This is a genomic window from Streptomyces sp. NPDC003697 (assembly GCF_053587115.1).
In genome coordinates this window covers 1-57,671 of record NZ_JBSFNN010000010.1, presented here as the reverse complement: position 1 = coordinate 57,671, position 57,671 = coordinate 1, and the positions used below count along the sequence as shown (strand labels likewise).

Genomic DNA, 57,671 nt, shown 5'->3' with positions numbered 1-57,671 from the left:
GGAGATCTCCTCGGGGGTGTACGTGCGGCCGTGGAACTCGCGCGGCACCGTGTCGCCCATGTCCCGTTTGACGAGCTGCACGACGCGCTCGGGGTCGAGGACGGCGGCGTCCTTGGCGCTCTGCCCCACGACGACGCTGTCGGCGCTCTCGAAGTAGACGACGGACGGCGTGGTGTCCGTCCCTTCGAGGTTGCGCAGCACGGTCGGTCTGCCGACGTCGTCGATCCGCGCGACGCACGAGTAGGTGGTGCCCAGATCAATGCCGTACACGGCCATACGGTCTCCCGCCCCGGGACGGCCGTGCCGTCCGTTGTCCCGTCAGTTGTCCTTGCCGGCCCGGCCCGCAGTCGGTCGCGCCCGCCGGGCGCGCCGCGGCCGGGAACGCTCACAGGGCATCCGGCTCCCACCTCGACACCACGACGTCGGCCTTGCGCACGACCCGCTCCCCCTGCAGGAACCCGGCCGCCACGACCCGCGCCACCGTTCCGTCCTCCTCGGGCCCCGCGGCGGCCGCACGGCCCACCGGACGCTGCACCGCCCTGTCGAACGCCTCGCCCGGCCGGGGCACGTAGCGCTCCACGCCGGTCCTGGCCACGGTGTCCGCCGCCTCGTCGGCCAGCGCGGTCAGCAGGGCGCGCAGCTCGCCGGCGTCGAGCGGGCCGGTGACGTGTTCGGCCTGGCGCAGGATCTGGTCGTGGAGCCGGATAACGGAGTGGCGCACGAGGTCGAGCGCCGCTTCGACCTCGCCCCGGCGCAGCCGCTCCACCTCGTCGTGCAGCCTGGTGACGATCTCCTCACGGCGCTCGGCGAGCTGTTGCTGGCGAGCGAGCGCCGCGGTGAACTCGCCTGCGAGAGCGCAGGATTCGGCCCGTTCCGACACGTCGCTCACAGTAGACCAAAAGGCCACGGCCTGTCAGCGGGAGGATGTCCGCCGCCCGTCCGTCCGGCGGGAACGGCCGCGCCGCCCGGCGCCCGCCCGGTCCCGCGGGGCCACCACCGCCCCGTCGTGCGGCACCTCGTCAACCGCCGAGGTTGATGGACCCGTGGACGTCCCGCGCCTGCACGACGGTGCCCTGCGTGCCGCCGGAGACCACGTTGCTCACGTCGCCCTTGCCGCCGCGCGTGCCCTCCAGCGCCTCGGCCTCCCGCCGCCAGGCCGCGAGCGCCTCGGCGAACGCGGGGTCCTGCCGGGCGCGCACGGCCAGTGCCTCGGCCAGCTCCGCGGCACGGTCCGCCCGGTCGGCACCCTCGGTCAGGGCCGTCAACTCGCTCCCGCCGTACGGCTGCGCGTTCGGCGGCCGCCGTCTGACCAGGTTCACCAGGGACGTCCAGATCTGCTCCCCCGCCGCGCCGGCGGTGCCGCCGGCGAGAGCCATGAGCAGTTCAGGTGCGATCGGGACCACTGCATCCTCCACCGTCTCCCACACGGACCGTGGGTCGAGCGTAGAGCACGCCGGAGCCCGGCGAGGCCCGAAGCCGAGGGCGGGATCCCGCCGTCAGGCGGAGGCGACCGGCAGGACGTCGGGGGACAGCGCGCCCGCGCGGGACGAGGCGGCGGTCATGCGGCGGCGGTGGTGCCGCCGGCACAGCACCTCGTAGCCGATCTCGTCCGGCGACCGGCTGACGTCGCCGACGACCACCTGGGCGCCCTCGACCACCATGACGCCGCCGACCGTGCGGGCGTTGTGCGTGGCCCGGGCACCGCACCAGCACAGGGCCTCGACCTGGAGCACCTCGACCCGGTCGGCGAGTTCGACCAGGCGCTGGGAGCCGGGGAAGAGCTTGGAGCGGAAGTCGGTCGTGATGCCGAAGGCGTAGACGTCGACCTCCAGGTCGTCGACCACGCGCGCGAGCTGGTCTATCTGCTCCGGGGTGAGGAACTGCGCCTCGTCGGCGATCACGTAGTCGGCCCGCCCGCCCTGCGAGAGGTGGTCGACGATGTAGGCGTACAGGTCCGCCCCGTCCTCGACCTCCACCGCGTCCGTGACCAGGCCGAGACGGGAGGAGAGCTTGCCGTGGCCCGCGCGGTCGTCCCGGGTGAAGATCATGCCCACCAGCCCGCGCGCCGAGCGGTTGTGCTCGATCTGGAGAGCCAGTGTCGACTTCCCGCAGTCCATGGTTCCGGAGAAGAACACCAGCTCGGGCATGGGGGAGAGGAAACCTTTCGGCGAGTTCGGGGGCGGGCACGGTCGTGGACGCCGCACGGGCGGCGGCGGTCAGGAGCGTACTTCGAGCAGGGGGACGAGTTGCTCGGCGGGGGTCATCGAGCCGTGGTTGCCCACCATCGAGGACTCCTTGGGCTCCCGTTCGGAGGCGATGATCAGCACGTCGTCGCGTGCCGCCGCGACCACGTCGCCGAGCCGCCCGTACACCCGGTCGTCGATCCGCGGCCCGAACCAGCCCGCCGCGATCGCCTCGTCGCGCGACGCCACCCAGAACTGCTCGCCGAGCACCTCGCGCCAGCAGGTCAGCACGTCGTTCTCGGCGCCGCGATGGGCGTACACGTGCCGGGCCCGTCCCTCGCCGCCCAGCAGGGCGACCCCGGCGCGCAGCTCCCAGTCCGCGTCGAAGTCGATGCGGTGCTCCTCGTCGAAGGGGACGTCGAGCATGCCGTGGTCGGCGGTGACGTAGAGGGCGCTGCGCGGCGGCAGCTGCTCGGCCAGGCGCTGCACGAGCCGGTCGACGTGCATGAGCTGACCGCGCCAGGTGTCGGAGTCGACGCCGTAGCGGTGGCCGGCGCCGTCGAGCTCGGAGTAGTACGTGTACACCAGGGCCCGGTCGCCGGCGGCGAGCTCCTCGGCGGCGACGTCCATACGGTCCTCGCCGGTCAGCCGCCCGCGGAACGTTCCTCCGCTGAGCGCGACCCGGGTCAGCGGGGTGTTCTGGAAGGTCGGGGACGACACCTGGGCGGCGTGCACCCCGGCCGCCTCGGCCATCTGGAACACCGTCGGGTACGGCTGCCAGGCGTGCGGGTCGGTCCACGGCTGCCAGCGGAGCTGGTTCATCAGCTCGCCGGTCGCGGGGTCGCGCACGGTGTAGCCGGGCAGGCCGTGCCTGCCCGGGGGCAGGCCGGTGCCGACGGAGGCGAGGGAGACCGCGGTGGTCGCCGGGTAACCAGCGGTGATCGGGCGGCCGGTGCCGCCGCGCGAGCTGCCCAGCAGCGACGTCAGGAAGGGGGCGTCCTCCGGGTGCGCCCTGAGCTGCTCCCAGCCGAGACCGTCGACCAGAAAGACGCAGTTGCGGTCGGCGGGCGTCAGCTCGCCGATGGCCGCGGACATCCCCGGCACGCCCATGCCGGCGGCCAGCGTGGGCAGCAGGTCGGCGAGCGAGCCGGAGCCGTACTCGGGGACGGGAGCCGTCCCGACGGCGAGGGGTTCCGGGTGCTCCCAGGCGGTGGTCTGCGTCATCAGCGGGTCAGGTCCGCGGTCGCCTCCGAGACGGCCTGGGCGAAGGCGAGCGCCTGGCGCACCGTCTCGGGGCCGTCCCCCGCCTCGCTGACGCGCAGGCTGAGGTCGTCCGCCGTGGAGTTGCCCGTGTAGCCGTGGTCCGCCTCGCAGTTGGGGTCGCCGCAGGCGGCGGGCTCCAGGTCGATGCGGGAGACGGCGCCCCAGCCGATGGTCAGCACGACCTCGCGGGGCAGGGTGCCCGGCTTGTACTGCTCCGGGTTGGCCACGACACGGCTGACCACGACCGACGAGATCCGGCCGAGCTTCACCGACTCGGTGGAGGTCGTCGCATACGGCGTCGGGGAGGTGCTGTCGGCGGCCTGCTCGTCGGTGTGGCTCACGATGAAGCGGTTGCCGGTCAGGACGAGCACGGTCACGTGCCGCCGCACCTCGTTCTGGTCGAACGTCGTCTCCTGGTGGACCAGGTACGACTGGACGGGCTCGCCGCCCACGGCGGCCTCGACCGCCTCGGCCACGAGAGCCGGGTAGTAGCCGCTGCGTTCGATCGCCGCCCGCAGCCCCTGGGTCGTCGTACTGGTCTTGGCCATGCCGTCCATCCTACGGGGGCGCGCCGACTGCGAGGCACCGCCGCCGCCGGGGCGGGGTCACTCAGTACACCGGGAGCGTCCGCGGGCCGAGGTCGTCACGGGCGGGCGGCGGCGCGAGGCGCACGCTCGCACCGAGGACGCTCAGCCCGCGCGGGGCGACGACGACCGGCTCCAGGGTGACGGCGACGACCTCCGGGTGGTCGTCGACGAGCCGTGACACCCGCAGCAGCAGCTCCTGCAGGGCGGGCGTGTCGACCGGCGCCGAGCCGCGCCAGCCGAACAGCAGGGGCGCCGTGCGGATGGAACGGATCATCGACGTCGCCTCGCGGTCGGTGACCGGAATCAGGCGGTGCGCCGTGTCACCGAGCAGCTGCGAGGCGGCCCCGGCGAGCCCGAAGGACAGCACCGCGCCGGCCGCCGGGTCGATGACCGCCCGTACGACGGTGTCGACGCCGCGCGGCGCCATGGCCTGCACCACGGGGCGCAGCTCGTGCGGGTGCCCGAACAGGTCGGTCAGCTCGGCGTAGGCGCGGCGCAGCTGCTCCTCACCGACGAGGTCCAGGCGCACGCCGCCGAGGTCGGCGCGGTGCCGCAGGTGCGGGGCGGTGGCCTTGAGGGCGACGGGGTAGCCGAGGGTGCGGGCGGCCTCGACGGCCGCGTCCGGGGAGGGTGCGGGGATGGCCTCGCGCAGGGGGATGCCGTAGCGCCCGAGGAGTCCTCGGGTCTCCTCCGTCCCCAGGGTGAGGCCCTGTCCGCGGGCGAGCAGCCGGTGGATGAGCCCGGCGGCGCCCTTCTCGTCGATGTCGTCGTACTCGGGCACCTTGCCGGGGTCGGCGGCCTCCCGCCGCCACTGGGCGTAGCGCACGGCCTCGGCGAGGGCCCGCACGGCACGCTCGGCGGCCGGGTAGGCGGGGATGAGCCGCACGCCGGCGCCGGGGGCGGGGGCGCCTGGGGCGGGGGTTCCCGGGGCGACGGGACCGCCGGGCGCCTCGGGACCGCCGGGGGCCCCGGTCGGCGACTGGGCGCCGGCCGGGGCCGGGCCGGAGCCCGGCCCCGGGGCCGTGTCGGTGTCGGGTATGCGCTGGGTGGTCACACGGACCGCCGGCCCCGAACCGGCCCGCGGATCCGCACCCGCTTGAGGTCCCGCGCCGGCCTGCGGACCCGTGCTGGCCGCCGCCGACAGCGCTTCCGCCAGGCCGCCGAGTTCGACATGCACGACGAGCACCGGCTTGCCGGGAACCGCCTCCGCGGCCGAGCGCAGCGCCTCGGCCAGAGCCGCGTCCTCGGCGGCCTTCTCCCCCACCGCCGGGATCGCCGTGACGACCACCGCGTCGCTGGTGTCGTCGGCGAGCGCGCTCGAGAGCGCCTCGCGGAAGTCGTCCGCCGAGGCCGCCGTCGTCAGATCCACCGGTGGCCGGGGCCGCAGCCCCTCGGCGAGGCAGCGGTCGTAGGTGAGCACCCCGAGCGACTCGGAGTTGCCGAGGATCGCCACCCGGGGCCCGGTGGGCAGCGGCTGCCGGGCGAGCAGCAGACCGGTGTCGACCAGCTCGGTGATCGTGTCCACGCGGATCACCCCGGCCTGCCGGAGCAGCGCGGACACCGTCGCGTGGGGCAGCCGCGTCGCCGGCACGGCGTGCCCCTGGGGGGCGGAGCCTGCGCCCTGCACCACCACCAGCGGCTTGGCGGCCGCGGTCCGCCGGGCCAGGCGGGTGAACTTGCGCGGGTTGCCGATGGACTCCAGGTACATCAGGGCGACGTCGGTGTCGGGGTCGTCGTACCAGTACTGGAGGACGTCGTTGCCGGAGACGTCCGCCCGGTTGCCGGACGACACGAACGTCGACACGCCGGTGACGCCGGTGACCCCTCCCCCGCGCCGCTGCAGCCGGGACAGCAGCGCGATGCCGATGGCCCCGGACTGGGCGAACATCCCGATGCGTCCGGGCCGGGGCATCTCGGGGGCGAGGGAGGCGTTGAGCCGGACGTCCGGCGAAGTGTTGACGATGCCGAAGGCGTTGGGCCCGACGATGCGCATGCCGTACGCGCGCGCGTGCCGTACGAGGGCCCGCTGGCGCTCGCGGCCCTCGGGGCCGCTCTCCGCGTATCCGGCGGAGATGACGACGAGTCCCTGCACGCCGTGTTCGCCGCACTCGGTGACGACCTCCAGGACGCGCTCGGCGGGCACGGCGACGACCGCGACGTCGACCGGTGAGGGGATGTCGCGCACCGAGCGGTGGGCGGGCACCCCGTCGATCTCGTGCCGGTCCTCGGGGAAGGCGCGGTTCACGGCGTGCAGCCGGCCGGTGAACCCGGCGTCGCGGATGTGGTCCAGGATGCTGCGGCCCACGCCTCCGGGTGTGCGGCCGACGCCGACGACGGCGACCGAGCCGGGCGCGAGCAGCCGCCGTACCGACCTGGCCTCGGCCCGCTGTTCGCGTGCGCGCTGCACCGCCACGGAGCGGTCCGTCGGCTCGATGCCGAACTCCAGGTGGACGACGCCGTCCTCGAAACTGCGCTTCTGGGTGTAGCCGGCGTCCGTGAACACCTTGATCATCTTGCTGTTGGCGGGCAGCACCTCGGCGGTGAAGCGGCGGATGCCGCGCTCGCGGGCGACGGCCGCGACGTGCTCCAGCAGGGCGGAGGCGACCCCGCGGCCCTGGTGCGCGTCCTGCACGAGGAAGGCGACCTCGGCCTCGTCGGACACGGCGGGCGCGGGGTCTTCGCCGGCGGGGGCGGTCGAGGGGCGGGACGAGGCGGGCCTGCCGTCGGCGCCGATGCGGTCGTAGCGGACGGTGGCGATGAACTCGCCGCCGACCGTGGCCGCGAGGCCCACCCGGTCCACGAAGTCGTGGTGCGTGAAGCGGTGGACGTCCTTGGCGGACAGGCGCGGGTAGGGCGCGAAGAAGCGGTAGTACTTCGACTCGTCCGAGACCTGCTCGTAGAAGCTGACCAGGCGGTCGGCGTCGTCGACGGTGATGGGGCGGATGCGCGCGGTGCCGCCGTCGCGCAGCACCACGTCGGCCTCCCAGTGGGCGGGGTAGGCGTGCCGGTCCGGCGAGGTCTGCATGAGCCCCAGCGTAAGGCTCGCATCGGACGGCGCGGCGAGGCAGTCTTCTGGGGAAGGCGGACGCCGGCCGGGGCCGCGTACGGCGCCGCCCGTGGGCGGGCACCGGCCGCTCACGGCCCACGCCCCCGCATGTGGGAAACTGGTCTAGACAACCCTGGACCACCTGAAGGGCAGCATCACATGGCTGAGCGCCGCGTCAACATCGGCTGGGCCGAGGGCCTCCACGCCCGCCCCGCCTCCATCTTCGTCAGGGCCGCCACGGCCACGGGCGTCCCCGTGACGATCGCCAAGGCCGACGGCACGCCTGTCAACGCGGCCTCCATGCTGGCCGTGCTCAGCCTCGGCGCCGAGGGCGGCGAGGAGATCGTCCTCGCATCCGACGCCGAGGGCGCGGACGCCGCGCTCGACCGGCTGGCCAAGCTGGTGACCGAGGGCCTCGAGGAACTCCCCGAGACCGTCTGACCGCACCGGCCCGTTCCAGCGGTGAGGCCGCCTCGCCCCGTCCACGGGCGGCGCGGCCACGTCGTTCCGCGGCGCGGTGCGGTAGGGGAAGCGGCGTATTTCCCCGGGGATTCCGTGTAGAGGTCAGGCGTCCCACGTCGGACGCCGGGATCTCTTCGCCGGACACCCCTCATCGGGTATCGGAATTCTTCGCCGGTCATTCCGTACGGCACGCCGCGGCGAATACGCGGACAGGCAAGAAAAGGGCCTGGAATGCCGTCCCACCGAATTCGCCTTCCCCCGTTTCTCCGCTCCCTGTATACGCCCCTCGTGTTAATCACGGGGGCCCGGTATGTAGACGGGGCGTTGCGAAGTGCTCTCGGGGACGGCGCCGTCAGGCAGCGCGGGGACGCGCAGCCGGTGCGCGGCGGCCGCGCGCTCGGCGTGCAGGGCGGTGAGCGCCCGGGCCCGCTCCGCATCGCCGCGGGCGATGGCGTCCACGATGGCGCCGTGCTGCGCCCAGGACTCCACCGGATCGGCCGGCGCCCGCACCGTGTACATCCAGGCGGTCTTGTACCGCAGCTGGGTCAGCGCCGACGTCAGCGCGGGACTGCCGCAGGCCCGGGCGAGCGTCTCGTGGAACCAGCCGCCCAGCGGGCGCAGCTCCTCCCGGCTGCCCCGGCCTGCCCGTTCCTGCCCGAGTCCGACCAGGCCGTGCAGCACCTTCAGGTGAGCCCGTGTGCGCCGCTGCGCCGCCCGCGCTGCGCACAGCGGCTCCAGCAGCGCGCGCATCTCCAGCAGGTCCGCCGCCTCCCGCTCGGTCGGCTTGGCGACGCACGCACCCGCGTGCCGCCGGGTCACCACGAACCCCTCCGCCTCCAGCGTGCGCAGGGCCTCACGCACGGGGACCCGGGAGACGCCGTACCGGCGCGCCAGGACCTCCTCTGTGAGCCGGCCTCCGGGCCGGTGGACGCCGGCGACGATATCGTCCCGGATCGCGGTGCACACCGAGTGCGCCGGAATGCGCATGACGACCTCCGCCTCGATTCCCGTGAACGGTGACGCTGTACACGTTTTCCGTGACTCTATGGCAAGGGGCCGCAATGTCCGACGGCGCAGCGGAATCCATGCGTATTCTTTTGGACACGGGCGCGCCCGGGCGCCCGCGAGTCCGGGCGCCCATTGCCCAGGCGTTGGGAAAACGCCGAAAGCCCCGGCTGGGTGGCCGGGGCTTTCGCGAAGTCCGCGCGGGTCAGACGTCGAGGCCGTGCTTGCGCAGGTAGGCCACGGGGTCGACGTCGGAGCCGTACTCCGGGCTGGTGCGGGCCTCGAAGTGCAGATGCGGTCCCGTGACGTTGCCGGTCGCGCCGGAGACGCCGATCTGCTGGCCGGGGGTGACCCGCTGGCCCACCGAGACACCGATCGACGACAGGTGGCCGTACTGGGTGTACATGCCGTCGGCCATCCTGATCACGACCTGGTTGCCGTACGCGCCGCCCCAGCCGGTCTCGACGACGGTGCCGGCGCCGGCCGCGTGCACCGTGGTGCCGCTCGCGGCGTGGAAGTCGATGCCGGTGTGCGAACCGGACGACCACAGGGTGCCGCCGGTCTTGTAGCCGGTGGAGACGTACGAGCCGGAGATCGGCAGGACGAACATGTTCAGGCGCCGACGCTCGGCCTCCCGGGCGGCCCGCTCCTTCGCCTCGCGTTCCTTCTTCGCCACTTCGGCGGCCTGCCGGCGGGCGGCCTCCTCGGCCGCCTTCTCCTCGGCCGCCTGGTGCTGGGCGGCGGCCTGGGCGTCGATCTGCGCGGCGACGGAGTCGCCGATGGTGACCACAGGGGTGAGGCCCGTGTCCTCGGGGCTGGGGGTCTGAGCCGCCATCGCCGGAGCGGCGGCGAGACCGCCGAGGACGCCGGTGGTGGTGAGGGCCGCGACACCGGCCGCGCGGGCGGTGGTGCGGTGTACCCGGCTCGGCCGGCGGTGCTTGCCGGTGGCACGGCTGAACGCCATGGACAGGCTGGTCCTTTCCTTCCCTCTCGCCTACCGGGTTAGCTGACGGGTTCGGAGCAGGAAGGTCTCCTACGGGCCCCCTCGCACGAGGCGCGGGCGTCCGATTCACCCCAGGGACGGTGGGTCCCCGGCTCCCCTGGCTCGCGCCGTACGGGGACTCGGCGATGACTGTCCGGTGCCGCGGGCGCGGCGCACTGCCTGACGGACAGCCGGCATGACGCTAATCGGGCCCGGATTCAATTCCCAAACGGAAGCAAGGTTTTGTAGCGCACGCCACAGGGCAGACAGGCAGTCTCTCCCTCAATTCGGACAACAGGGAGCCCTGGTGACACTCCGGTCACCAGGGCTCCCGCATGCGTGCCGCTCCCCCGGCCGGCCGGGGGCCGGGGGACGGGCCGCTACTCGGCCGTCACCACCTCGACCCGGCCGATGCCGAGGTCCTCGACGGGCGCCTTGATCTGCGCCGCGTCACCGACCAGGACCGTCACCAGGCGGTCCACCGGGAAGGCGTTGACGACGGCCGCGGTGGCCTCCACCGTGCCCGTGGCCGTGAGCTGCCGGTACAGCGCCGCCTGGTAGTCGTCGGGCAGGTGCTGCTCGACCTGGTCGGCGAGCGTGCTCGCCACGGCGGCCGCGGTCTCGTACTTCAACGGCGCCACCCCGACCAGGTTCTGCACGGCGGTGTCGCGCTCGGCGTCGGTGAGGCCCTCGGCGGCGAGCCTGCGCAGCACGGTGAACAGGTCGTCCAGGGCCGGGCCGGTGTTCGGCGTGTCCACGCTGCCGCTGATCGCGAGCATCGCCGCGCCGGAGCCGTCGGGGGCCGAACGCAGCACCTGGCCGAACGCCCGCACGCCGTAGGTGTAGCCCTTCTCCTCGCGCAGGACGCGGTCCAGGCGGGAGGTGAGGGTGCCGCCGAGGCAGTACGTGCCCAGCACCTGGGCGGGCCAGACACGGTCGTGCCGGTCCGGGCCGATCCGGCCGATGAGCAGCTGGGTCTGGACCGCGCCGGGCCGGTCCACGATCACCACGCGGCCGGTGTCGTCGGCGGTGACCGGCGGCACCGCACGCGGCTTGGCCGGGGAGCCGGTCCAGGCGCCCAGGGTCTCGCCGAGCAGCGCGTCGAGGTCGACGCCGGTGAGGTCGCCGACGACCACGGCGGTGGCCGTGGCGGGGCGGACATGCCGGTCGTAGAAGGCGCGGACGGCCGCGGAGTCGATGCCGCGGACCGTCTCCTCGGTGCCCTGCCGGGGGCGCGACATGCGCGAGTCGGCCGGGAAGAGCTGCCGGGACAGCTCCTTCGCGGCGCGGCGGGAGGGGCTGGCCATCTCGTGCGGGATCTCGTCGAGCCGGTTGCGCACCAGCCGCTCTACCTCGCTGTCGGCGAACGCCGGGGCCCTGAGCGCGTCGGCGAGCAGGCCGAGCCCCTTGGCCAGGCGGGAGGCGGGGACCTCCAGGCTCAGGCGGACGCCGGGGTGGTCGGCGTGCGCGTCGAGGGTGGCGCCGGCCCGCTCCAGCTCGGCGGCGAACTCCTCGGCGGAGTGCTTGTCGGTGCCCTCGGAGAAGGCGCGCGCCATGATCGTCGCGACGCCGTCCAGACCGGCCGGCTCGGCGTCCAGCGGTGCGTCCAGCAGCACCTCGACGGCGACGACCTGCTGACCGGGGCGGTCGCAGCGCAGCACCGTCAGGCCGTTGTCGAGGGTGCCGCGCCCGGGTGCGGGGAAGGCCCACGGCTTCGCCTCGCCGGCCTCGGGCCGGGGGTGGAACTCCATCGTGGCGAGATCGGTCACTTCGCCGCCTCCTCGGTGTCGTCGGTGGCCGGGGCCTCGGCGGCGTCCGGGTTGTCGGTGGCGTCCCCCTGACCGGCGACGGGCTCGTAGACGAGCACCGCGCGGTTGTCCGCGCGCAGCCGGGCCTCTGCGACCTCCCGGACCTCCTCGGCCGTCACCTCCAGCACCCGGTGGACGGCGGTCAGGGCGAGCTGCGGGTCGCCGAACAGGACGGCGTAGCGGCACAGCTCGTCGGCGCGGCCCGCGACGGTGCCGAGCCGGTCCAGCCACTCGCGCTCCAATTGGGCCTGGGCGCGTTCCATCTCCTCGGCCGTGGGGCCCTCCGCGGCGAAGCGGGCGAGCTCCTCGTCGATGGCGGACTCGATGACGGGCACCTCGACGTCGCCGGAGGTCTTCACGTCCAGCCAGCCCAGGGAGGGCGCTCCGGCCAGCCGCAGCAGGCCGAAACCGGCCGCGACGGCCGTGCGGTCCCGGCGCACGAGCCGGTTGTACAGGCGGGAGGACTCGCCGCCGCCGAGGACGGTCAGCGCCAGGTCGGCCGCGTCGCACGCGCGCGTGCCGTCGTGCGGGAGCCGGTAGGCGGCCATCAGGGCCCGGGCCGGGACCTCCTCCTCGACCACCTCGCGCAGCTGCTCGCCGATGACCTCCGGCAGCGAGCCGTCCCGCGGCTGCGGCTTGCCGTCGTGGGAGGGGATGGAGCCGAAGTACTTCTCGATCCAGGCCAGCGTCTGCTGCGGGTCGATGTCGCCGACGACGGAGAGGACGGCGTTGTTGGGCGCGTAGTACGTGCGGAAGAACGCGCGCGCGTCCTCCAGCGTGGCCGCGTCCAGGTCGGCCATCGACCCGATGGGCGTGTGGTGGTAGGGGTGGCCCTCGGGGTAGGCGAGGGCGGTCAGCCGCTCGAACGCGGTGCCGTACGGGACGTTGTCGTAGCGCTGGCGGCGCTCGTTCTTGACGACGTCGCGCTGGTTCTCCATGGACTCCTCGTCGAGGGCGGCCAGCAGGGAGCCCATGCGGTCGGCCTCCAGCCAGAGCGCGAGTTCCAGCTGGTGGGCCGGCATGGTCTCGAAGTAGTTGGTGCGCTCGAAGCTGGTGGTGCCGTTGAGCGAGCCGCCGGCGCCCTGCACCAGCTCGAAGTGACCGTTGCCCTTGACCTGGGCGGAGCCCTGGAACATCAGGTGCTCGAAAAGGTGAGCCAGGCCGGTACGCCCCTTGACTTCGTGGCGCGAGCCGACGTCGTACCAGAGGCACACCGCGGCGACCGGGGCCAGGTGGTCCTCGGAGAGCACCACGCGCAGCCCGTTGGCCAGACGGTGCTCGGTCGCTGTCAGGCCGCCGGAGCCTGCCTCGGCTGTGGCCGTGTGACCCATGGGCATGTACGTCCCTTCGATCGCGGAGGCGGCTTGCGGAACCGCCGTCTTCCTGCCGTCCTGCCACTGTATGCAAGCGCGCGCACCCCTGGCGAAGTTCCACGGGGCCGTACGCCCGGAGCGGGAACGCCGGACGCTGCCGGCGCGGGCCCGGTCACCCCGCGCGAGCGCGCCGCCGAGCACCGGGGAGGCGGACCGGACGGCCCAGTGCCCGGGTCCTGGTACGCGCTGTCGGTGCCGCAGTCCACAATGGTCGGCGTCAGATCCCGTTCCACGCCTCAGCAAGGAGCCGGCAGCGATGGCCCGCCGCAGCACCAAGACCCCGCCGCCCGACGACCCGTACGAGGAGAAGATCCTCGACATCGACGTCGTCGACGAGATGCAGGGCTCCTTCCTCGAGTACGCGTACTCGGTCATCTACTCCCGCGCCCTGCCGGACGCCCGGGACGGTCTCAAGCCGGTCCACCGGCGCATCGTCTACCAGATGAACGAGATGGGGCTGCGCCCCGAGCGCGGCTACGTCAAGTGCGCGCGCGTCGTCGGCGAGGTCATGGGCAAGCTCCACCCGCACGGCGACGCGTCGATCTACGACGCCCTCGTGCGCATGGCCCAGCCGTTCTCGATGCGCGTGCCGCTGGTCGACGGCCACGGCAACTTCGGCTCGCTGGGCAACGACGACCCGCCCGCCGCCATGCGGTACACCGAGTGCCGGATGGCCGCGGCGGCGAGCCTGATGACGGAGTCCATCGACGAGGACACCGTCGACTTCGCACCCAACTACGACGGCCAGGAGCAGGAGCCGGCCGCCCTGCCCGCCGCCTTCCCGAACCTGCTGGTGAACGGCGCCTCGGGCATCGCCGTCGGCATGGCCACCAACATGCCGCCGCACAACCTGACCGAGGTCATCGCGGCCGCCCGCCACCTGATCCGCCACCCGAACGCGGACCTGGACGCGCTGATGAAGCACGTGCCGGGCCCCGACCTGCCGACCGGCGGACGGATCGTGGGCCTGCCCGGCATCCGCGACGCCTACGCGACGGGCCGCGGCACCTTCAAGATCCGGGCGACCGTCTCCGTGGAGACCGTGACCGCCCGCCGCAAGGGCCTGGTCGTCACGGAGCTGCCCTTCACGGTCGGCCCCGAGAAGGTGATCGCCAAGATCAAGGACCTGGTCGGCTCCAAGAAGATCCAGGGCATCGCGGACGTCAAGGACCTCACCGACCGCGAGCACGGCCTGCGCCTGGTCATCGAGATCAAGAACGGCTTCGTGCCCGAGGCGGTCCTGGAGCAGCTGTACAAGCTGACGCCGATGGAGGAGTCCTTCGGGATCAACAACGTCGCGCTGGTGGACGGCCAGCCCCTCACGCTGGGCCTGAAGGAGCTGCTGGAGGTCTACCTCGACCACCGCTTCGAGGTCGTGCGGCGCCGCAGCGAGTTCCGGCGCGGCAAGAGGCGCGACCGGCTGCACCTGGTCGAGGGCCTGCTCACGGCCCTGGTGGACATCGACGAGGTGATCCGGCTGATCCGCGGCAGCGAGAACTCCGCGCAGGCCAAGGAGCGCCTGATGCGGCGCTTCTCGCTGAGCGACGTCCAGACGCAGTACATCCTCGACACCCCGCTGCGCCGCCTGACCAAGTTCGACCGCATCGAGCTGGAGGCGGAGAAGGACCGGCTCACCGCGGAGATCGAGGAGCTGACCCGGATCCTGGAGTCGGACGCCGAGCTGCGCAAGCTGGTCTCCGCCGAACTGGCCACGGTCGCCAAGAAGTTCGGCACCCCCCGGCGCACGCTGCTGCTGGAGGCGACCGACGTCCCGGCCGCGACCGTGCCACTGCAGGTGGCGGACGATCCGTGCCGGGTCCTGCTGTCCTCGACCGGTCTGCTGGCCCGCACCGCGACCGGCGAGCCGGTCCCCGGGGACGCGGGCGGCAGGCGGCACAAGCACGACGTGATCGTCTCGGCCGTCCCGGCGACGGCCCGGGGCGAGGTGGGCGTGGTGACCTCCGCCGGCCGTCTGCTCCGCCTGAACGTGGTCGACCTGCCCCAGCTGCCGGAGACGGCGTCGGCGCCGAACCTCTCCGGAGGGGCGCCGCTCGCGGAGTTCGTCTCGCTGGAGGACGACGAGACGGTGGTCTGCCTGACGACGCTGGACGAGTCCTCGCCCGGCCTGGCGCTCGGCACGGAGCAGGGCGTGGTCAAGCGGGTCGTCCCGGACTACCCGTCCAACAAGGGCGAGTTGGAGGTCATCACCCTCAAGGACGGCGACCGCATCGTGGGCGGGATGGAGCTGCGCACCGGCGAGGAGGACCTGGTCTTCATCACGGACGACGCCCAGCTCCTGCGCTTCCAGGCCTCCCAGGTCCGCGCGCAGGGCCGCCCCGCGGGCGGTGTGGCGGGCATCAAGCTCGCCGAGGGCGCCAAGGTCATCTCGTTCACGGCCGTCGACCCGGCCGTGGACGCGCTCGTGCTCACGGTCGCCGGTTCGCGCGGCACGCTGGACGACTCGGTCCAGACGACGGCCAAGCTGACCCCGTTCGACCAGTATCCGCGCAAGGGCCGCGCCACCGGCGGTGTCCGCTGCCAGCGGTTCCTCAAGGGCGAGGACTGCCTGTCCCTGGCCTGGGCGGGTCCCGCGCCGGCCCGGGCCGCGCAGAAGAACGGCAACCCGGCCGAACTGCCGGAGCTCGACCCGCGCCGCGACGGCTCGGGCGTGTCGCTGGCGAAGACGGTGTGGGTGGTGGCGGGTCCGGTCTAGGCCGAGGCGTCGGCGGTGGCGGGTCCGGCCCAGGCCGTGACATCGGCGGTGGCGGGCCCGCTCTGGTCCGCGGGGGCTGTGCGGGTCGTGCGGCGCGTTCCGGCCGCACGACACGGTCGTACCGGCCGTACGGCCCGCGCCGGCCGTGCGGGCCGTCCCATCCGTCAGGCCGGAGATCCCGGGGTCCGCCCGGAGGGGTCCGCCTCCACCGGGTACCGCTCCTGGAGGTCCCGGTCCTCCGGGTGCCGCTCCCCGAGGTCCGGGCCCTGCGCATGCCGCTCCCGGGGGTTCTGCTCCTCCGGGTCCTGCACGTAGCGGAGGACGCCCCACATGCCGTGCTCGTCGGCGTGCGGGGCGTCGCTCCCGCACGCCTCGAGTTCCCTGCCGAGCGCGGCGGCGTCGATGCCGGAACCGATGAGCACGAGCTGGGTGAGCCGGGCTTCGCCGGCGGGCCAGGGCTCGGGGTAGAACCGCAGGAACCGTCCGACGGCGTGCACGGTGTAGCGGTTGCGCGGGTCGTGCGGACCGAAGTCGACGAACCCCTTGATCCGGTAGAGCCCGGCGGGACGGCTGTCGAGGAAGCGGATCAGCCGGCGCGGATCGAGGGGCAGGCCGGAGACGAAGGAGAGACTGTCGTAGCCGGTGTGCAGGTGCCCGGCGTGCCCGGACTCGTCGTCGCTCCCGTGCCCGTCGGCGTGCTCCCCGGTGCGGTGCAGGTCGTCGAAGGACAGCTGCCCGACGCGCTCCTCGCTCGGCCGGCAGTCGAAGAGGAACTCGGGATCGACACGGCCGTAGGAGGCGGGCACGACGGCGGCCCGGTCGACGAGCGTCCGCACCAGGCCGAGCACCCTGTCGCCGTCCGCGACGCGATCGAGCTTGTTGACGACGACGAGGTCGGCCAGCGCGAGGTGCCGGTCCAGCTCGGGGTGGCGGACGCGGGTGTCGTCGAACTCGGCGGCGTCCACGACCTCGACGAGGCCGCCGTAGACGACGCGGGGGTTCTCGCTGGCCAGGACCATGCGGACCAGCTCCCGGGGTTCCGCGAGCCCGCTGGCCTCGATCACGACGACGTCGATGCCGGCGGACGGCCGGGTGAGCCGGTCGAGGTAGAGGTCGAGTTCGCTGACGTCCACGGCGCAGCACAGGCATCCGTTGCCGAGGGAGACGGTGGAGTCGCCGAGCGCTCCCGCGACGGCCATGGCGTCGATCTCGACGGCGCCGAAGTCGTTGACGACGGCGCCGATGCGGCTGCCACCGCTGCGGTGCAGGAGGTGGTTGAGCAGCGTGGTCTTGCCGGCGCCGAGGAATCCGGCGAGAACGACGACGGGGATCTGCCGGGCGCCGGGGAGCGGGCCGGGGACGGAGGAGCGCGCGGCACCGCCCGCTTCAGGGGGCGCCTCCCACGAGCCGGCGTCCGCAGCGGGGGCGGGACTCGGGCTCGAACTCAGACTCGGGCTCGGGCTCGGGCTCGGCGAGCCCGGGTTCCTGTCGGCGTCGGGACTCGGGCTCGGTTGGCTCACCGTGCGACCTCTCTCACACCTACCCGCGCGCCGGCTCACGCCGCCGGTGCGCCCACCAGGACTGAATGCCGACCCAGGATACGAGCGGCCGCTCCCCGCCCCGGCGCGGGAACCGGTGCCCCGGAGCCCGTGCGGCGGACCGCCGGTCTCCTGATCAGCCGGCTTTCGCGCCGCTGCCGGAGTCGAGCGGCCCTCCCCGCCGCGGCCCCACCGCCGTCCACCTCCCCCGTCCGCCGGAGCCGCCGGGCGCCTGCGCCGCGGCCGACGCGGAGGTTCGCCCCCCGCCCCTGACGGTCGGGGCGGCCGGCTCAGGTTAGGCTCACCTGTGTGAGTACGTGCGCGACCGTCTCCCGGGACCTCGACGAGCCGATCTCCGGAACCGCGGCCACAGCGACGACGTGGCTGCTGCTGGAGCAGCCCGGCCCGTGGGGTCCCAAGGCGCTCACCTCCAGCCACCTGGACCCCGCTCTCGGGCGGGCCCTGGAGAGTGCGGCGAAGGGTACCGGCGTCCGCATCGCGCTCATCCGCCGTCCCGGGCGGCACGCCGACCGCCGCACGCCGTCCGTGCGCCAGGTGTTCGCGGCCCACACGCTTCCCGGCAACGCGTGGCTGCACAGCGCCACCACGTCCGACCCGGAGGCCCTCCTCCGGCTCGACTTCGACGCGCTGGGCAGGGGCGACCGGCGCGGCTTCGACGAGGTGCTGCGGGGCGGCCCCCACACCGGCGACCCGCTCGCGCTCGTGTGCACCAACGGCAGACGCGACCGGTGCTGCGCCCTCCTCGGCCGCCCGCTCGCCGCCGAGCTCGCCGCCTCCGGCGTGGAGGGCGTCTGGGAGGTCACCCATCTCGGCGGCCACCGCTTCGCGCCGACGCTCCTGGTGCTGCCCCACGGATACGCCTACGGCAGGGCGCAGGCCCACGCGGTCAAGGACGTCCTGCACGGCGTGCGGGAGGGCCGGGTCGCCCTCGACGGCTGCCGGGGCCGCTCGGCCTGGGAGCGGCCGGCTCAGGCCGCCGAGCTGGCGGTGCGCACGGCGGCGGGCGAGTACGCGGCCGACGCGCTGACCGTCGTCGGCACGGACGGTGCCGCGCCGCACTGGGAGGTGACCGTCGGCCACGTCGACGGGCGCCGCTGGAGCGTCCTGGTGTCCCAGGGCGCCTCCCAGCCGCCCCGCCCGGAGAGCTGCGGCGCCGCGGTCCTCGGTACCCCCGGGCGCCTGGACGTCGTCGCCGTCCGCGAACTGGCGACGGCACGGAGCTGACGGCCCCGCCGCCCGCGAGCGACCCCGCGGTGGCGGTGCGCCTCCCCGGCCCTCCCCGAAATCCGGTGAAGGATCCACACCCCGCCCCTGGGGCAGCCCCGGCCCACCCACGTACCGTCGTCCGCATGACCCGCACTCTCCCCACGCGCCGCAGGCGCCTCGGTCTGCCCCGGCGGGTGTTCTCACAGGTACTGCTGATGCAGCTGGCGATCGCCGCCGGCGTCGCAGTGCTTGCGACCGGGCTGTTCCTCGCGCCGCTCAGCCACCAGCTGGACGACCAGGCGATGCGCCGCGCACTCGCCATCGCGGAGACCACCGCCCAGAACCCGCGGATCGCCGAGGACCTGCGGCGGACCGCCCCCACGGCCGGCGGGCCCGTGCAGCGGGAGGCGGAGCGGATCCGGCGGGCCACCGGGGCCGAGTACATCGTGGTGATGGACCTACGAGGCGTGCGGTGGTCGCACACCGACCCGGCGCGCATCGGCAGCAAGGTGTCCACCGACCCCACCCCGGCTCTGGCCGGCCACGAGGTCATGCAGATCGACAGCGGTACCCTCGGCCGCTCGGCCCGCGGCAAGGTACCGCTGCTCGACGCCCGCGGGCGGATCGTCGGCGCCGTGTCGGTGGGCATCGCCTACGAGAGCGTGCGGGCCCGCCTGATCAGCGTCATCCCGGGTCTGCTCGCGTACGCGGGCGGAGCACTGGCCGTCGGCGCGACGGCCGCCTGGCTGGTCTCCCGCCGGATCCAGCGGCAGACCCGGGACCTGGCCTTCTCGGACATCGCCGCCCTGCTCGCGGAGCGCGAGGCGATGCTGCACGGCATCCGGGAGGCGGTCGTGGCCCTGGACCGCACGGGCCGCATCCGCCTCCTCAACGACGAGGCACGGCGCCTGCTGGGCATCGGCGACGAGGCGGTCGGCCGGTCGCCCGAGGAGGCGCTCGGCGCGGGACGCACCGCCGATGTCCTGGCCGGCCGGGTCACGGGCACCGACCTGCTGACCGTGCGCGGGCACCGCGTCCTCGTCGCCAACCGCATGCCGACGGGCGACGGCGGTGCCGTCGCGACCCTGCGCGACCGCACCGAACTGGAACGGCTGGGCCGCGAACTCGACTCCACGCGCGGCCTGATCGACGCGCTGCGGGCCAAGGACCACGAGCACGCCAACCACCTGCACACACTGCTCGGGCTGCTGGAACTGGAGATGTACGACGACGCCGTCGATTTCGTCGGGGAGGTCGTCGGCGACCACCGGGCCACGGCGGAGCAGGTCACCGAGAAGATCGAGGACCCGTTGCTGGCGGCGCTGCTGGTGGGCAAGGCGACGGTCGCCGCGGAACGCGGGGTCGCGCTGTGGGTGTCGGACCGGACGCGGCTGCCGAACCGGCTGGTCGACCCGCGCGGGCTGGTCACGATCGTCGGCAACCTGGTGGACAACGCGCTCGACGCGGTGGCGGCCACCCCGCACGCGCGGGTGGAGGTGGAACTGCGCGCCGAGGGACGCACCGCCGTGCTCCGGGTGTGCGACACGGGACCCGGGATCCCCGCGGACCGGCGCGAGCTGGTCTTCATGGAGGGGTGGTCGACCAAGACGCCGCCCGCACACGGCAAGCGCGGCATAGGGCTGTCGCTGGTCCGCAGGCTCGCCGAACGGCAGGGAGGGAGCGTGACGGTGGGCGAGGCGGACGGTTCGGGCGCGGAGTTCACGGTGGTGCTGCCGGAGGCACTCGCCGAGGACGGCCTGGAGGAACCGGACCTCACCGCCACCGACACCGCCGAGGAGGCCTCGCGATGACCCGCGCCCGGAGCGGACCGGGCCGGGGTCGGCAGCGGCCCGCAGCCGGGCGGACGGGCCGGGGACGGGGCCGGCGGCCGCGTCCCCGGCCCGCGGGCGTCAGCCGGCCGACTTGGCCGCCTGCTCGACGAACTCGGTCGTGTACGTCTTGGCCAGGTCCACCTTGGCGTTCTTGATGTTCGGGTTGAACGCCTTGAGGACCTTCTCGACGGTCTGCGGACCGTCGGCCGGCATCACGCCGTCCTCGGTGAACATCGGCAGGGTGCTCTTGACGGCCTCCGCGTAGAGGGTCTTGTCGCCCTGCGAGTAGTCGGCGGGCATCTTGGCCGCGATCTCGGCCGCGCTGTGCCCGGACATCCACCGGAGCGTCTTGACGAAGGCGTTGGCCAGCTTCTGCACCGCTTCCTTGTGGCTGTTGACCCACTCGGTCTGCATGTACAGGCTGGACGACGGGTACGGGCCGCCCAGCGCCTTCCGCGAGCCCTCCGGCGTCCGCATGTCGAGCAGGACGGTGCCCGCCTTCTTGTCCATGATCGTCGCGACGGTCGGGTCGGTCGTCATGCCGCCGTCGATGGCGCCCTTCTGCAGCGCGGAGACGAAGGTCGGTCCCGCGCCGACGGCGACCGGGGTGAACTCGCTGACGTCCACACCGTTCTGGACCGCGAGGTACTTGGTGAGGAAGTCGGTGGAGGAACCCAGGCCGGTGACGCCGAGCTTCTTGCCCTTGAAGTCCTTCGGGGACTTGATCCTGCCCGCCGCCTTGGTGGAGACGATCTCCACTTCACCGGGCGCGTGCGAGAACTGGACGACGGACTCCACCTGCTTGCCCTTGACCTGCAGGTCGAGGGTGTGGTCGTAGAAGCCGACCGCGCCCTGGACCTGGCCGGAGACGAGGGCGGTCTCGGCCTGGACGCCGGCCGGTTCGCTCAGCAGCTGCACGTCGAGGCCCTCGGCCTGGAAGTAGCCGAGGCGCTGGGTGAGCATGGCGGGCAGGTAGATGACCTTGTCCAGGCCGCCGACCATGATCTTGACGTGTTCACCCTTGCCGCCGCCCGAGCCGCTGCCGGTGTCGGCGGTGGAGCTCGCCGCGTCGTTGGCGCAGGCGGTGAGGGAGGACAGGGCGAGCAGGCCGGCGAGGGCCGACGCGGCGATTCTGGCGGTTGTGCGCATGACAGTTCACGTCCTTGTGAAGAGAGCGGTAGGGGACGGGCGAAAGCGGTACGGGGATGTCGTGAAGGGGCCGTTCAGCGCTCGGAGTCGGCGGGCTTCCAACGGAAGATGCGGCGCTCGGCGAAGGTGAGCAGCCCCTCGGCGAGGAGCGCGACGACGGCGAGGATGACCATCGCGGCGTACACGCCGGCCGCGTTGAAGGTGCCCTGGGACTGCGCGACGAGCAGGCCGACGCCCTTGGTGGCGCCGATGTACTCGCCGACGATGGCGCCGATGAGGGCGAAGCCGAAGCTGACGTGCAGACTGGTGAAGATCCATGACGTCGCCGACGGGATGACGACCTGGAAGGTGACCCGCCGGTCGCTCGCGCCGAGGATCCGGGCGTTGGCGACGAGGTTGCGGTCGACCTCGCGGGCGCCCTGGAAGGCGTTGAAGAACACCGGGAAGAAGACGAGGACGACGGCGGAGGCGATCTTGGAGGCCGGTCCCAGCCCGAACCAGATCACGAAGATCGGGGCGAGGACGATCCTCGGTATGGAGTTGAGCACCTTGATGTAGGGGCCGAGGACGTCGGCGAGGAAGGCGACGCGCCCCAGCGCGATACCGAGCACCACGCCGGCCACCACACCGAGCACCCAGCCGATCAGGGCTTCGTAGAGGGTGTACCAGATCTGCTCGCCCAGGGAGCCGAGCGCGGTCCCGTGCGTGAGCCAGGTCCAGATCTGGTCCCAGATCTGCGAGGGCATCGAGAAGTTGAACCGGTCGATGACCTCGGCTCGTGACAACCCCTCCCACAGGCCCAGCACGAGCACCAGGAGCAGGACGCGGCCGCCGACGACGACCGCCCTGCGTCTGCGGGCGGCGCGGGCACGGGAGTACGCGCGGTCGGGCGTCTTGGCCGTCTCGGCCACCGGTGTGGTGATGACCTCAGGCGACATGGGCGGCACTCCTCTCACGGGTGATGCGGACCTCTTCCCCGAGGGACTCCCAGATCTCGCGGTAGATGTCGACGAACCGCGTCTGCAGCCGGACCTCCTCGACCTTGCGCGGCCGCGGGAGGTCGATGTCGAAGGTCTGCTTCACGGTCGCCGGGCCGGCCGTCATCACGACGACCCTGTCGGCCAGTGCGATGGCCTCCTCCAGGTCGTGCGTGACGAACACGACGGACGCGCGGGTCCCCTCCCACAGCTCCAGCAACTCGTCCGACATCAGCGCCCGGGTCTGCACGTCGAGCGCCGAGAAGGGCTCGTCCATCAGCAGGATCTCCGGGTCGTTGACGAAGGTCGCGGCCAGCGCGACGCGCTTGCGCTGACCTCCGGAGAGCTGGTGCGGGTAGCGGTCCTCGAAGGCGGCGAGCCCGACCCTGGCCAGCCACGCGCGGGCCCGCCGCTTCGCCTCGTCCTTCGGCACCCCACGGAAGCGGGGGCCCGCCATGACGTTGGACAGCACCGTGCGCCACGGGAAGGTGGCGTCCTGCTGGAACACGAACCCGACCTTGTCGCCGACGCCGCGAACCGGCCGCCCGGCCACCAGCACCTCACCGTCTGTGGGTTCCTCCAGACCGCTGACCAAGGTCAGTGTGGTCGACTTGCCGCAGCCGGTGGGGCCGACCACGGCCACGAACTCGCCGCGCTCCACGGAGAGGTCGAGGTCCCGGACAGCCGCGTGCAGGTCCCCCGAGGGGGTCCTGAACGTTTTGCTCGCGCCCCGCAGTTCAATGGCGGGGCTGGTGTCTGCGCTCATGGGTGGGACGGTATGACCCGTCCCCGCCGCAGCAGCAGTCTTGTGGGCGCAAGACGTTCTTATGCTCGCAAGAACCTGTTGTGCTCGTTTTGATCGCGCTACAACAGCGGAGCCGAAGACACGGGCTCAGCGCTCGCCCGGCCGTGCAGAAAGAGGCTCGATGATTGACGTCCTGGTGGTCGACGACGACTTCCGTGTCGCGGAGATCAACGCCCAGTACGTGGGGAGGGTTCCCGGCTTCCGGGTGGTCGCCCGCGCGCACAGCGCCGCCCAGGCCCTGACGGCCGTGCAGGGCGCGGGCATAGACCTGGTCCTGCTCGACCACTACCTGCCCGACCGGACGGGCCTCGAACTCGTCCACCGGATGCGCGAACAGGGCCTCGGCACCGACGTCATAATGATCACGGCGGCCAGCGACGTGACGACCGTGCAGCAGGCCATGCGTCTGGGCGCACTGCACTACCTGGTCAAGCCCTTCACCTTCGCCGCGCTGCGCTCCCGCCTGGCCTCCTACGCCGCCCTGCGCCGCACCGTGGACCGGGTCGGCGGGCACGGCGTCGCCCAGGAGCAGGTGGACCGGATCTTCGGCGCCCTGCGCACCACGCCGGCGCCCCAGGCACCGGGCCTGCCCAGCGGCCACTCCGAACCGACCACGGACCTCATCTGCGGCGTCCTCCACGACGCCGACCGTCCGCTGTCGGCCCACGAGGTGGCCGCCCGGACCGGACTGAGCCGCTCCACGGCCCAGCGCTACCTCCGCCACCTGGAACAGGCCGGCCGCCTGCACCTGTCCCTCAGGTACGGCGACACGGGGCGCCCCGAGCACCGGTACGCGTGGGTGGCGCCGTAGTGGGCCGCCCCTCGCCGACGCGACCGGCGGCGCATGTGCCTCGCGCCGCCCCGCAGCGGCCACTTCCGCCCAGTGCCGCGGCAGGCAACGTTCGCCCGTCAATGGAGCGGCGTCCGGTGCGTGCTCTCGGCGTGCCGGCCGAACGCGGGGCGAAGGTTGCCTGCCGCGGCACTAGACGGCCCCCGCCCCCGTCAGCGACCGCACCTCGGTCTCCGCGTGCTTGGCCTCGTCCGGCGGTTCGGCCGAGGTCACGGTGCCGAGCCAGCCCGCGAGGAAGCCGAGCGGGATGGACACGAGGCCGGGGTTGTCCAGCGGGAAGTACTGGAAGTCGACACCGGGGAACAGCGAGCCGGGACCGCCGGACACCACCGGGGACAGCAGCACCAGGACCAGCGCCGGGAGCAGCCCGCCGTACACGGACCACACCGCGCCGCGGGTGGTGAAGCCGCGCCAGAACAGCGAGTAGAGCAGCACGGGCAGGTTCGCCGACGCGGCCACCGCGAAGGCCAGGCCGACCAGGAAGGCGACGTTGAGGTCGCGGGCGAGCAGCCCCAGCCCGATCGCCAGCAGGCCGATGCCGACGGCGGCGACCCGTGCCACCGCGACCTCACTGCGCCGCCGGGAGCCGCGCCGGCGCAGCGAGGCGTGCAGATCGTGGGCCACGGACGCCGAGGAGGCCAGGGTGATGCCCGCGACCACGGCGAGGATCGTGGCGAAGGCGACGGCCGCCACGACCGCGAACAGCACCGTGGCACCGGTGGAGTCGGCCCCTCCGCCCAGGTCGAGCGCCAGCAGGGGGACCGCCGTGTTCCCCGCCGCGTTCGACCCGCGCACGGCCTCCGGGCCGACGATCGCGGCCGCGCCGAAACCGAGGACGACGGCCATCAGGTAGAAGCCGCCGATGAGGCCGATGGACCAGAGCACCGACCGGCGGGCGGCCCGCGCGGTCGGCACGGTGTAGAAGCGCGAGAGGATGTGCGGCAGCCCTGCCGTGCCCAGCACCAGCGCCAGCCCCAGGCTGATGAAATCCAGGCGTGCGCTCCAGTCGCCGCCGTACTTCAGTCCGGGCGCGAGGAAGGCCGCCCCGTGGCCGCTGCGCTCGGCGGCGGTGAGCAGCAGACGGTCGATGTCGCCGTGGAAGCGGACCAGCACGAGAGCGGTCAGGACGACGGTGCCGCCGAGGAGCAGCACCGCCTTGACGATCTGGATCCAGGTGGTGGCCCGCATCCCGCCCAGGGACACGTAGATCACCATGAGCGCGCCGACGCCGACGACGGCCCAGGCCTGCGCCGCCTCGCCGGTCCGCCCGAGGAGCAGCCCGACCAGACTGCCCGCCCCCACCATCTGCGCCACCAGGTACAGGACGGACACGGTCACGGAGGAGGCGCCCGCCGCGATGCGCACCGGCCGCTCGCTCATCCGTGCCGCGACCACGTCGGCGAGGGTGAACCGTCCGCAGTTGCGGACCAGTTCGGCGACGAGGAAGAGCACCACCAGCCAGGCCACGAGGAAGCCGACCGCATACAGCAGCCCGTCGTACCCGAACAGCGCGATCAGCCCGGTGACACCGAGGAAGGAGGCGGCCGACATGTAGTCGCCCGCGATGGCAAAACCATTCTCCATGGGCGTGAAGAGCCGCCCGCCCGCGTAGAACTCCTCGGCGGAACCGTGCCGGTTGCGGCCCACCCAGGTGGTGATCGCCAGCGTGACCGCCACGAAGGCGCTGAACAGCAGGAGTGCCAGGGTCTGGTGGTCGCCGGTCACGAGGCACCACCCCGCACGCCGCGGGTCAGCTCCTGGGTGTCCCAGCGCAGGTCGAGCGCGGCCCGGTCACGGCGCAGCCGGGCGTGCCGGGCGTAGGCCCAGGCGAGGAGGAAGGTGCTGAGGAACTGGCCGAGACCCGCCAACATCGCCACGTTCACCGCGCCCGCCACCCGCCGGGCCATGAACTCGGGCGCGGTCGTCGCGGTGACGACGTACCCCACGTACCAGACGAGGAAGGCCGTGACGGCCGGGATCACGAAACCGCGGTACCGCCTGCGCACCTCCTGGAACGCCGCGCTGCGCTGCACCGCGACGTACACGTCGGCCGCCGCGCCGCAGCCCGGCTCGCGGTGCGCCGCCCGGACCGCCGGTGTGGGCGCGCCGGTGCTGTCCACCTCGCCCCAGCCGGAGGCCAGCGCGTCGTACCAGGGGTCGCGGTACCTCATGTCTCCGGGCCGGGGGGCCGGGGGCCGTCCGGCGTAGTGCTCGGCCACGTCCTCACCGCCGCCACCTCGGGGACGACCGTTGCTTGACTGCATGCCCAAGCATGGACAGAACGGGAGGACCTGCGACCTCCCTTCCCCCTGCTCTTCACCCCATCAGGTGACCCGCCCCGCACCGGCAACCGGCAGCCAGCGGCGCATGACAACGGGACCGGCACCGGGCCGGGCGGCGCGCCGCCCGGCCCGGTGCCGGTCCCGCCCGGCCGCGCACGCGCGCGGCGCCTCCCGAGGCCGGGGCGGGCGGACCCGGCGCACCGGAGCCCCGCGGCGGCTACGCGTCGATGCGCGAGCGGTCCAGCGTCGCCGCCGAGCTCGAGATGAACTCCTTGCGGGGTGCGACGTCGTTGCCCATGAGCAGGTCGAAGACCTGTTCCGCGGCCTCCAGGTCGGAGAGGTTGATCCGGCGCAGGGTGCGGTGGCGCGGGTCCATGGTCGTCTCGGCCAGCTGGTCGGCGTCCATCTCGCCGAGGCCCTTGTAGCGCTGGATCGAGTCCTTGTACCGGATGTTCTTGCTCTGGAGCTCCAGCAGCTTGTCGCGCAGCTCGCGGTCCGAGTACGTGTAGACGTACTTGTCCTGGCCCTTCTTCGGCTGGACCAGCTCCACGCGGTGCAGCGGCGGCACGGCGGCGAAGACCCGGCCCGCCTCGACCATGGGCCGCATGTAGCGGTGGAACAGCGTGAGTAGCAGCGTGCGGATGTGGGAGCCGTCGACGTCGGCGTCGGTCATCATGATGATCTTGCCGTAGCGGGCCGCGTCCAGGTCGAAGGTCCGGCCGGACCCGGCTCCTATGACCTGGATGATCGCGCCGCACTCGGCGTTCTTCAGCATGTCCGTCACGGACGACTTCTGGACGTTGAGGATCTTGCCGCGGATCGGCAGCAGTGCCTGGAACTCCGAGTTCCGGGCGAGCTTGGCCGTACCGAGCGCGGAGTCGCCCTCCACGATGAACAGCTCGCTGCGGTCGACGTCGTCACTGCGGCAGTCCGCCAGCTTGGCGGGCAGCGAGGAGGACTCCAGGGCCGTCTTCCGGCGCTGGGCGTCCTTGTGCTGGCGGGCGGCGATGCGCGTGCGGGCGGCGGCGACGGCCTTCTCCAGCACCACGCGGGCCTGCTGGGCGGCGTCGCGCTTGGTGGAGGTCAGGAACGCCTTCAGCTCCTTGGAGACCACGTTGGTCACGATGCGCCGGGCCGCCGAGGTGCCGAGGACCTCCTTGGTCTGGCCCTCGAACTGCGGCTCGGCGAGGCGCACGGTGACGACGGCGGTGAGGCCTTCCAGGGCGTCGTCCTTGACGATGTCGTCCTCGGCGACGCGCAGCAGCTTCTTGGCGCGCAGCACCTCGTTCATCGTCCGGGCGACGGCCTGCTCGAAGCCGGCGACGTGGGTGCCGCCCTTGGGGGTGGCGATGATGTTGACGAAGGACCGCAGCGTGGTCTCGTAGCCGGTGCCCCACCGCAGCGCGACGTCCACACCCAGTTCCCGGGTGACCTCGGTGGGCGTCATCTGCCCGTGCTCGTCGAGGACGGGGACCGTCTCCTTGAAGGTGCCCTGCCCGGTGAGGCGGAGGATGTCGCACACCGGCCTGTCGCTCGCCAGGAACTCGCAGAACTCGCTGATGCCGCCGTCGAAGCGGAAGGATTCCTCGCCCTTGCTGCCGCCGTCGCCGAGCCCGACCTCGTCACGGACGACAATGGTCAGGCCGGGCACCAGGAACGCGGTCTGGCGGGCGCGCTGGTGCAGTGTCTCCAGGGAGAGCTTGGCGTCCTTGAGGAAGATCTGGCGGTCGGCCCAGTAGCGGACGCGCGTGCCGGTGCGGCTCTTGGGGATCTTCCTCGCCTTGCGCAGGCCGCCCTTGGCCTCGAAGGCGGCGTCGGGTCCCCTCCCGCCGAACGCGCCGGGCACGCCGCGCCGGAAGCTGATGGCGTGGGTGTGGCCGTCGCGGTCGACCTCGACGTCCAGGCGGGCGGAGAGGGCGTTGACCACGGAGGCGCCTACGCCGTGCAGGCCTCCGGAGGCCGCGTAGGAGCCGCCGCCGAACTTGCCGCCCGCGTGCAGCTTGGTCATGACGACCTCGACGCCGGACAGGCCGGTCTTGGGCTCGACGTCGACCGGGATGCCGCGGCCGTTGTCCCGCACCTCGACGGAGCCGTCGTCGTGCAGGATCACCTCGATGTGGTCGCAGTAGCCGCCGAGGGCCTCGTCGACGGAGTTGTCGATGATCTCCCACAGGCAGTGCATCAGACCGCGGCTGTCGGTGGATCCGATGTACATGCCCGGGCGCTTGCGTACGGCCTCGAGCCCCTCGAGGACGAGCAGGTGCCGCGCGGTGTAGTTGGAACCGTCCCGGTCTGCTCCTGCCAGCAGCGCTGTGGACGGCACGGACGTCTCGGCGGTCACGCGGTTCGCTCCTCGCTGAATTTCAGATGGGGCCCTGTGGGGTAAGGCCGCGGCTTGGTTTGCCGCTCAGAGGGTACCGAGGCCTGGTAGAGCCGTTGCAACGCAACCCTCGGCAGGGAACCAGAGTAGTAGACAGTCGTAAGGACGTTCGATCCTTCGATGGAGTGAAGCGGGAATCACGTTCCCTTCCAGGCATGAACCATTTAGGCTCCGGGCACGTCCTCATGCACAACCGGCAACCCGGCCGGGGGGACCGACCATGACCGACAGCGCGAAACCGTAAGACACACAGACACGCAATACGGCACATTCGCCGCCACAGCGGCAGCAGACAGCCACCCCGGAAAACTTTTTTCGAGGAAAAGCCGCGATCGGGAACGTTTGGGGCTGGTTGGATGTTGACCCTGGTACGACAGCTCGTCGAGCTAGAGAAGAGGCGACGTGACTACTGTTCTGACCCCCGCGAGCCCGCTGACGGCCGCTGATCGATGCGACCGCTGCGGCGCCCAGGCATACCTGCGCGTCGTCCTGCTGAGCGGCGGAGAACTGCTCTTTTGCGCCCACCATGGTCGCAAGTTCGAGCCGGAACTCAAGAAGATCGCCGCTGAGATACAGGACGAAACCGAGCGCCTGACCTCCGTCAACACGACGACCGCGTCCGACGACGAGCGCTGACACCCTCGCACGACGAGCAGCGCCGGCGCAGGCCGGCACACGGGCGGCCGCCCCTGAAAAGCAGGAGCGGCCGCCCGTCGTCATGCCCGGCGTGACCCGTTCCGCGACGGGCCGCAGCGGTCAGGTCCCGGCGGGCACGCGCCCCGGCCCGCTCGCGCGGGCGGCCGGACTCAGCGCGCGGGCCACCTCGGACACGCGCGTGTAGACCCCCGGGCTCCCCGCGCGCCCGCAGCCGATCCCCCACGAGACCAGGCCGATCAGCTTCCCCCGCGCGACCAGCGGCCCGCCACTGTCCCCCTGGCAGGCATCGTGGCCGCCCTCCTTCTCCCCCGCACAGAGCATGGTCGCCGGCACGTAGGCGCTCTCGCCGGCGCCGCCCGGGTACGCCCGCCGGCACTCGGCGTCGGACAGGACGTGGACGGGGGCGGCGCGCAGGGTGTGCGCGTAGGCGGAGCCACCGGTGGTGTCCCCCCAGCCGTAGACCAGGGCGCTCGTGCCCGGTGCGTACGCCGTGTCGCCCGGCCCCGCCATCGCGATCACCGCGCTCGCGGGCACGGGCCGGGCGAGGGTGATCACGGCGAAGTCCCCGGAGTTGCGGGCGCCGTCGTAGCGCGGGTTGACCCACACACGGCGCACGGGGATCTCCTTGCCCTGCTGCGAGAGCAGATCCGTGCGGCCGGAGATGATCCTGAAGTCGGGTGTGGGTGGCGCGCCCAGGACCTCCCTGCCCAGACAGTGGGCGGCCGTCAGGACAGTGGTGCGGCCGACGGCCACGCCTCCACAGAACTGCCCGGCCCGGGTACCTCCGAAGCGGTCACGGCTGGCGAGAGCCACCGTCCACGGGCTCTGCGAGACGTCGACGGGGAACCCGCCTATGACGACGCTGTCGGCGCCGGCGGAGGAAGCCGTCACCATCGGTATCGCGGCCCCCGCGGCCGCCAGCACCAGCGGCCGGGCCAGAACCCGGGCAATGCGGTGTCGCATGCATGCTCCTTACTCCCGGTGTCATGGGTGACACCCAGAGTCATGCAGAGCCGCGCGACCCGCAGCACGAGGGCCCGGTCCCCACTGGGCTACTGGGGGGACCGGGCCCTTGCGTGCGTTACGGCTGCGACCTAGTCGAGGTAGTCGCGCAGCACCTGCGAACGCGACGGGTGGCGCAGCTTCGACATGGTCTTGGACTCGATCTGGCGGATGCGCTCGCGCGTGACGCCGTAGACCTTGCCGATCTCGTCGAGGGTCTTGGGCTGGCCGTCGGTGAGACCGAACCGCATGGAGACGACGCCCGCCTCGCGCTCGGACAGGGTGTCGAGCACCGAGTGCAGCTGCTCCTGCAGCAGGGTGAAGCTGACCGCGTCGGCGGGGACGACGGCCTCGGAGTCCTCGATGAGGTCACCGAACTCGCTGTCGCCGTCCTCGCCCAGCGGGGTGTGCAGGGAGATGGGCTCGCGGCCGTACTTCTGGACCTCGATGACCTTCTCCGGGGTCATGTCGAGCTCCTTGGCCAGCTCCTCCGGGGTGGGCTCGCGGCCCAGGTCCTGGAGCATCTGGCGCTGTACGCGCGCGAGCTTGTTGATGACCTCGACCATGTGCACCGGGATACGGATGGTGCGGGCCTGGTCGGCCATCGCGCGGGTGATCGCCTGCCGGATCCACCAGGTGGCGTACGTGGAGAACTTGTAGCCCTTGGTGTAGTCGAACTTCTCCACCGCGCGGATCAGACCGAGGTTGCCCTCCTGGATGAGGTCCAGGAAGAGCATGCCGCGGCCGGTGTACCGCTTGGCCAGCGAGACCACCAGACGGAGGTTGGCCTCCAGGAGGTGGTTCTTGGCGCGGCGGCCGTCCTCGGCGATGATCTCCAGCTCACGCTTGAGCTTGGGGGCGAGCTTGTCCGAGTTCGCCAGCTTGTCCTCGGCGAAGAGGCCCGCCTCGATGCGCTTGGCGAGCTCGACCTCCTGCTCGGCGTTGAGCAGGGGGACCTTGCCGATCTGCTTCAGGTAGTCCTTGACCGGGTCCGCGGTGGCACCGGCCGCGGCGACCTGCTGCGCGGGCGCGTCGTCCTCGTCCTCGTCGGAGAGCACGAAGCCGGCGCTCTCGGTGCCCTCGGGCTCCTCCGGCCCCGCCTTGGCCTCCTCGAGCACCTCGTCCTCGAGCACCTCGACGTCGTCCTTCTTGGCGGCGGTGGTCTTCTTGGCCGCCGTCTTCTTGGGCGCGGTCGTCTTCTTCGCCGCGGCCTTCTTGGCGGCGGTCGTCTTCTTGGCCGCCGCCTTCTTCGGCGCGTCGTCCTCGGCGGACGTGTCGGCGGGCGCCGCAGGCGTGGCGCCGGCGGTGGCCTTCCTGGTGGTCACCGTCTTCGCCGGGACCGACTTGGTGGCGGTGCGCTTGGCCGGACTCTTCGCTGCGACGCTCTTACGGGTCCGCTTGTTTGGTTCCGCGGCACTGACCATCAGCGTCACACCCTCTTCCTCGAGGATCTGGTTGAGGCTGCGCAGTACGTTCTTCCACTGAGTGGCCGGAATCTGGTCAGCTTCGAAGGCCCGACGCACATCGTCGCCGGCGATCTGCCCCTCAGCCTTTCCCCGCTCAATGAGCGCCATGACAGAGACGGACTCGGCGATCTCCGGCGGGAGCGTACGGGATGTGCTGGCCGACACGAACAACCTCTCGGAACGTTGGAAAACGGCTTCCGGCCCTGTCCACAGTGGACAGGAGCCGACCACCGGCCTTGGGATGGGCCGACGGCGCGGGCGGGGCCGGGAAGAGGCACAGCGCCGTGAACGGCGTCCGTATTCCTCCGCGGCTGTCACCTCTTAGGTCATCGCGCTGTCTCCACAAGCGTTACGCCCACTCTGCGTGGCCCGAGTCACACCCCGTAAGCATCAAAAACGGTCAGACAGGGTCAAGTGTGCTCGCTCTGCCGGTTGCGGCAGCCCGTCGGCGGACCCGCCGGAGCCGTGATCGCACGCGGACCCCGCCGGGTTCCCGAAGGATCCGGCGGGGTCCCGCGGAGACGTTCACCGGCCGGGCGGCGGCGCGACGGCACAGGCCGGGGCCGCCGTCCACGCGGACAGGCGTTCGTGTGCGCGTTCGCGCGTGCTCAGTGCTCGCGCGGCGCGGGGACCACGCGCTCCACCTCGGGGTGGACCGTGAGCAGCTGCCGCATGGCGGACTCGGCCGCCGATCCGTCGCCCGCCGCGAGCGCGTCGACGATCCGGGCGTGCTGCGCGAGGGCGGTCTCGTTCGGCCGGTCGCAGCCGGTGACCGGACCGCCGGAGACCTGGAGGGCGGCCGAGACGATTCCGGACAGGTGTTCCAGCATGCGGTTGCCCGCGACCTGGATCAGCAGCGTGTGGAACTCGGCGTCCGCGCGCGAGAAGGTCAGCGCGTCGCCCTGCCCCAGGGCGTGCCCCATGATCTCCACCATGTCGGCCAGGCGCTGCTGGACGTCCTCGCGCCCGTGCCCGGCGGCTAGACGGGCGGCCAGCGGCTCGATCGTCCAGCGCAGCTCGCTCAGCTCGCGGCGCTGGTCGTCACGCTGCGGCCCGAAGGCCCGCCACTCGATGATGTCCGGATCGAGGAGGTTCCAGTCACTGACCGGCCGCACGCGCGTGCCGACGTTCGGGCGGGCGCTGACCAGGCCCTTGGCCTCCAGAACGCGAAGCGACTCGCGGACGACGGTGCGGGACACCTCGAAACGCTGCCCGATCTCCTCGGGCACCAGCGGGCGATCGGCGCCCAGGTCCCCCGACACGATCATCTGTCCCAGCTGCTGGACGAGTTGGCCGTGCAGTCCGCGGCCGCGGCTGCCCGCGGCGCGCCGGCCCACCCGGCCCAGCTCCGGTTCGGCACTGCCCTCCCAGGCGGGCGGTGCGGCGCGATCGGGGACGGGGGTATCGGTGTAGGGATAGCGGTCGACTCCGCCCGGGCCGGCGATACCTGAGTCTGAGGAGCGGGCGGCGGTCATCATGGTGTGCGCAAGGGTACTCACGAGTCCTTTGTCGGCGCTGCTTCCAACTCCCTTGAGGTCTTTGGTGAAAAGCACACGAAAGGGTGATCGCCCACTTCGTCGCAATTGACGCCTTATCGAAAAGAAGTGGCGCTTCCATGGGAATTTGCCTGCATGGAGTGACCGAAAGAGCACACACAGCGATCACCGCGCCCGGCTGCGCAGGACCGTGAACAGATAGCCACAGGCAAGCGTGGCCAGGGACAATGTCAGCGCGGCGCCCACGGGTTGAGCGATCAAGCGGGCCGCCGCGGTGAGATAGCGGTCTCCGCCGAAGGGCCACTGCAACAGGAGCACGTGCCGCAACCTGACAGGTAGGCCGGACGCGAGCCGTGTCACCGCTGCCCCGTCCAGCGCCCACTGCAGAAGCGGTAAGACGAGGACGGGCACAGCGAGCACGGCCGCGACGCCGGCCGCGGTGGAGCGGAACAGACCCGCGGCCAGGACGCCGGCCCAGGCGCAGCCGACCACGAGTCCCGTCCAACTCGCACCCAGCCAGAGCCAGTCGCCGGGCACCCTGGTGAGCTCCGCCCCGTAGACGACGTAGAGCACCTCGGCGTCGCAGCCGATCGTGAGGAAGGCCAGGGCGAGCGCGGTGGCGGTGGCGACGAGGAGTTTCGCGGCGAGCAGCCCCAGCCGCCGGGGCACGGTGCCACGGTCCGCCGCCAGCGCGGGGTGGCGGAACTCGTCACCGAAGGAGAGCGCGCCGAGCAGGCCCGCGCCGAGGGCCGCCGGCGGGAGCGGCAGCAGCTGTGGCCAGCCGGCCAGCAGCCGTGCCTGCGGGGTGTGCCCGATCCGGCCCAGGAGCAGCGCCGTCAGCGCCGAGAGGGCGAGAACGGCGGCCCCGGTGACGAAGCCCGTGCCGACACCGGCGGCGCGGCGCAGCTCGTAGCGCAGGGGGCGGAGAGGGCCGGCGCCGGGACGGACGCGGATGGGTGGCGGCAGGGAGGAGCCGCCCCACGCGGCCGCCTCGGCGGGGCGCGGCGTGGGGATGGACGTCTGCGCGGTGCCGGAGGGGGCCGTGCCGGGAAGGTGCCGGTGGCGGACCGGCCGGGCCGGCGCACCCCCCTGAGCCGGTGCCTCATGGGCCGTCGCGTGCTGGGGTGCGCGCTGGGAAGCGGTCTGGACGCCCCCGCCGAGCGATCCGGCCGGTGCCGAGGCCGGGGTGTCGGTGCGCATCCGCCGCTGCCGGTCATCCGTTCGGGTCGATCGGAGATCTGTACGAGCGGATTCGGCCAGGGCATCCGCGTGCGCGGACCTGGCGGGCGCCTCCCGGCCGGCGGGCGTGGACGGGAGGTCGGTATGGGCGTGGGCGGCTTGGGGGCCGGTACGGGTGGGTGCGGCCTGAAGGCCGGTCCGGGCGGCCCCGGCCGGGAGGTCGGCGCGGGAAGACCCGGCCTGAACCTCGGCGCGGGCGGACCCGGCCGGGAGGTCGGTACGGGCCGGGGCCACCGGGACGTCGGCTCGGGCGGGCGGGGGCTTCAGGTCGGTGCGGGCGGGCGCGGGCGGGACGTGGGGGCGGTCGGGCTCTCCCGTCCTGTCCGAACCGCCGGAGCCGTTGCCGGAGGACGGGTGCCCGGGTGCCGCCGTGCCCGCGGCTTGCCCGTGCGCCCGCGCGTCCCCGCCGGGGGCGTGCGCGGGGAGGGCCGGGGAGGCGAGCGCGTGAAGGGAGGCAGGCGCCGGTTCCCGCGTGGCGGGCGTGCCGCCGGCGCGGTCGGCGCCCCAGCCGCTGCCCGGACGGACGGTGACGGCGGCATCCACGTCCGCGGCGCGCACCGCGGCGGCAACCGTCTCCCTGCGCACGGCCGCGGAAGCCGTGGCGCCTCTGTCACCGTGAGCCGCGGCGAGCGCGTCATCCCCGTGAACCCTGGGCTGGGCACCGGTCCGGTGAGCGGCGGCACGGGCACCGGTCCCGTCAGCCGTGGGCTGGGCGTCGCCCTCGTGGGCCGTGGGGCGGGTGCCGACCCCGCACGCCCTCTCGGGCTTCTCCCCGTCGCGGGCCGTGGTGTCGGCGTCTTCCGCCCGTGCCTCGACGGAGACGTCTTCCGCACGCCCCGCGCCCAGGGCGCGGTCCGCGGGGGGCGGCACGGGCTCCCTGCCGGACCGCCCGGCGCCACCGGCGCTGTCCGCGCGTGCGGAGAGGCGACCGTCCCGCGGGTGGACGGCGGATGTCTCCGGGGCGCCTACCGGGCGGAAGGCCGTGGACGTCGGTGCGGTCTCCGGCCGTTGCGTTCCGCCCCGCCTCTCGTCGCCGGGCGAGCGGGCGTCGGCGGGACGGCGGTCTCCGGCGGCGGACTCCCCCACTCCCGCACGGACGGGCTGCCCGGACGCCTGCTCCTTGCCGGGGGCCGCCGACGGCACCGACGGCGCCCCGGGCCGTTCGGCGGTCTGCGGCGCACTCGCGGGAGCCGGTCCCGCGCCGGGTCCCATGTCACCGACCTCGTCGGCGAGTTGGTGCACGAGAATGCCGTGCCGGAACGCGGTCTCGCCGATGTCGGCACACGTACTGCCGTAGACGTACAGCCGGTTGTCGTCCTCTCTGACGACCTCCACCGATCGCCGCTCGGTGCGGGCCTCCTTGGTGAGCAGGGCCGCGAGGCGGGTGGCGTGGGGGCTGCGGACGGCCACCCGGGGACGCAGCCGGTGGCGGCCGAAGTCCGCGGCGTCCTGGTCGGCGACGATCCTGCCCCGCTCGAGCGTGACGACACGGTCGGCCGTGCGCGCGGCCTCCTTGGGATCCGCCGTCGTGTAGAGGACCGTGCCGCCCTGGGCGGCGTGGGCCCGCAGCATGCCGTGGAGCCAGCGGTTTTCCCGCGCGGAGATTCCGTCGGCCGGTTCGTCGAGGACGAGCGTGTGCGGGTCGGCCAGCAGCGCGCAGGCCAGTCCGAGGCGGCGGTCGGTGCCGCGGGAGAGGCTACCCAGGCGCTCGTCGCGCAGGCTGACGAGGCCGACCACCTCGAGGACTTCGTCGGCACGTCGGGCCGGGACGCCCGCCGCGGCGCACAGCATGCGCAGGTGGCCGCGGACCGTGCGGGACGGATGCCCCGGTACCTCCCCCAGGAGGACACCGACCTCGTGCGACGGGTGAGGGATGTGGTGCAGGGGACGGCCCTTGAAGTGCGTGATGCCACGACCCTGTTGGAGTTCGAGCATGAGTCTGAGCGTCGTCGTCTTGCCCGCGCCCGACTGCCCGAGGAGCGCGGTGACACGACCCGCGTGCGCTTCGAACGAGACGTCGTCGACTGCGGGCGGAAGGTCCTTGCGGTGGTCGCTGGTCAGTCCGAAGGCCTGGATCACCCGCAGCAAGATAGCGCGTTATGCCCCTTTTTCCCGGTATCGCGGCGCACCTTTGACGAGCGCCGACGCCATCGCTCGGCCCCGTGTTCGCCGTTCGCAAGGAGGAACGGCCCGGCGAGCCGCGATCGCGAGCCGGATCGCCGCCTGCCGCAGTCAGACCTCGGGGCGCAGCATCGGGGGGTTCAGGTACGTGGCGCCGCCGGCCCGGAAGAGCTGGGCGGGCCTGCCTCCCTGGCGGGTGGTCGTCCCGCCGGTCGGCACCAGGAAGCCGGGGGTACCCGTCACCTTGCGGTGGAAGTTGCGCGGGTCCAGGGCCACGCCCCACACCGCCTCGTAGACGCGGCGCAGCTCGCCGACGGTGAATTCGGGCGGGCAGAAGGCGGTCGCCAGCGACGAGTACTCGATCTTGGAGCGGGCGCGCTCCACTCCGTCCGCCAGGATCTGCGCGTGGTCGAAGGCGAGCGGCGCCACCGGTTCGCCGTCGCGGCCGTATCCGTCCCGCGCCAGCAGCTCCTCGACGGGCGCCCAGCGTGCGTTGCTGGCGTCGCCGCCCGCGCGGGGCGCGGGCAGGTCGGGTGCCAGGGCGAGGTGGGCGACGCTGACCACGCGCATCCGGGGGTCTCGCTTGGGGTCGCCGTAGGTCGCGAGCTGTTCGAGGTGGGCGCCGTGGTCCTGAGCGGGGACGGAGGGGTCGTGCACGCGCAGCCCGGTCTCCTCGGCCAGCTCGCGCGCCGCGGCCTGCGCGAGGTCCTCGTCCCCCCGAACGAAGCCGCCGGGGAGCGCCCAGCGCCCCTGGAAGGGCTGCTCGCCCCTGCGGACCGCCAGCGCGCACAGGGCATGGCGACGGACGGTCAGCACGACCAGGTCCACGGTCACGGCGAAGGACGGAAAGGCTGACGGGTCGTAGGGCATGCCGCGATCATAGTCGTCTGCCTGACGATAAACACGCCCTTCGTGCGTCGCATCGACGGCCGGTCCGCACCGGTGGCGCCGACGGTCCGAGCCTGCGGCACGCCATCGCGCTCCCGTGTGGTCCCAGGTCAGGTGTTCACTCGCAGCCCGTCGGCCACCTCCTCCACCAGGGCGGCCCCGTGCCGGGCGACCCGCACGGAGAAGGGGGCGCCGGCCACCCGCAACCCGGTCAGGCGGATCTCCCCGCACGGTGCCGTGCGCACGGGACGCAGCGTGACCGTCCGGGCCGGGGCATCGGGGCGGATGCCCGCGAGCGTGGTCAGCAGCGAGATCACCGCGGCCGCGGCCGTGGCCGAGGGACGACAGGCGGCGGGGTGGGAAACGGGGGCGCTGATGCGGGTGCGCTGCTCCCCCGCGTACATCTCGGGCAGCCGGTGACCGAAGGCCTCCGCGGCGGCCAGTACGCCCCGCAGCAGGGAACCCGCCTCCTTCTCGTAACCGGCCGCGGCCAGTCCGGCGACGGCGACGGCCGTCTCCTGGACGCGCACGGCACCGGTGCGGTGGCCGAACGGGTTGTAGCCCGGCTCCTTGGTACTCAGCCCGCGCAGGCCCCAGCCCGTGTCCATGGCGGGGTCGCCGAGCAGCCGGGAGAGCTGCTCGGTCTGCGCCTTGTCGAGCAGGCCGGGTGCGTGTTCGCCACCGCCGAGCAGGCCCGTGTCGAGGAGGTGGACGGCGGTGGCGCCCAGGTGCGGCACGAGCCGCCCGGCCCGCGTGCGGGCGGCGGCCGGCCCACCGCCCGCGGGATCCTCGACCCAGAAGTCGTGCCGGAAGACCCTGCGCATCCGCTCCGCCCACTGCCGCAGCTCGGTGCCGCCCCGCCGCCCGAATGCGTCGAGCAGGTCGGCGCCCAGCAGCGCCGCGCGGTGGGCATGGGCCTGTGTCTCGCACCGGAGGGGGCCGTCGGGCAGCGGATCGGGCAGGAAGGTGCCGTCGCCGACGGCCGTCCGCAGCCAGGCCAGGCAGCGCTCCGCAGCCGGCAGCAGCCTCTCCGTCTCGGGCTCCGGCAGGCCCCAGCGGCGAGCCTCCGCGAGCACCGTGGGGAAGAGCAGGGTGGCGTCGGTGCCGGTGCAGCCGGGCGGAAGGTGGGTGCCCGCGTCACGCCGGGGCCCGGGGATCATGCCGGACTCGGGCCCCGGGCCCGTGAGCTGGGTCCGGGCGAGGGTGCGCAGCGTGCCGGCGGCGAGCCGGGTGCCGAGGGGCAGCGCCGACCGGGCCGCGGTGAGCGCCTCGGCCGGGGCCAGTCCGCAGCGCCAGGGTGCTCCGGCCGCGAGGTGCAGGTCGCCCGGGTGTGCCGGATCGGGCAGCAGCAGGGCGTGCAGGTCCTCGACGCCGGCCCGCAGCAACGCCGTGACCGGTACGGTGTCGCTGGTGGCGGACGCGGCGGCGAAAGGGCTCGCCGCCGCGCGGCCCACTGCCCGGACCGGGCCCGCACCGTCCTGGCGCACCCGCAGCTCCACGCTCGCCGAGCCTCCCGGGGGCAGGGTCAGCTCCCAGCGCAGCAGCCCGGCGCAGGCCAGCACGTCCGCGGGCGGCGGCTCCGCCGTGACCGAAGCGCTCGCGGTGGCACAGGACCAGCGGAGCCCGCAGGTGCGGACGGCGGCGGGCAGTTCGCCGCCCGAGCGGCCGGCGGCGATCGCGCTCAGCTCCGCGAGGTCCGTGCCGAGGGCCACCTCGAGCGGCAGGCGCAGCGGCCGCGGAGCCGCGCTGCGCAGCGTGATCCGTTCGGTGCCGTCCGCGTCGCGGGTCCGCTCGACGACCACCTCGGGATCGGGGCCGGAGGAGGGGAAGACGCGCAGGGTGCCCACGAAGCGGACGCGGTCGGCCGCGGTCATCCGGGCCTGGACGGTCACCGGTTCCCGTCCGCCCACCCGCACCTGGCAGCGCGAGAGCAGCCGCCGGCCGGCACGGTAGAAGCCCTCCAGTCCCCTGCCGTCGAGCTGTCCACGCGCGGTGGAGATCGCCAGCCCGGGAAGGGCGACGCAGATCAGGGTGTCGTGGGTCGTGGGCAGCTCCCCGGCGCGTCTGCCCTCGGCCGTCGACGGGGGCGACCGCCGCGGCCCGGAGTCGTGGGGCGCGGTCCGGGATGAGGACGGGGCGAGCCATGGGGCCAGGCCCGCGTCGGCCGACGGCGGCGCCCCGCCGGGGAAGGACGCGTCGCTCACGGTGGGGGCACCGGTGGCGGAGGGCGGAGTCGGCTGGTGCATGGGACGGCTTCCTCTGCGCTCGGTGGGCCTCCGGCGTGTTCGGCGCCGGGTGCGGGCTTCGGAGAAGTACGGCAGGCAGGGCGGCGCGCCCCGGCCGGGCGTTCCGCCACTCAGGTGAACGGCCCGGGACGGTCCCGGGTCACGCCCGGGCGCGGGAAGCCCCCCGACCGGGGACCCGGGGCAGGGGTCGGTGACCAGCCGGCGGACCGGGCGGCACACGGGTGGTCGGCCGCTGCCGACGGCGACGGCCGTCTTCCGCGTTCACGGCAGATCCGCGTATCCGGCAGCCGTGCGCACAGGTCGCCCGGGGGCCGTGCGCCGGCTCCACGCGCCTCGCGTGCCTCTCATGAGGACGTGCCCCTGGCACCTTCGGCGGCGTCGTCGCCGGTGTCCGCCTGTGGCCGGACGGCGCCCCGGCGGCGCACTCCGTCCTCTGCCAGGGCGCGTGGGTGGGTGCGTCCGGCCCGGGCGCCGGCCGGGTGGGCGCCGTCGGACCGTGCGGTGGACGGGCGCGGACCGTCCTGGCAGGGAAGACCCGGACCTGACCGGTTCACCCGTGTGCGACGCCGATGGCGGGACACCGATGCCGGTCCCGACACCGGAGCCGTGCCGGGGCGGGCGATCGTGTCCCGTCGCCCGCCGCCCTTGGCACTGCCGTCCTCCCGGGCTGTGGCGCCGCGGGCCGTCCAGCCGGCGGGTTCTCCGTCTGCCGGGGTGCCGGGTCGCGCGTCGGCAGGCAGACCGGGCCCTCCGTTCGCCGGGGTACCGCCGTCTCCGCTCACCGAATCGCCGCCCCCGCGCACCGGGACACCGGCCCCTTCGCGCACCGGGACACCGCCCTGTCCGGACCCCGGGCCGTCGGCGCCCGCGCTGCCATCGGCTTCCCCTCCGGCCGCCGGCCGTGTTCGTTCCTTGCGCTCGGCGCGCAGGCAGCGACGGACGGACTCCGGGTCCAGACCTTCGTTGCAGGCCTGGTGCAGGAGGCGTGCGAACAGGTAGTGGGGGTCCGCGCCCAGCGCCATCGCCAGGGCCTCCCGGGCCTCGATGCCGTCGCCGGCCGACCAGGCCACCCAGCCCGCCAGTGTCAGCGGTGCCGCCGCGTGCTCGCCGTACGGGCCGACGCAGCGGCGGGCCAGGGCTCGCCAGAGACGGAGGGCGGGACCCGCCTCGTCGCCCTCCATCCACTCGGCCGCGCGGTCGCGGGTCGTGCGGTCCTGCAGGCCGAGGATGAGCGCCGCGGCCTCCTCGTGGGAGAGCAGGGCGTCGTCGCGCAGGTCGGCCGGGGCGATGCCGGTGACCCCGGGCGCTTCGGCGAATCGCCGCATGACGCGCCCGGCGAGACACAGGGTCTCCTCGGCGACCTCCGCCCGGCTCGTGTCGTCGAGGATCCTGGGCACCAGCGCCAGACCGGCGGCATCGAGGGCGATCTCCTGCTCCGCCGCCGCGAAGGTCTCACGCGGAAGCAGCCTGGCGCGCAGTTCGCTCAGGCTGCCGCGCACCTGGATACCGGCGTAGGCAGCCGCCGCGGCGAGCACGGAGGTCCCGGGCAGCCCCATCGGCAACCCGTCCTCGGGACAGCAGGCGTCCGTCGGGCAGCAGTACGACCAGAAGCGGCCGCCGGAGATGCACAGCGCCTCGATCACCGGGACGTCGAGGCGTCCGCACTCGATGCGCAGTGTGTGTGCCAGGGGTTCCAGCCGCCGCACGACCTCTCGCCCCGACTCGCCCGGCGCGGGCTCCTGGCACAGGAAGGCGACCATCTGCCCGGGCTTGGCGCCCTTGCGTTCACTGCCTGTGATCAGGCCGCGGGCGAGCTGCCGTGCCGCCGACGGCCAGTCGTCCACGCTCGTGGGGATGCCGAGCCTGGCCCGGCCGCCGAACCGCCCCCGCCCGCCCTGGTCGTGCAGGGCCACCAGGACGACGCTGTCCTCCGGCCGGTATCCGAGCAGGTACGGCAGGGCGTCCGCGAGCTCTGCCGGGGTGCGGAGCGTGACCTGGTGTTCCGGGCCGTGTCCGTCGTACGTGCAGCACTCTTCCGCGATGTCGCCGTTTCCGGCGGTTTCGGATGGTCCAGTCGTTTCGCCGTGATTCGTCATGACCCGACGATCTCGCGAAACATCGGACTCCGCTTTGCCCTGTGGACAACTTCGACCAGGGACACGTCAAGACCGTAGCCGGCGGCCCGACGCCGCGTGGGCCGTCCGCAGGCCGAGGTCCCGTTTGTCGGCGCCGTCCTGTTGTATGGAACGCATGGAGCACACGAGCAACGCGGATCTCCGAGCGGCGGCCGACGCGGTCCTCGCCCGGCTCGTCGGCGACGACACCGGCACCGCCCGGCTGCGCGAGGACCAGTGGCGGGCGATCGAGGCACTGGTCGCCGAGCGCCGCCGTGCCCTCGTCGTCCAGCGCACGGGCTGGGGCAAGTCCGCGGTCTACTTCGTGGCGACCTCGCTGCTGCGCGCCCGGGGCAGCGGCCCCACGGTGATCGTCTCCCCGCTGCTCGCGCTGATGCGCAACCAGGTGGAGGCCGCGTCCCGCGCCGGCATCCACGCCCGGACCATCAACTCGGCGAACACCGAGGAGTGGGACACCGTCCAGGGCGAGATCGCCGCCGGCGAGGTCGACGTCCTGCTGGTCAGCCCGGAGCGGCTCAACAACCCCGACTTCCGCGACCAGGTCCTGCCCAAGCTCGCGGCCGCGACCGGCCTCCTCGTCGTGGACGAGGCCCACTGCATCTCCGACTGGGGCCACGACTTCCGCCCGGACTACCGCCGGCTGCGCACGATGCTCACCGAGCTGCCCCCCGGCGTCCCCGTACTGGCGACGACCGCCACCGCCAACGCGCGTGTGACCGCCGACGTCGCCGAGCAGTTGGGCACCGGCGGCACCTCGGACGCCCTGGTGCTGCGTGGCCCGCTGGACCGGGAGAGCCTGAGCCTGAACGTGCTGCGGCTGCCGGACGCCGCGCACCGGATGGCATGGCTGGCCGACCACCTCGACGACCTTCCGGGGTCGGGGATCATCTACACGCTCACCGTGGCCGCGGCCGAGGAGGTGACGGCCTTCCTTCGGCAGCGCGGGCACCCCGTCGCGTCCTACACGGGCAAGACGGAGAACGCCGAGCGGCAGCAGGCCGAAGAGGACCTGCTCGGGAACAGGGTGAAGGCGCTGGTGGCGACCTCGGCACTGGGCATGGGCTTCGACAAGCCCGACCTCGGCTTCGTCGTGCACCTCGGTTCGCCGTCGTCCCCCATCGCCTACTACCAGCAGGTGGGCCGCGCGGGCCGCGGTGTCGAGCACGCCGAGGTGCTGCTCCTGCCGGGGAAGGAGGACGAGGCGATCTGGGAGTACTTCGCCTCGCTGGCCTTCCCCTCCGAGGAGGTGGTGCGCCGCACACTGGACGTGCTGGCCCGCGCGGACAGACCGCTGTCGCTGCCCGCCCTGGAGCCCCTGGTCGAACTGCGCCGCTCCCGTCTGGAGGCCATGCTCAAGGTCCTCGACGTGGACGGGGCGGTCATGCGGGTCAAGGGCGGCTGGGTGGCGACCGGCCGGCCGTGGACGTACGACGCGGAGCGGTACGCCTGGGTCGCGCGGCAGCGCAGGACCGAGCAGCAGGCGATGCGCGAGTACGCGGCGACGGCGGACTGCCGGATGGAGTTCCTGCAGCGCCGGCTCGACGACGAGAGCGCCAAGCCGTGCGGCCGGTGCGACAACTGCGCGGGCGCCCGCTTCACCGCCGACCTGTCGACGGCCGCGCTGGACGCCGCGCGCGTGGATCTCGGGCGAGCCGGTGTCGAGGTGGAGCCCCGCCGGATGTGGCCGACCGGCCTCCCGGCGATCGGCGTCGACCTCAAGGGGCGTATCCCGGCCGCCGAACAGGCCGCGCCGGGACGCGCGCTGGGCCGTCTGTCGGACATCGGCTGGGGCAACCGGCTGCGGCCGATGCTCACGCCCGACGCGCCCGACGGCCCCGTTCCGGAGGACGTGGCGAGGGCCGTGGTCGGCGTGCTGGCCGACTGGGCGAAGGGACCCGGCGGCTGGGCCACGGGCGCGGGGGACGCACCGCCGCGCCCGGTCGGCGTCGTCACCGTCGCCTCGCGGACCCGGCCCCACCTGGTCCACTCCCTGGGGGCGCATGTCGCCGAGGTCGGGCGGCTGCCGCTCCTCGGCAGCGTGGAGTACGCGGGCGACGGGCCCCACCTGCCCCGCAGCAACAGCGCCCAGCGCCTGAAGTCCCTCCACGGGGCACTGACGGTGCCGGCCGATCTCGCCGCCGCGCTCGACGGCATCCCGGGGCCGGTGTTCCTCGTCGACGACTGGACCGAGACCGGCTGGACCCTCGCGGTCGCCGCGCGCCTGCTCAGGAGGTCGGGAGCGCAGGACGTGCTGCCACTGGTCCTGGCCGTGCGGGGATGAGCGGAGCGGTCCCTCACGGCCCCGCTCCGCCGCGCCGTGAGGGAGGAGAGCGCGGGCGTGCCTCTTCCCTGCCCGCCGCGCGGGGCGGGCCCCCCGGACCGGGCTTCCGGGACGAGCGGGAGGTACCGGACTGGACCCGGCAGGCATCGCACCGAAGGTCCCTGGGTAGGGATATAAGCCACGGGTCAGCCGAAAAGACCCGGCGGCCCCAATTGCTCGTTGCCGCATCCCAGTTCGACAGGAAGAATTGAAGTCCGCTCCCCGCACGGCCCGGCCGTGTCCGGTAGGGCTCTGCTGCGGTGCGCGGTCCCCGAGTCCGACCCCGCCCGCAGTGTGGGCGCGTAGCCGAAGGGAGGAACGTGACCTTCGGATTCGCTCCGTCCTCGGCGGCGTCGTTGTCGACGTCCGCCGCCTCCGCCCATCGTGTGCTCGAACCCGCGGAGTGGGCCGCCGCGGGCATCCCTCTGCTGCGTGACCCACGGGACGTGGTCAGCGGACTGCACGCCCGGCACCACCCGAAGCCGGGGACCGCCGTCATCGCGGTGCTCGACCCGGACGAACGGCTGCGGGCGAGTGCCTCGTTCGTCCCGCGTCCGGCTCCCGCCGACGGCTGGATGTTCCGCAACGTCCTGCTCGCCCAGTTGCGCCGGGTCATCCCGCACGACCTGCGGCGCCGCACTCCGGTGCGCACCGCCGTACTCCTCCACTGCCGCGAGGGCGACGCCCGTTGGACGGAGGAGGACGGCGCGTGGATGTGGGGCCTGCGTGACGCCTGCACCCTGCACGGGCTGCGTTGCGGGGCGTACGTCACGCTCACCCGGGACGGCTGGCAGGTCCTCGGCGAGGGACGCGGGGGCCGCCGCCCGAACGCCGGCTCTCCGCCGGAGCCGCTCGGCAGCGCCGGGACGCCGCCCCCGCCGCCGCGCACCGGAGGCGCGCCGTCCGAGGTCCTGCGCCGCGCGGCGGCCCGCTGAGGGACGGGGACCTCGGCCAGGAGGAGTCAGCGCGGTCCGGACTACTGCTGTGGCACCACGGCCCGGCCGGCATACGAACGCGGCTACAAGGTGGTGTTCGGCTCCGACGTCACAGCCACGGACGGCGAGTCACGGCAGGAGCCCGAACTCGCCGTTCTGCGCAAGGGCTTCGCACGGGTGCTGACCGCCGAAGAGATCACCGGCCGACTGAGCGCAGCCACCCCGGCGTCACAGGGCGAGCAGAGAACGAACGTCGCCTGATCCCCGGCACCGGTCGGCGCCGACGGGGAGGGAGAGGCCGACACACGGTCGCCCTGGAACGCTTGGGGCGGTCCGGAGACACGGCCGGCACAGCACTGCCCGCCGGCCCGGCGGCCGGCCGGCGGCGGGCGGGGTATCAGCCCGGCAGGGGCTCGGCGGAACCGGACGTACCGCGCCACCGCCGCCCGGGCCTCGCCGGAACCGGGCGGCCACCACGCCCGCCGGCCCGGCGACCCCAGCGGGCCCGGTGACCCCAACAGCCCCGGACGACCCCGGCGGTCCTCACGTCTCCGGCAACCCCGGCGGCCTCAGCAGCCCGAACAACCCTGGCAACGGGACGTAGGACGGCTGCCCGCGCGACGTGGACGCAGCTCAGACGCCGGCACCCAGGACCGCGTTGATCTGCTGCGGGTCGCCGCAGACGATCAGCAGGGCACCGGCCCGGGTGTGCGCCAGGGGCAGGGCCGTGGCGGCCGTCTCAGGACCGCCGTTGGCGGCGACCACGACGACGGGACGGGACGCGGCGCGGGAGGCGATGGCGGCTTCCGTGTAGAAGACGTCGTCCCCCGCGTCGTGCTGCGCCCAGTAGGACGCCTCACCGAAGGACAGCTCGTGGGCGGCCCACGGATGCGGCTCACCGGTGGTGATCACCAGGATGTCGCCGGGGGCGCGACCCGACTCAAGGAGCAGGTCGACCGCTTCCTCGGCGGCGTCCAGGGCGCCGTCGGCCGGGGCGGGGATCAGCTGGATCTGCGGGGCCGCCGACGCCGCCGGGGCGGCGGGCTTCGACGGTCCGGGCCTGGCCGTCGCTCCGTCCCGCGACGCACGTTGCACCGGCGGCGCGGGGCGCAGGGGCCCGGGACGGCCGGGGCGCGGCGGAGCCGCGGGGCGGGGACCGGGTACGGGGCGGGGGGTCGGCGCGGTGCGGCCGGTGGCCGGAGTGGCGCGGGGACCCTGGGCACTCTCGTGAATCTGAGGCTCCTCGGGAAGGAGAGGCATGGGCTGATGTCTATCAAACGTTGGTGCGGCCCGCGTGAGCGGGTGGCACATCGGAACGGGCGGAACCGTCAGAAGTCGAAGCCGAGCTGACCCTCGATCTCCGGAACGGTTCCCTCCGCCCAGCTGCGGACCTTCTTGAGGTGCCGCCACCGGGGCAGCGCATCAAGATACGCCCACGACAGCCGGTGGTACGGGGTGGGTCCCCGCTCCTCCAGCGCCGCCCTGTGCACGGGCGACGGATAGCCGGCGTTGGCCGCGAAGGCGAAGTCCAGGTGGTCTGCACCCAGTTCGGCCATCATGGCGTCGCGGTACACCTTGGCGATGACCGAGGCAGCCGCGACGGCCACGCACGACTGGTCGCCCTTGACGACCGTGCGCACCTTCCAGGGCGTGCCGAGGTAGTCGTGCTTGCCGTCGAGGATGACCGCGTCGGGGCGCACGGGCAGGGCCTGCAGGGCTCGCACCGCCGCCAGCCGCAGCGCGGCCGTCATGCCCAGGTCGTCGATCTCCTGCGAGGAGGCGTGCCCGAGGGCGTAGGCCGTCACCCACGTCCGCAGCACCTCGGCGAGCTCGGTGCGCCGTTTCACGGTGAGCAGCTTGGAGTCGGTGAGGCCGACGGGCGGCCGGCGCAGTCCGGTGACGGCGGCGCAGACGGTGACGGGGCCGGCCCACGCGCCGCGCCCCACCTCGTCGACACCGGCAATGACCTTCGCTCCGGTCGTGGCCCGCAGGGAGCGCTCGACGGTGTGGGTAGGGGGTTCGTACGGCATGGCGTCCTTAGCGTACGCCGCCCCGATCCGGCCGCGACACCCCGGCCTCCCGTGCTCTCCGGCGACGGTGCGCGCATGCCGTCAGGGGCCGGCCGGCCGCAGCAGCGGAAGCATCAGCCGGTCGATCAGCTCCTCCAGTTCCGGGTCACTCCATTCGCTGCCGCACATTTTGGATCGGTACATCATCATGGCCGGGATGGCGTCGAGGACATACCCGTCGACCGCATCAAGGCGGACCTCTCCCCGTGCGATTCCACGGGTGATGACGTCCCGGAGCAGCATGACGGTCGGCTGGACCACTCCTTCGACGATCACGCCGTGGAAGCGTTCGACCTGCATGGGATCGCACTCGTGAATGACAGCGCGAAGGGCGAAGCCGGGCAGCGAGAACATGGCGTCGCGGGCCCGGCGGCACAGCGCGAGGAGGTCGTCGCGCACGCTTCCCAGGTCCGGCGGCTCGTCGAGACGGGGCAGGCCGGCCTGCAGGGCGTCCGCGACGAGGTCCTCCTTGGAGGGCCAGCGGCGGTAGACGGCGGCCTTGCCGGTCTGCGCGACGGCGGCCACCCCCTCCATGGTCAGGCCCTTCCAGCCGACGGTGCCGAGCTGCTCCAGCGCGGCCTCGAGAATCGCGCGTTCGAGCACGGCGCCACGTCGGCGTGGGGCGGCCGTCCGGGCGGGGACTGCCGTCCGGCGCGAGGTAACCATCTGTGTCTTCTCCAGCGGGCGAGAGCGGCTGTTTGCGGGGGCGGGCGGCGAGGCGGCGGCAAGGGGGGACGCGCCGCGGGACGCCGCCGAAGTGAACGCTTGCGTTCACTAGTCGGGACTCACTACGGTTGACGCAACAGTGAACGGAGCCGTTCACTAACACCGTTGTGGGGGACCTGCCTTGACCACCTCTCAGTTGGTTCCACGTCAGAAGCCGGAAGCGGCACGCCGGGAGGGGCATCCCGGCGTCGCGCTCGCCGTCATCGCGGCCTGCCAGCTCATGGTCGTACTGGACGCGACGATTGTGAACATCGCACTGCCGCACATACAAGAAGCACTCAAGTTCAGCACCACCGACCTCACCTGGGTCGTCAGCGCCTACACGCTCACCTTCGGCGGCCTGCTGCTCCTCGGCGCGCGCGCCGGCGACGTCCTGGGCCGCCGGCGGGTCTTCATGACCGGCATCCTGCTGTTCACCTTCGCCTCGCTGCTGGGCGGACTGGCCCAGGAGCCCTGGCAGTTGCTTGCCGCACGCGCCCTGCAGGGCATGGGCGGCGCCATCGCGTCGCCCACCGCGCTGGCGCTCGTCACCACCACGTTCCCCGAGGGGCCCGAGCGCAACCGGGCCTTCGGCGTCTTCGCCGCGGTCTCGGCGGGCGGCGGTGCGATCGGGCTGCTCGCGGGCGGCATGCTCACACAGTGGCTCGACTGGCGCTGGGTGCTCTTCGTCAACGTGCCGATCGGCGTCCTGATCGCCGTGATCACGCCGCTGTACATCAACGAGTCCGAACGGCACCCGGGACGCTTCGACCTCGCGGGGGCGCTGACCTCCACGGTGGGCATGGCGGCCCTGGTGTACGGCTTCATCCGCGCCGCGGAGCAGGGCTGGCGGGACGCCCTGACGCTCGGCTCCTTCGCGGCGGCCGCGGTCCTGCTGGTGGCGTTCGTCCTCACCGAACGGCGCGCCAGGGAGCCCATCACCCCGCTGCGGATGTTCGCCGACCGCAACCGCTCCGGCACGTACGTCATCATGCTCAGCCTGGCCGCGGCGATGTTCGGGATGTTCTTCTACATCGTGCTCTTCGTGCAGAACGTGCTGGGCTACAGCCCGATCGGGGCGGGGCTGGCCTTCCTGCCGGTGACCGCTGCCATCGCTGTGGGGGCGGGCCTGTCGCAGCGGCTCCTGCCAGTGCTCGGTCCCCGTCCGTTCATGCTCGCCGGCTCGACGCTCGTGGTGATCGGACTCGCCTGGCAGACGTTCGTCAACCCCGGCAGCTCCTACCTCGGCGGTGTGCTCGGGCCGATGCTGGTGTTCGGCCTCGGCATGGGGCTGAACTTCGTGACGGCGACCGTCACCGCCGTCTCGGGTGTGGCCCCGCACGAGGCCGGTGCCGCCTCCGGCCTGCTGAACGCCATGCAGCAGGTCGGCGGTTCGCTGGGCCTGTCGATCCTCACCACGGTGTTCGGCACGGCCACCAGGGAGGCGGCCGGGAAGCAGCTGCCGCAGTTCCTCGCGGCGGGTTCCGCGGAGCAGAAGGCGGAGTTCGCCCGGACCCACCAGCTGCCCGCGCCCTGGGGGAACGAGGTGCTCTCCGAGGGCATCTCCACCGCGTTCGTCCCGGCCGCGGCGATGGCCGTCCTGGCGCTGCTGACCGCCGCCTTCGTGATCCGGGTCCGCAGGAGCGACCTGGAGGCCCTGGCCGGCACGGCGGGCCCGGGCATCGGCTGATCCCGCCCGGACCGTGCGACGCCTCACAGGGACGCCGGCACCCACTGCGGCAGCGGCTCCGCGCGCCGCACCCACTCCTCGGGCGGAGCCCCCGCCCCGGACGAGGCGATCACCCCGCCCACGATGGCGCAGGTGGTGTCCACGTCGCCGCCGGCCTTGGCGGTCGTCCAGAACGCGTCCTCGTAGTCCCCGCGGGCGCGCGCGGCCGACCACAGTGCGAAGGGCACCGTGTCGTGGGCCGAGGTGCGCCGTCCGCAGCCCAGGACGGCGGCGACGGTGGCCACGTCCGCATAGTCGAGCAGGTCGCGGGCGCGCCGCAGACCGGCACCGACGGCGCTCCCGGCCGGCACGAGGGCGATGACGCCGTCGAGCAGCGCGCCGGCGTCGGGTGGGCCGTCGGGGGACGCGGTCAGCGCGGCGGCCGCCGCGACGGCCATGGCCCCGACGACCGCCTCCCGGTGCTGGTGCGTGGGGTAGGCCGAGATCTCGGCCTGGTGGGTGGCCTGCTCCGGGTCGTCCGCGTACCAGGCGCCGAGCGGGGCGATCCGCGTCGCGGCTCCGCTGCCCCACGACCCGAGGCCCTTGAACAGGGCGGGCGCCAGGACCCTCCAGTCGCCTCCGCCGCGGAGCCGCTCCAGCAGCCCGGCCGTCCCCGCGCCGTAGCCCCGGTCGGCGCCGTGGTGCTCGGCGAGGGAGCGGGCCAGGGCATCCTGGTCGACGCGGCGGTGGGCGGCCAGGACGGCGACCACGGAACACGCCATCTCGGTGTCGTCCGTCCACCGCCAGGGGCCGGGCGGCAGGGCCCGGCTCCGGAGCAGCGGGTGGTGCGCCGACAGGAGGAACCGCGAGCCCAGCGCGTCTGCCACCGCCAGTCCGCGCAGGCCGGCCAGGGCGCGTTCCAGGCGCCCGGCGGGAGAGGAGTCAGCGGTCATCGCCCTGTCACTTTATCCGCTGAGCCCGTACGGCTCCGGATCCCGCCACCGGTCGAACGGCCGGTCGAGCGTGTACCTGCCGTCGTCCCCGAGGACGAGGGTCCGCATCTCGCCGTTGCCCGGGTTGGACAGGGACTCGAAGTCCGCGACCGTCCAGTGGAACCAGCGCATGCAGAACAGCCGCATCGCCAGGCCGTGCGTCACGAGCAGCACGTTGGGCGGATGGTCGGGAGCTTCGAAACTGCGGAAGAGGCTCTCCAGGAAGCCGCCCACCCGGTCGTACACGTCGGCGCCGGACTCGCCCTGGGCGAAGCGGTAGAAGAAGTGCCCGTAGGCGTCCCGGTACGCCTTCTGCAGACGCACGTCGTCGCGATCCTGCCAGTTCCCCCAGTCCTGCTCGCGCAGCCGGGGCTCCTCCCGCACCCGTATCAGGTCGGGGTCGAGGTGGAAGGCGCGCAAGGTCTCATGGGTGCGGCGGTAGGGCGACACATAGACGCTCACGCGCTCCCGCCCGAACACCTCCCGCAGGGTCTTGCCCGTCTCCTCGGCCTGCTGCCAGCCGCGCTCGGTCAGCCCCAGCGCGTGGTCGGGTTCGCGTTCGTACACGGAGTCATCAACATTGCCCGTTGACTCGCCGTGCCGGACGAGGACGATGCGCCGTGGTCGTGCCATGCCGAAACACTAGATCGGGTGACGGCCGATCGAAGACTCGAAACCGCCCCGTACGGCGTATGTCACACCCGTCGTCGACCGTGCGCCACGCTGTGTACACGACCGCCTCCCGGAAACCCGTGCCCAGCGGTCAGACCGTCCAGCTCGGTTCCAGCTCGACGATGTCGCCCGTCAGGGCCTCGACGTCGGCCTCCGTCTGGGCCCGCAACGCGAGCCGCTCGACGCGCTCGGCGCGGTACTTGCCATGCTCGGCGGACGACTTCCACATGGACAGCACCAGGAACTCGTTGCCCGCCGCCTCGCCGAACAGACCGCGTACCATGCCGGGCGACCCGGCCATCGCCGGGTTCCACACCTTCTCCTGCATCAGCGTGAAGTGCTCGGCGCGCTCCTCGCGCACCCGGCACAGGGCCACCCGCAGCAGGTCGGCGTCCGTGAAGCGCGGCTCGAAGCCCGTCTTCACGTCGAAGCGGTGGTCGAAGAGCCTGACCCGCGCGTCCTTGAACGTGCCGGCCTGGGCCGCCGCCAGCCGGTCGTGGGAGCGGGCCATGAAGGAGTCGTAGAAGGCACGGCTCTCCCAGAAGGCGACGACGTGCGCCACCCCCGGGCGCACCCGGCTCCATCCACCGCCCTGTCCCCGGAAACCCGGCTCCCCCGGCAGCCCCGCCCACTTCCGCTGCCCGCGCTCGAAACCGCGGCGGTCCACCACGGTGCAGCGAATCCACTTGACCAGCACCGCGCCATGGTAAGGCCAGGGAGCGCGACGTCGGCACGCTCGCGGGGACAGCACCCGCGCAAGCGCCCCCGCGCACGTGGCACGATGGACAACGAGCCCCTGTTGCCGGGAAGTTGGGGCAGGGGGAGGCACAGAACCGGCGAGAAGGGGGAGTTCGTGAGCGGGCTCAGCAAGGGAATCCGCAAGGCCGAGGTCGCGCTGAGGTGGGATCCGAGTCCGTCGGGGCAGCCGCCGACCGACCTGGACCTGGTGGCCGCGACCTACACGGCGGACGGTGTCCACGGGGCGCCCGCCTACGTGGTGCACTTCGACAGCCGCTCACCCGACGGCACGATCTACCTCAACCGGGACAGCACGGACGGCAAGGGCTTCGGCTGGGACGAGGTGATGACGCTGGAGCTGGACCGGCTCGACGGCCGGTACGTCCGCGTGCTGGTCGGCGCCGTCATCCAGCAGCGGGGCGGACACCGTACCTTCGTCAACGTCCTGAACCCGGGGCTGCGCGTCCGCGAGGGCTACTCCGTGCTGGCCGAGGACGACTTCGGCGACATCCTCGGCGCGACCGCGGCGACCGTCGCGGAGTTCGTGCGGGAGGACGACGGCAGCTGGGCCTACCGGCCCGGCCTGAAGGGCTTCGAGGACGATCCGGCCGATTTCCCGCGCACCATGGGCAGCGTGCGCCCGTCCTGACGCGCACGGGGAAGGGGCACCGGCTCGCGCCGGCGCCCCTTCTCACCGCTCAGCGGTCGGATCAGCTGCAACCGCTGGTCGAGCCGCAGCCCTCGCAGATGTAGCAGGAACCGGCCCGCTGCATCTTCGTGCCGCAGGAGAAGCACAGCGGGGCGTCGGCCTGGATGCCCAGCTGCATCTCCACCAGTTCGGCGCTGGTGTGCGCCTGCTTCGGGGCGGGCCTGGCCGCCTCGGCGTCGGCCTTCGGCGTAGCGACGGCCTTGAGATCGGTCTGGCGCGGCGCCGACTGGGCCAGGCCCTCGACGTCCACGTCGTCCTCGTCGATGGACGGCTCGTACGAACCGGTCTCCAGGTGGCGCTGGCGCTCCTCGGCGGAGTGGATGCCGAGGGCGGAGCGCGTCTCGAACGGCAGGAAGTCCAGCGCCAGGCGGCGGAAGATGTAGTCGACGATCGACTGCGCCATCCGCACGTCCGGGTCGTCCGTCATGCCGGCCGGCTCGAAGCGCATGTTGGTGAACTTCGAGACGTACGTCTCCAGCGGCACGCCGTACTGCAGGCCCACCGAGACGGCGATCGAGAAGGCGTCCATCATGCCCGCGAGGGTCGAGCCCTGCTTGGACATCTTCAGGAAGACCTCACCGAGACCGTCGTCCGGGTAGGAGTTGGCGGTCATGTAGCCCTCGGCGCCGCCGACGGTGAAGGAGGTGGTGATGCCGGGCCGGCCCTTCGGCAGACGCTTGCGGACGGGGCGGTACTCGACCACCTTCTCGACCGCGGCCTGCGGCTCCTGGACGGTCTCGGCCTTCTCCTCCTTCTTCTTGGCGGAGAGGGGCTGGCCGACCTTGCAGTTGTCGCGGTAGATCGCGAGCGCCTTGACGCCCAGCTTCCACGCCTCGAAGTAGATCTCCTCGACCTCCTCGACGGTCGCCGTCTCCGGCATGTTGACCGTCTTGGAGATGGCGCCGGAGATCCAGGGCTGGATCGCGGCCATCATGCGGACGTGGCCCATCGGGGAGATGGCACGCTCGCCCATGGCGCAGTCGAACACCTCGTAGTGCTCGTGCTTGAGGCCGGGGGCGTCGATCACGTTGCCGTGCTCGGCGATGTGGGCGACGATCGCCTCGATCTGCTCCTCCTGGTAGCCCAGGCGGCGCAGGGCCTGCGGGACGGTGCCGTTGACGATCTGCATCGAGCCGCCGCCGACCAGCTTCTTGAACTTCACCAGCGCGAGGTCCGGCTCGACACCCGTGGTGTCGCAGGACATGGCGAGGCCGATGGTGCCGGTCGGCGCGAGGACGGACGCCTGGGAGTTGCGGAATCCGTTCTTCTCACCGAGGCGCAGCACGTCCTGCCAGGCCTCCGTGGCGGCGGCCCAGACCGGGGTGTCCAGGTCGTCCATGCGCACGGCGGTGGTGTTGGCGTCGGCGTGCTGCTTCATCACGCGCAGGTGTGGCTGGGCGTTGCGGGCGTAGCCGTCGTACGGGCCGACGACCGCGGCGAGTTCGGCGGAGCGCTTGTACGCGGTGCCGGTCATCAGGGAGGTGATGGCACCGGCCAGGGCCCGGCCGCCGTCGGAGTCGTAGGCGTGGCCGGTCGCCATCAGCAGGGCGCCGAGGTTGGCGTAGCCGATGCCGAGCTGGCGGAAGGCGCGGGTGTTCTCGCCGATCTTCTGGGTCGGGAAGTCGGCGAAGCAGATGGAGATGTCCATCGCCGTGATGACCAGCTCGACGACCTTCTGGAAGCGCTCGACGTCGAACGACTGGTTGCCCTTGCTGTCGTCCTTGAGGAACTTCATCAGGTTCAGCGAGGCGAGGTTGCAGGACGTGTTGTCCAGGTGCATGTACTCGCTGCAGGGGTTCGAGCCGTTGATGCGGCCGGACTCCGGGCAGGTGTGCCAGTGGTTGATGGTGTCGTCGTACTGGATGCCCGGGTCGGCGCAGGCCCAGGCGGCCTCGGCCATCTTGCGGAAGAGGGACTTGGCGTCGACCTCCTCGATGACCTCACCCGTCATCCGGGCGCGCAGGCCGAACTTGCCGCCCTGCTCGACCGCCTTCATGAACGTGTCGTTCACGCGGACCGAGTTGTTGGCGTTCTGGTACTGGACGGACGTGATGTCGTCGCCGCCCAGGTCCATGTCGAAGCCCGCGTCGCGCAGCGCGCGGATCTTCTCCTCCTCCTTGACCTTGGTCTCGATGAAGTCCTCCACGTCGGGGTGGTCGACGTCGAGGATGACCATCTTCGCGGCACGGCGGGTGGCACCGCCGGACTTGATGGTGCCGGCGGAGGCGTCGGCGCCGCGCATGAAGGACACCGGGCCGGAGGCGTTGCCGCCGGAGGAGAGCAGCTCCTTGGAGGAGCGGATGCGGGAGAGGTTCAGGCCGGCGCCCGAGCCGCCCTTGAAGATCATCCCCTCTTCCTTGTACCAATCGAGGATGGACTCCATGGAGTCGTCGACGGAGAGGATGAAGCAGGCGGAGACCTGCTGGGGCTGCGGGGTGCCGACGTTGAACCAGACGGGGCTGTTGAAGCTGAAGATCTGGTGCAGGAGGGCGTAGGCGAGCTCGTGCTCGAAGATCTCGGCGTCGGCGGGCGAGGCGAAGTACTTGTGGTCCTCACCGGCCTTCCGGTACGTCTTCACGATGCGGTCGATCAGCTGCCTGAGGCTGGTCTCGCGCTGCGGAGTGCCGACGGCACCCCGGAAGTACTTGCTGGTGACGATGTTGACCGCGTTCACCGACCAGAAGTCGGGGAACTCGACGCCGCGCTGCTCGAAGTTGACCGAGCCGTCGCGCCAGTTGGTCATGACGACGTCACGGCGCTCCCAGGCCACCTCGTCGTACGGGTGCACGCCGGGGGTCGTGTGGACGCGCTCGATGTGCAGCCCCTTGGTGCCCGTCCTGACGCCCTTGGCGCGGGAACCTCGTGCCGGACCGCTCGCCGTCTCTGTCATGCCGCCTCCCTGATACGGGCGAAAACGCCCTGAAGTGCCCCGTTCTTCCAGGGCACGGTGTTCTGTCTGGTGCTGCGGACGCCCTCACGTCTCCGCCCGCAACAGGTCCTGTTCCGCCGCCGCCCGGCCGGTCCGGACACAGCTCCGGGCCGGCCCGCCGATCAGTCGGCGGCACTCGCGGGCAGGGGGACCTCAGCCGTCCCCGCGGACCCGCGATCGTCTTCCTGGCTCCCCGCGCCGACGCCGCCGCCGTCGTCCGCCTCGGGGCGCGCCCCTTCCCTGAGTTCCGCGACTGCGGCCTCGAAGTCCTCGAGCGAGTCGAAGGCCCGGTAGACCGAGGCGAAGCGCAGGTAGGCGACGAGGTCGAGCTCCTGCAAGGGGCCGAGTATGGCCAGTCCCACGTCGTGGGCTGCCACCTCGGCGCTTCCGCTGGCCCGCACCGCCTCCTCGACCCGCTGGCCGAGCAGCGCGAGCGCGTCCTCCGTCACCGGCCGCCCCTGGCACGCCTTGCGCACGCCGTTGATGACCTTGGTACGGCTGAAGGGCTCGGTGACCCCGGACCGCTTGACCACCATCAGCGAGCACGTCTCCACGGTCGTGAACCGGCGGGAGCACTCGGGGCACTGGCGACGCCTGCGGATCGACGTGCCGTCGTCGGTCGTACGACTGTCGACCACGCGGCTGTCGGGGTGCCTGCAGAAGGGGCAGTGCATGGACTCCAACCCTCCTCACAGCAGACTCAATAGCCTCGTCAGGGCTCAGGAGCCCCGCGAAGCAGCCCTAAGCATAGGCGATGATCGAGGGGTCGGAGACCCGGGGGACCACAACACTTGGGCTGCTGTAGCCATCCAACCACTAGATGTGGGGATCGGCTCGCACATAGGTGTGAAGGCCCCCGTGTCGCCCACGGAGCGCGGATCAGCGCGCGCCCCGTCCGGGCACCGGCGCGCACCGTCTGCCCCCGGGGCGCCACGGGAAACACGATGCTGCACCCCCGTACCGCGCGGCGGCCCGGCGGAGATACCGTGAGCGCCCCATGAAAGATCCGTCCCACTTCCCGGGACATGGGGAGCGGGTCCCCGGCAAAGGGGGCACCGGATGGCAGACTGGGGCGGCACCCACGAGGTCGCCACCCCGGCGGTGAAGAGTACAACCATGCGCCCTTTCGCACGCCGGGCACCGCGCAGGCCATACACCAACACACGTGATCAAGTCAGACGGTCCGCCGTTTTTCACTCGAACGTGTGTTTGGCGCAACCTTTCGAAAGCATCTACCGTTGTGCAGCAGGGAGACCATCGAGAGGGGCCGACGTGACCACCACCGCAGACAGTGCCACCATCACTGCCCAGGACCGCTCCCAGGGCCGACTGGAGCCGGTGCATGCGATGAACGAAGCCACGAATCCCGAGGGGCACAAGCGCTCCCTCCCGGGCCGACCTCCAGGCATCCGGGCGGACAGCTCCGGGCTGACCGACCGGCAGCGCCGGGTGATCGAGGTCATCAGGGACTCGGTGCAGCGTCGTGGCTACCCGCCGTCGATGCGGGAGATCGGCCAGGCCGTCGGCCTCTCCAGCACCTCCTCGGTCGCGCACCAGCTGATGGCGCTCGAGCGGAAGGGCTTCCTGCGCCGTGACCCGCACCGCCCGCGAGCGTACGAGGTCCGCGGCTCCGACCAGGCCGCCTCGGTGCAGCCCACGGACACGGCGGGCAAGCCTGCCGCGTCCTACGTCCCCCTCGTGGGCCGGATCGCAGCCGGTGGCCCGATCCTCGCCGAGGAGTCGGTCGAGGACGTCTTCCCGCTCCCCCGGCAGCTGGTCGGCGACGGCGAGCTGTTCGTCCTGAAGGTCGTCGGCGACTCGATGATCGAGGCGGCGATCTGCGACGGCGACTGGGTCACGGTCCGCCGTCAGCCCGTCGCGGAGAACGGCGACATCGTGGCCGCCATGCTGGACGGCGAGGCCACCGTCAAGCGCTTCAAGCGCGAGGACGGCCACGTCTGGCTCCTCCCGCACAACTCGGCCTACGAGCCGATCCCCGGTGACGACGCGACCATCCTCGGCAAGGTGGTGGCCGTACTGCGGCGCGTCTGACCCCCAGGACCGGGCCCCGGGACCTCTGCGCCGGTTCCGGGGCCCTGCTCTGTGCCGGGCCCGGCCACGGACCCGTCCCGATCGTGGGGTGGTGGGGGGGGGGGGGGGGGGGGCCCCCCCCCCCCCCCCAAAGCACAACCACCCCCCCACACAAGCGAAAGCAAGGAGG

At 72.9% G+C, this 57,671-nt stretch carries 44 protein-coding genes, 1 pseudogene and 1 riboswitch (1 of these 46 running past the window's edge); of the genes and pseudogenes, 12 read left to right on the top strand and 33 right to left on the bottom strand.

Annotated features, from left to right (window positions below; all coding sequences use genetic code 11):
• The 7 genes from ACWDNY_RS06480 to ACWDNY_RS06450 all read right to left on the bottom strand — a co-directional run.
• A protein-coding gene (locus tag ACWDNY_RS06480) for an Hsp70 family protein (RefSeq protein ID WP_451644588.1) crosses the window boundary here: on the bottom strand, positions 1-276 show its 5' portion. The gene continues 1,299 nt to the left of window position 1, outside the view; only the first 276 of its 1,575 coding nucleotides appear in the window; the start codon lies at positions 274-276; its stop codon lies beyond the left edge, outside the window.
• 109 nt (positions 277-385) lie between these two features.
• Positions 386-880 (bottom strand): nucleotide exchange factor GrpE, encoded by a 495-nt coding sequence (locus ACWDNY_RS06475; protein ID WP_451644587.1) that lies wholly within the window; start codon positions 878-880, stop codon positions 386-388.
• Between the two features lie 139 nt (positions 881-1,019).
• A complete protein-coding gene (locus ACWDNY_RS06470) occupies positions 1,020-1,415 on the bottom strand; it encodes a hypothetical protein (protein ID WP_451644586.1) in 396 nt (131 codons plus the stop codon).
• Positions 1,416-1,496: 81 nt separating this feature from the next.
• A complete protein-coding gene (locus ACWDNY_RS06465) occupies positions 1,497-2,147 on the bottom strand; it encodes a thymidine kinase (RefSeq protein ID WP_451644585.1) in 651 nt (216 codons plus the stop codon).
• A gap of 69 nt (positions 2,148-2,216) precedes the next feature.
• Positions 2,217-3,407, bottom strand: a complete 1,191-nt coding sequence (locus ACWDNY_RS06460) for an alkaline phosphatase family protein (RefSeq protein WP_451644584.1) — start codon at positions 3,405-3,407, stop codon at positions 2,217-2,219.
• Positions 3,407-4,003: a DUF5998 family protein gene (locus ACWDNY_RS06455; protein ID WP_451644583.1), complete on the bottom strand. Its 597-nt coding sequence runs from the start codon at positions 4,001-4,003 to the stop codon at positions 3,407-3,409. Before ACWDNY_RS06455 ends, ACWDNY_RS06460 begins: the two co-directional genes overlap by 1 nt.
• 52 nt (positions 4,004-4,055) lie before the next feature.
• On the bottom strand, positions 4,056-7,058 hold the full coding sequence (locus ACWDNY_RS06450; RefSeq protein WP_451644582.1) for a bifunctional acetate--CoA ligase family protein/GNAT family N-acetyltransferase: 3,003 nt from the start codon (positions 7,056-7,058) through the stop codon (positions 4,056-4,058).
• Positions 7,059-7,238: 180 nt separating this feature from the next.
• Between ACWDNY_RS06450 and ACWDNY_RS06445 the strand changes: the two genes are divergently transcribed.
• Positions 7,239-7,520 carry an HPr family phosphocarrier protein gene (locus tag ACWDNY_RS06445; RefSeq protein ID WP_451644581.1) on the top strand — a complete coding sequence of 94 codons (282 nt, stop codon included), beginning with the start codon at positions 7,239-7,241 and terminating at the stop codon, positions 7,518-7,520.
• A gap of 312 nt (positions 7,521-7,832) precedes the next feature.
• On the opposite strand, the gene ACWDNY_RS06440 is transcribed toward ACWDNY_RS06445, so the two are convergent.
• From ACWDNY_RS06440 to ACWDNY_RS06425, 4 genes are all read right to left on the bottom strand, one after another.
• The gene (locus ACWDNY_RS06440) at positions 7,833-8,528 is read right to left on the bottom strand and encodes a GntR family transcriptional regulator (RefSeq protein ID WP_451644580.1); all 696 of its coding nucleotides are present in this window, start codon (positions 8,526-8,528) and stop codon (positions 7,833-7,835) included.
• A gap of 223 nt (positions 8,529-8,751) precedes the next feature.
• Entirely contained in the window at positions 8,752-9,510 is a 759-nt protein-coding gene (locus tag ACWDNY_RS06435; RefSeq protein ID WP_451644579.1) for a M23 family metallopeptidase, read from the bottom strand.
• Positions 9,511-9,522: 12 nt separating this feature from the next.
• A riboswitch (cyclic di-AMP (ydaO/yuaA leader) is annotated at positions 9,523-9,684 on the bottom strand.
• A 224-nt stretch (positions 9,685-9,908) separates the two neighbouring features.
• Positions 9,909-11,297, bottom strand: coding sequence for a M16 family metallopeptidase (locus ACWDNY_RS06430; RefSeq protein ID WP_451644578.1), 1,389 nt, complete (start codon positions 11,295-11,297; stop codon positions 9,909-9,911).
• Positions 11,294-12,673, bottom strand: a complete 1,380-nt coding sequence (locus ACWDNY_RS06425; protein ID WP_451644577.1) for a M16 family metallopeptidase — start codon at positions 12,671-12,673, stop codon at positions 11,294-11,296. Before ACWDNY_RS06425 ends, ACWDNY_RS06430 begins: the two co-directional genes overlap by 4 nt.
• A gap of 292 nt (positions 12,674-12,965) precedes the next feature.
• Here ACWDNY_RS06425 and ACWDNY_RS06420 point away from each other — a divergent pair, with 292 nt between their 5' ends.
• Complete coding sequence (locus ACWDNY_RS06420) at positions 12,966-15,422, top strand: DNA gyrase/topoisomerase IV subunit A (protein ID WP_451644576.1); 2,457 nt, start codon at positions 12,966-12,968, stop codon at positions 15,420-15,422.
• 164 nt (positions 15,423-15,586) lie between these two features.
• Here ACWDNY_RS06420 and ACWDNY_RS06415 read toward each other — a convergent pair whose 3' ends face one another.
• Complete coding sequence (locus ACWDNY_RS06415; protein WP_451644652.1) at positions 15,587-16,753, bottom strand: CobW family GTP-binding protein; 1,167 nt, start codon at positions 16,751-16,753, stop codon at positions 15,587-15,589.
• A gap of 516 nt (positions 16,754-17,269) precedes the next feature.
• Between ACWDNY_RS06415 and ACWDNY_RS06410 the strand changes: the two genes are divergently transcribed.
• A complete protein-coding gene (locus tag ACWDNY_RS06410; RefSeq protein ID WP_451644575.1) occupies positions 17,270-18,205 on the top strand; it encodes a sucrase ferredoxin in 936 nt (311 codons plus the stop codon).
• 125 nt (positions 18,206-18,330) lie between these two features.
• Positions 18,331-19,998 (top strand): ATP-binding protein, encoded by a 1,668-nt coding sequence (locus tag ACWDNY_RS06405; RefSeq protein WP_451644574.1) that lies wholly within the window; start codon positions 18,331-18,333, stop codon positions 19,996-19,998.
• A gap of 99 nt (positions 19,999-20,097) precedes the next feature.
• On the opposite strand, the gene ACWDNY_RS06400 is transcribed toward ACWDNY_RS06405, so the two are convergent.
• The 3 genes from ACWDNY_RS06400 to ACWDNY_RS06390 form a co-directional block, all read right to left on the bottom strand.
• A complete protein-coding gene (locus tag ACWDNY_RS06400; protein WP_451644573.1) occupies positions 20,098-21,168 on the bottom strand; it encodes an ABC transporter substrate-binding protein in 1,071 nt (356 codons plus the stop codon).
• 74 nt (positions 21,169-21,242) lie between these two features.
• Complete coding sequence (locus ACWDNY_RS06395) at positions 21,243-22,106, bottom strand: ABC transporter permease (protein WP_451644572.1); 864 nt, start codon at positions 22,104-22,106, stop codon at positions 21,243-21,245.
• Complete coding sequence (locus ACWDNY_RS06390) at positions 22,096-22,911, bottom strand: ABC transporter ATP-binding protein (RefSeq protein ID WP_451644571.1); 816 nt, start codon at positions 22,909-22,911, stop codon at positions 22,096-22,098. Before ACWDNY_RS06390 ends, ACWDNY_RS06395 begins: the two co-directional genes overlap by 11 nt.
• A 160-nt stretch (positions 22,912-23,071) precedes the next feature.
• Here ACWDNY_RS06390 and ACWDNY_RS06385 point away from each other — a divergent pair, with 160 nt between their 5' ends.
• Complete coding sequence (locus tag ACWDNY_RS06385) at positions 23,072-23,761, top strand: response regulator (protein ID WP_451644570.1); 690 nt, start codon at positions 23,072-23,074, stop codon at positions 23,759-23,761.
• A gap of 171 nt (positions 23,762-23,932) precedes the next feature.
• Here the strand turns inward: ACWDNY_RS06385 and ACWDNY_RS06380 are convergent, their stop codons facing one another.
• The 3 genes from ACWDNY_RS06380 to ACWDNY_RS06370 form a co-directional block, all read right to left on the bottom strand.
• Positions 23,933-25,525 carry a solute symporter family protein gene (locus tag ACWDNY_RS06380; protein WP_451644569.1) on the bottom strand — a complete coding sequence of 531 codons (1,593 nt, stop codon included), beginning with the start codon at positions 25,523-25,525 and terminating at the stop codon, positions 23,933-23,935.
• Positions 25,522-26,064, bottom strand: coding sequence for a DUF485 domain-containing protein (locus ACWDNY_RS06375; protein WP_451644568.1), 543 nt, complete (start codon positions 26,062-26,064; stop codon positions 25,522-25,524). Before ACWDNY_RS06375 ends, ACWDNY_RS06380 begins: the two co-directional genes overlap by 4 nt.
• A 235-nt stretch (positions 26,065-26,299) precedes the next feature.
• Positions 26,300-28,423: a DNA gyrase/topoisomerase IV subunit B gene (locus ACWDNY_RS06370; protein WP_451644567.1), complete on the bottom strand. Its 2,124-nt coding sequence runs from the start codon at positions 28,421-28,423 to the stop codon at positions 26,300-26,302.
• Between the two features lie 441 nt (positions 28,424-28,864).
• Here ACWDNY_RS06370 and ACWDNY_RS06365 point away from each other — a divergent pair, with 441 nt between their 5' ends.
• Complete coding sequence (locus tag ACWDNY_RS06365) at positions 28,865-29,098, top strand: DUF7455 domain-containing protein (RefSeq protein WP_451644566.1); 234 nt, start codon at positions 28,865-28,867, stop codon at positions 29,096-29,098.
• 120 nt (positions 29,099-29,218) lie between these two features.
• On the opposite strand, the gene ACWDNY_RS06360 is transcribed toward ACWDNY_RS06365, so the two are convergent.
• The 7 genes from ACWDNY_RS06360 to ACWDNY_RS06330 all read right to left on the bottom strand — a co-directional run bounded on the left by ACWDNY_RS06360 (position 29,219) and on the right by ACWDNY_RS06330 (position 41,673).
• Positions 29,219-30,082, bottom strand: coding sequence for a serine protease (locus tag ACWDNY_RS06360; RefSeq protein ID WP_451644565.1), 864 nt, complete (start codon positions 30,080-30,082; stop codon positions 29,219-29,221).
• A 131-nt stretch (positions 30,083-30,213) separates the two neighbouring features.
• Positions 30,214-31,752 carry an RNA polymerase sigma factor gene (locus tag ACWDNY_RS06355; RefSeq protein WP_451644564.1) on the bottom strand — a complete coding sequence of 513 codons (1,539 nt, stop codon included), beginning with the start codon at positions 31,750-31,752 and terminating at the stop codon, positions 30,214-30,216.
• Positions 31,753-32,195: 443 nt separating this feature from the next.
• Positions 32,196-33,086, bottom strand: a complete 891-nt coding sequence (locus ACWDNY_RS06350) for a FadR/GntR family transcriptional regulator (protein WP_451644563.1) — start codon at positions 33,084-33,086, stop codon at positions 32,196-32,198.
• 162 nt (positions 33,087-33,248) lie between these two features.
• The gene (locus ACWDNY_RS06345) at positions 33,249-36,401 is read right to left on the bottom strand and encodes an ATP-binding cassette domain-containing protein (RefSeq protein ID WP_451644562.1); all 3,153 of its coding nucleotides are present in this window, start codon (positions 36,399-36,401) and stop codon (positions 33,249-33,251) included.
• Between the two features lie 153 nt (positions 36,402-36,554).
• The gene (locus ACWDNY_RS06340) at positions 36,555-37,313 is read right to left on the bottom strand and encodes an NUDIX hydrolase (protein WP_451644561.1); all 759 of its coding nucleotides are present in this window, start codon (positions 37,311-37,313) and stop codon (positions 36,555-36,557) included.
• A 128-nt stretch (positions 37,314-37,441) separates the two neighbouring features.
• On the bottom strand, positions 37,442-39,577 hold the full coding sequence (locus ACWDNY_RS06335) for a glycogen debranching N-terminal domain-containing protein (protein ID WP_451644560.1): 2,136 nt from the start codon (positions 39,575-39,577) through the stop codon (positions 37,442-37,444).
• Positions 39,578-39,921: 344 nt separating this feature from the next.
• Positions 39,922-41,673, bottom strand: coding sequence for a DUF4192 family protein (locus ACWDNY_RS06330; RefSeq protein WP_451644559.1), 1,752 nt, complete (start codon positions 41,671-41,673; stop codon positions 39,922-39,924).
• 154 nt (positions 41,674-41,827) lie between these two features.
• On the opposite strand from ACWDNY_RS06330, the gene ACWDNY_RS06325 reads away from it, so the two are divergent.
• From ACWDNY_RS06325 to ACWDNY_RS06315, 3 genes and pseudogenes are all read left to right on the top strand, one after another.
• On the top strand, positions 41,828-43,993 hold the full coding sequence (locus ACWDNY_RS06325; protein ID WP_451644558.1) for a RecQ family ATP-dependent DNA helicase: 2,166 nt from the start codon (positions 41,828-41,830) through the stop codon (positions 43,991-43,993).
• Between the two features lie 359 nt (positions 43,994-44,352).
• Positions 44,353-44,967: a hypothetical protein gene (locus tag ACWDNY_RS06320; protein WP_451644557.1), complete on the top strand. Its 615-nt coding sequence runs from the start codon at positions 44,353-44,355 to the stop codon at positions 44,965-44,967.
• Positions 44,968-45,018: 51 nt separating this feature from the next.
• Positions 45,019-45,228, top strand: a pseudogene (locus ACWDNY_RS06315) (cysteine hydrolase); the annotation flags it as partial.
• A gap of 372 nt (positions 45,229-45,600) precedes the next feature.
• Here the strand turns inward: ACWDNY_RS06315 and ACWDNY_RS06310 are convergent.
• From ACWDNY_RS06310 to ACWDNY_RS06300, 3 genes are all read right to left on the bottom strand, one after another.
• Entirely contained in the window at positions 45,601-46,227 is a 627-nt protein-coding gene (locus tag ACWDNY_RS06310) for a hypothetical protein (protein ID WP_451644556.1), read from the bottom strand.
• 68 nt (positions 46,228-46,295) lie between these two features.
• Entirely contained in the window at positions 46,296-46,997 is a 702-nt protein-coding gene (locus ACWDNY_RS06305; RefSeq protein ID WP_451644555.1) for a ribonuclease HII, read from the bottom strand.
• A gap of 81 nt (positions 46,998-47,078) precedes the next feature.
• The gene (locus ACWDNY_RS06300; protein ID WP_451644554.1) at positions 47,079-47,702 is read right to left on the bottom strand and encodes a TetR/AcrR family transcriptional regulator; all 624 of its coding nucleotides are present in this window, start codon (positions 47,700-47,702) and stop codon (positions 47,079-47,081) included.
• Between the two features lie 181 nt (positions 47,703-47,883).
• Here ACWDNY_RS06300 and ACWDNY_RS06295 point away from each other — a divergent pair, with 181 nt between their 5' ends.
• Positions 47,884-49,431: an MFS transporter gene (locus ACWDNY_RS06295; RefSeq protein ID WP_451644553.1), complete on the top strand. Its 1,548-nt coding sequence runs from the start codon at positions 47,884-47,886 to the stop codon at positions 49,429-49,431.
• Positions 49,432-49,454: 23 nt separating this feature from the next.
• Here ACWDNY_RS06295 and ACWDNY_RS06290 read toward each other — a convergent pair whose 3' ends face one another.
• The 3 genes from ACWDNY_RS06290 to ACWDNY_RS06280 form a co-directional block, all read right to left on the bottom strand.
• A complete protein-coding gene (locus ACWDNY_RS06290; protein ID WP_451644552.1) occupies positions 49,455-50,363 on the bottom strand; it encodes an ADP-ribosylglycohydrolase family protein in 909 nt (302 codons plus the stop codon).
• Positions 50,364-50,375: 12 nt separating this feature from the next.
• Positions 50,376-51,035 carry a histidine phosphatase family protein gene (locus ACWDNY_RS06285; protein ID WP_451644551.1) on the bottom strand — a complete coding sequence of 220 codons (660 nt, stop codon included), beginning with the start codon at positions 51,033-51,035 and terminating at the stop codon, positions 50,376-50,378.
• 130 nt (positions 51,036-51,165) lie between these two features.
• Positions 51,166-51,771 carry a YdbC family protein gene (locus tag ACWDNY_RS06280; protein WP_451644550.1) on the bottom strand — a complete coding sequence of 202 codons (606 nt, stop codon included), beginning with the start codon at positions 51,769-51,771 and terminating at the stop codon, positions 51,166-51,168.
• Positions 51,772-51,927: 156 nt separating this feature from the next.
• Between ACWDNY_RS06280 and ACWDNY_RS06275 the strand changes: the two genes are divergently transcribed.
• Complete coding sequence (locus ACWDNY_RS06275) at positions 51,928-52,461, top strand: TerD family protein (RefSeq protein ID WP_451644549.1); 534 nt, start codon at positions 51,928-51,930, stop codon at positions 52,459-52,461.
• Positions 52,462-52,522: 61 nt separating this feature from the next.
• Here the strand turns inward: ACWDNY_RS06275 and ACWDNY_RS06270 are convergent, their stop codons facing one another.
• Positions 52,523-55,411, bottom strand: a complete 2,889-nt coding sequence (locus ACWDNY_RS06270) for a vitamin B12-dependent ribonucleotide reductase (protein ID WP_451644548.1) — start codon at positions 55,409-55,411, stop codon at positions 52,523-52,525.
• A 161-nt stretch (positions 55,412-55,572) separates the two neighbouring features.
• Complete coding sequence (gene nrdR, locus ACWDNY_RS06265) at positions 55,573-56,124, bottom strand: transcriptional regulator NrdR (protein WP_451644547.1); 552 nt, start codon at positions 56,122-56,124, stop codon at positions 55,573-55,575.
• A gap of 598 nt (positions 56,125-56,722) precedes the next feature.
• Between nrdR and lexA the strand changes: the two genes are divergently transcribed.
• The gene (gene lexA, locus ACWDNY_RS06260; protein ID WP_210589133.1) at positions 56,723-57,502 is read left to right on the top strand and encodes a transcriptional repressor LexA; all 780 of its coding nucleotides are present in this window, start codon (positions 56,723-56,725) and stop codon (positions 57,500-57,502) included.
• Positions 57,503-57,671: the final 169 nt, after the last annotated feature.

Bases quoted from the DNA above. Each gene is read 5' to 3' on its own strand.
- ACWDNY_RS06465 (WP_451644585.1), bottom strand. From the start codon at position 2,147: ATGCCCGAGCTGGTGTTCTTCTCCGGAACCATGGACTGCGGGAAGTCG.
- ACWDNY_RS06460 (WP_451644584.1), bottom strand. From the start codon at position 3,407: ATGACGCAGACCACCGCCTGGGAGCACCCGGAACCCCTCGCCGTCGGG.
- ACWDNY_RS06455 (WP_451644583.1), bottom strand. From the start codon at position 4,003: ATGGACGGCATGGCCAAGACCAGTACGACGACCCAGGGGCTGCGGGCG.
- ACWDNY_RS06450 (WP_451644582.1), bottom strand. From the start codon at position 7,058: ATGCAGACCTCGCCGGACCGGCACGCCTACCCCGCCCACTGGGAGGCC.
- ACWDNY_RS06445 (WP_451644581.1), top strand. From the start codon at position 7,239: ATGGCTGAGCGCCGCGTCAACATCGGCTGGGCCGAGGGCCTCCACGCC.
- ACWDNY_RS06440 (WP_451644580.1), bottom strand. From the start codon at position 8,528: ATGCGCATTCCGGCGCACTCGGTGTGCACCGCGATCCGGGACGATATC.
- ACWDNY_RS06435 (WP_451644579.1), bottom strand. From the start codon at position 9,510: ATGGCGTTCAGCCGTGCCACCGGCAAGCACCGCCGGCCGAGCCGGGTA.
- ACWDNY_RS06425 (WP_451644577.1), bottom strand. From the start codon at position 12,673: ATGCCCATGGGTCACACGGCCACAGCCGAGGCAGGCTCCGGCGGCCTG.
- ACWDNY_RS06420 (WP_451644576.1), top strand. From the start codon at position 12,966: ATGGCCCGCCGCAGCACCAAGACCCCGCCGCCCGACGACCCGTACGAG.
- ACWDNY_RS06405 (WP_451644574.1), top strand. From the start codon at position 18,331: ATGACCCGCACTCTCCCCACGCGCCGCAGGCGCCTCGGTCTGCCCCGG.
- ACWDNY_RS06400 (WP_451644573.1), bottom strand. From the start codon at position 21,168: ATGCGCACAACCGCCAGAATCGCCGCGTCGGCCCTCGCCGGCCTGCTC.
- ACWDNY_RS06395 (WP_451644572.1), bottom strand. From the start codon at position 22,106: ATGTCGCCTGAGGTCATCACCACACCGGTGGCCGAGACGGCCAAGACG.
- ACWDNY_RS06390 (WP_451644571.1), bottom strand. From the start codon at position 22,911: ATGAGCGCAGACACCAGCCCCGCCATTGAACTGCGGGGCGCGAGCAAA.
- ACWDNY_RS06385 (WP_451644570.1), top strand. From the start codon at position 23,072: ATGATTGACGTCCTGGTGGTCGACGACGACTTCCGTGTCGCGGAGATC.
- ACWDNY_RS06375 (WP_451644568.1), bottom strand. From the start codon at position 26,064: ATGCAGTCAAGCAACGGTCGTCCCCGAGGTGGCGGCGGTGAGGACGTG.
- ACWDNY_RS06360 (WP_451644565.1), bottom strand. From the start codon at position 30,082: ATGCGACACCGCATTGCCCGGGTTCTGGCCCGGCCGCTGGTGCTGGCG.
- ACWDNY_RS06340 (WP_451644561.1), bottom strand. From the start codon at position 37,313: ATGCCCTACGACCCGTCAGCCTTTCCGTCCTTCGCCGTGACCGTGGAC.
- ACWDNY_RS06335 (WP_451644560.1), bottom strand. From the start codon at position 39,577: ATGCACCAGCCGACTCCGCCCTCCGCCACCGGTGCCCCCACCGTGAGC.
- ACWDNY_RS06330 (WP_451644559.1), bottom strand. From the start codon at position 41,673: ATGACGAATCACGGCGAAACGACTGGACCATCCGAAACCGCCGGAAAC.
- ACWDNY_RS06325 (WP_451644558.1), top strand. From the start codon at position 41,828: ATGGAGCACACGAGCAACGCGGATCTCCGAGCGGCGGCCGACGCGGTC.
- ACWDNY_RS06310 (WP_451644556.1), bottom strand. From the start codon at position 46,227: ATGCCTCTCCTTCCCGAGGAGCCTCAGATTCACGAGAGTGCCCAGGGT.
- ACWDNY_RS06305 (WP_451644555.1), bottom strand. From the start codon at position 46,997: ATGCCGTACGAACCCCCTACCCACACCGTCGAGCGCTCCCTGCGGGCC.
- ACWDNY_RS06300 (WP_451644554.1), bottom strand. From the start codon at position 47,702: ATGGTTACCTCGCGCCGGACGGCAGTCCCCGCCCGGACGGCCGCCCCA.
- ACWDNY_RS06290 (WP_451644552.1), bottom strand. From the start codon at position 50,363: ATGACCGCTGACTCCTCTCCCGCCGGGCGCCTGGAACGCGCCCTGGCC.
- ACWDNY_RS06285 (WP_451644551.1), bottom strand. From the start codon at position 51,035: ATGGCACGACCACGGCGCATCGTCCTCGTCCGGCACGGCGAGTCAACG.
- ACWDNY_RS06270 (WP_451644548.1), bottom strand. From the start codon at position 55,411: ATGACAGAGACGGCGAGCGGTCCGGCACGAGGTTCCCGCGCCAAGGGC.
- nrdR (WP_451644547.1), bottom strand. From the start codon at position 56,124: ATGCACTGCCCCTTCTGCAGGCACCCCGACAGCCGCGTGGTCGACAGT.